Origin of the sequence: Undibacterium sp. 5I2 (genome assembly GCF_035019605.1) — a bacterium.
Taxonomy (GTDB): Bacteria; Pseudomonadota; Gammaproteobacteria; order Burkholderiales; family Burkholderiaceae_D; genus Undibacterium.
Genome location: NZ_JASJVS010000040.1, coordinates 1 through 40473 on the forward strand (window position 1 = coordinate 1; position 40473 = coordinate 40473).

Below are 40473 nucleotides of genomic sequence, written 5' to 3' on the forward strand. Positions count from 1 at the left end.
CGGGAGTAGCTCAGTTGGTAGAGCGCAACCTTGCCAAGGTTGAGGTCGAGAGTTCGAGCCTCTTCTCCCGCTCCAGAATTTTGGAACGTCACAGCATTCGGCAGCAAGTGGCGAGCAGGCAAATAGAAGCACCGAAGTAGAAGCAATGCAGTACATGCGGGAGTAGCTCAGTTGGTAGAGCGCAACCTTGCCAAGGTTGAGGTCGAGAGTTCGAGCCTCTTCTCCCGCTCCAGATTCCAAAAGGGAAGCCGCGCTTCCCTTTTCAGTGAGAGTATAGTTGCACCGCATGCGTGTTACTGCTGTTTGAGCGGTGACGGTATCAGCAACCCTTGGCGGGGTAGCAAAGTGGTTATGCAGCGGCCTGCAAAGCCGTTTACGCCGGTTCGATCCCGACCCCCGCCTCCAGTATTAAAAAAGCGCTAGCCGGTGGTCAGCGCTTTTTTTTCCAGACAAACAGTGTAGACTGTCTGTTGATGTGATGGGCCCGAGTGGTGAAACAGGTAGACACATCGGACTTAAAATCCGCCGCTTCGTTCATAGCGGGCGTGCCGGTTCGATTCCGGCCTCGGGCACCAAAAGACGGAAAATGATTACATGTGGCACTGGCTTTGATAGTATGAGCACAGTTTGTTTTTGATGCGATATACTATGCTCCACGCACAAAATACGCACAGTAATCCCGCACAGATGGCATATATTCGCAAATACCGAAATAAGTGGCGTGCCGAAGTTCAGCGCCATGGTTTTCGTTCAACTCACGTCACCGATACAAAACGCGAAGCCCAAGCATGGGCGCTCAAAAAAGAAGCTGAGCTTGATTTGCTCAAAGGCGGCGGTGGAAAAACCTTTCTTGATGCCGTCGAGCATTACAAAAATACGGTAAGCATCACAAAGCGTAGCCCTGTATGGGAAATGCGACGCTTTAACGCAATGCTTGAGTATTTTCTACCTCATACGCGATTAGCAGACATCGGCAGCGCCAGAATTGGAGAATGGCGAGATGAAAGGTTAAAGACTGTCTCTGGATCGACCGTTCAGCGTGAGGCAAATTTGTTGCGTCACCTATTCACTATTGCCGTTGATGAGTGGCGCTGGATAGAGCGCCACCCATTCAAAGGGGTACGCCTGCCGGCAGAAAATGCGGCTCGGTTTCAGCGATGGGAATGGCAGAAAATCAAGATCATCCTCCGCGCCGGACAAGCAGCAGGTGGAAAAACTGGCGAGATGGCTCTTGCATTTCACATTGCCCTACGCACTGGCATGCGCTTATCTGAAGTGTTGAACGCTCCGCAAAACTTTAATTCTGCACGGCAAGTAGTCATCCTCCCAAGAACAAAAACAGGTGGCCGCGACGAGGTGCCAGTCGGGCGAATCGCAAAGAAATTGATCTTATCGGCCCACTTTACTGTAGGGCCAAACGAGGGAAGCACCCTATTTTCAAAACTGTGCAGACAGAAAATGATATCTGGACTGACTTTTCATGATGCTCGTGCAACAGCACTTACATTGCTAGCAAAAAAAGTTGATGTAATGGTATTGGCTCGAATTAGTAGGCATAAAAACATCAGCCTACTTTACCGAGTTTATTATCGAGAATCGTCCGACTCGATTGCATCGAAACTCTGATCGACAGAGCCAGATTGCTCTAAAAATGCCGTCGCGCAAATCTCCGCTCTATCGACCTTTTTAAGCCCTTCCAATTCCTTGCCGGCCGCGCAGGGAGTCATGTCAATATAAAATTACTTTTCAGGAAATATTTTTCCTTCTCTTTCCCCTGTTCAAAGCTGCGGTGCTAACAGAGGGAGATACGATGTGCTTGCACCTTAACTATTGATGTAAATAATAATAAAGCAATAAAAATTAATAAACAAATATCAAAAATACAATTAATTCAAAATAAAGTACCCCCTCGGGAAAAGGGTAACCAGGGTAACGTAATTTTTAAAATGCATGTTAAGTCATTGATATATATAGGTTTTTTATGACTTTTAAAAAGGTAATTTATTAGTAATCTTAAAGTAATCAGGTTACCTTTTAAAAAGGTAATTTCCTTTAAAAATTACTTCAATAAAATCAAGCACTTAGAAAAGATTACCTTTTTAGTTATCTATGGTTACCTTTTAAAGGTAACCATAAAAATCCTTTAAAATCAAAGACTTATATAATTAAAATAGAGCAGATTACCTTGGTTACCTTTTTCCCGAGGCTAAACCTGGGATGTGGGGAGTTGGCTTTTTTGAGACAATCGCCCCCCGCGTAAAATAATGGTGTTTTTGCAAACAAAAAATAATCGACTACCAAAATGAATGTGACGATGTTCTGTGGAACTACTGGACTAAGGGCATCGCCAGCCGTTCCATTAGCGTCACTGGTTTGCCCATGTTATTGCCGCGTGATCCAGTGCCGTCGATCGGCATGCGCGGGAGGGACAATGTTCTCAAGGTACGCGATATGGTGTTGCTACATGAGCAAAAATTCAAACTCATGAGACAAATTGAGCAAAGCGCCAGCCTGGCAATTCGGGCCGGACTTTTTGTCGATTTGCGGCGCGTATCGGATGCGTTGGGGGTGGATGTTCCTGATCTCTGCGCTTTTAAGGTGCCAGAGATACCCGTACCGCATCAATTTGACTGAACGCCCGAAACGGCATTCAGGTGCGTCAAACTGCGTCACTTTTTGCCGCGTGTGCTCGCCCTGCAACGGCGGTTTTCTCCTCTGTGCGTCAGTTTCCAAAATTTGCGTCAAAACCGGGCTATTTAGCCCGCAGGCGTGGTGGGGGGATGACTGCGCGCCAAGGGGGAAAAGCTTGAAATCTGAAAAATTTTCTTAAAAGAAATAACTTTTCTGTGATCGATGTCACAGTGATGCGCTGCCGCAAGAGTCGCGTATGAATGGTAGCGCTTGGAGGTGGTCTTGTTGCTATAAAAAAGCCCCGAACACGTCGGGGATTTTCCATGCTGTAGGGCTATCTGCCGGCAATTTTTAAGGTCCGTTGCTCTTTCTCAAAATCATCCCGGCATTCCTTATTGCAAAACAGCAGTCCGAAGGCGACCGGCTCGTCGCAAAACAAGCAATACCCATCGCTTTGCACATGCACCTGGCGGCACGCGTTGGCGATCGCGGACGCGATGAAATTTTCGATATTCTTATCTGAGACATCCGCGTGGTCGCTCATTGGGCTGCCCCTACCGATTGTAATAATTTGGAAGAGTCGAAGCGAATGACTTCTTCGCCCAGCCAGTCATTGACTTGCATGAAGCGCGCTTGCAGCGGCTCGAGTTCGTTTTGGACGAATACCCGCGCTGCCGGTTCGACCGCGCCGAAGCCGCCGGTGTTATTCGGTACCAGGCCCAGCAACTGGGGCGGCACACGGTGGGCGGCGAGCATGTCGTCGCGTGTTACGCCCTTGATGTTGAAAAATTCATCTTTGGCGGCGACTTCGGAAACCGGAATCAGCTGTATCCCATCCTTTTTTCCGTTCGGGGCATACATGAACACGTTGCGGAAATTGCCTGGTCCCTTGCTCTGCTTGAGCGCCTCGCGCATCTTGTCGACGTCGGTCTGGTTTTGCGCCGCATCGGTCATGTATAAAATGAAGCCGGCATGCGAGCCGTTTTGGTAGTATTTTCGGCGAAACAGCGTCGCGGCTTCATTCAACCAGGCCGAATGCAAGGCGCTCAGGTATTCGGGCAGGCCGTAGATTTCTTGGTTGATGTCGGCTTCGATCAGATGGAAAATCAAGCCAGGGGCAAATTCGTGCTCCTGTTTCCAGCCGTGCACATACAGATAGGCACTCAGATCGGTGGCACTGCGGCGCATGTACTTGGCCAGCGCAGGATAGAGTCCGAGCGTGCCACCCAGGCGGTTGGTTTGCCGCTCGAGGTAGCTGTTACCGAAGACCAGAAAGTCGAGCGCAAAGCGGCTGAAGTGTTCCCGCGATAACAGCCGATGTGGGACAAAGGTCGAGGCCAGCAAGTTGCGCTTGGCATAGATGGCTGAGCTGTGATGTACGCTGGCGCGGAACGATCTGGCTAAGCCGTCAAAGCTGATCGGCGGTTCGTAATAGCGGCCGTTCGACCAGCTCTCGATATAATCGAGAATTTCTGCGCGATCCAATACCGGCGTCGGGTCGCCAAAACTGAATGCTTCCAGCGCCGCCGACTGGCTGACGGCCGTCGCACGCTCGGTCCTGACTTCCTGCGCTGCATTTATCTGCCCGCGCTGCTTCCTGCGTATCATGCGTAGATCTCCATAAATGATTGACTGTTGTGGTGGCCACCATCGAGCGGTTCGTGGTCAAGTGCATGCATACATGCCCAGGCCAGATCGGCGTGACCGGTTTCTTCATTGCGGTCGGCCTTGTAGGTCACTTGCTGGCCGCTGGCGGTCAGTGTTTTTTTGATCGCCATAAAGGATTGCGCCAGTTCTGTCGCACCGGCGTCGAATTCGAGCCGGCCTTTGCTGATCACGTCTTGCGCTTTCAGCACCATGCGACTTTTGATGGCGGGGTCGTAATTGATCTTGGTGACCGAGGGGTAAAAATTCTTCACCAACTGATACACCCCTTCGCCCATTCCGGTCGCATCAATACCGATAAAGCCGACGTGATAGCGTATCGTTGATTGCCGTATCAATTCGGCCTGGGCAGCAAAATCCATCCCACGAAATTGGGTTTTTTCTAACACGCGGAACTTACCGCCGGGTGTGCGCGGCGGGGCAAGGATAACGATACCGGCGCTGTCGCCGGTATGGGCGGGGTCGTAGCCTATCCAGACCGGATTGTCGCCATAGGGGCGGGTGGTAAATGGTTTGAAATCGGTCCATTCAAGCCATGCGTCGACCATGCATTTTTGTAGTTCGGTCAAAGGAAATATTGACTTGGTATCGTCGATGAAGTGACACATCAGCAGATTGTCGAACTGGTCCGGGCTGTATTCGTAGCTGCGCAGCTCATCGATGTCGAACAAGTTGCAGCCGCCGCGCTCGGCATCCATGATCGTCACGATCTGGCGCCAGATTTTGTCTTCGCCGGTGTAACCGCTCTGTAGTCGTGCATGGCTGATGTCGATGTGTACTTGGTCTTTTTTGGGGCGACGCTTGTTGAATAGATCGCCCGTCCAGAACGGATAAGCTTCGTGCGTGATGCTGGAAGGCGTGGAGAAATAGGTCTTGCGCCACTGCTTATGCAGCGCCATGCCGGACGCGACTTTGTTCAATTCTTGGAATTGATGCGTCCAGAAGAATTCATCGAAATAGAAATTGCCATGGTAGCCTTGCGCCGTGCGCGCATTCGTTCCCAAGAAGTACAAATGCGCGCCATTCGGCAGAACGATAGGATCGCCGCTGAGCTCAATGCCCGCCGCTTCCTTTGCAAACTGGACGATGTATTGTTTGAAGACGTGCGCCTGCGCTTTTGAAGCAGACAGGAAGATTTGATTACGTCCGGTTTCAAATGCATCCGCCAAGGCTTCGCGCGCAAAATACCAGGTCGCCCCAATTTGACGTGATTTTAGAATGACGCGGGTACGTTGGTGGCCGTTTCTCAGCCAACTCTTTTGATAGTCGAATAAGGAATCGCGGAAGGCCTCCAGCAGTTGCTCACGCTGTTCGTCGCTGTAATCGTTGCGTGCTGCTTTTTTCTTGGGGCCGGCGTGACGCTTGGCCAGGTTGGGGTTTAGGTCAACTTCGTTACCGCCCGGTTCTTCATAGCGCCTGACGCGCGCCATTTGCACGACCTGACGTGTCAGTAAGTCGATTTCTTTGAAGTCGCCACCGGTTTTGAGGTCTTTGGCGATCAATTGCACCAGGCGGGCATCTAAGGCGGTTTCGATTTTTTCGATGACCGAGGCCTTGTCCCAATGATCACGATCGCACCAGCTTTGCACGGTGCTGCGTTTGATGTCGAGGTGTTGTGCAATCGATGAGATCCGCCAGCCTTGCCAATATAAGGCCCGCGCAAGACGACGCATGTCGGTTTTGTTTGCAAGGAGCGTAGCGTCATTTTCCATCATGCCGCCAGCGTAGGGGCTACGCGCGTGCGCAGGCAGTCTGGCGGAGTTGATAAACTGATTAACAACCCTCAGGCAATTGATGCAGAAGACAGCAAGGCCGACCATGTGGGCTTCATTCCCCCATAAGCTGAGTCAGTTTGGCTACCACACCATGTCAAAAAAATTCGCCTCTAAGTTTTTCCGTGTCGCCTTGGAAGGTGCGACCACCGATGGCCGCCAGATCGAGCGCAGCTGGATCGAGCAAATGGCAAAGAACTTTGACCCGGTTAAATACGGCGCACGTGTTTGGATGGAGCATATTCGCGGCACCTTGGTTGACAGCCCTTTCCGTGCCTACGGCGATGTGACAGCACTCAAAGCAGAGGAAGTCACGATTGACGGCGTGAAAAAACTCGGTTTATACGCACAGATCGAACCGACGCCTGATCTGGTTAAAATGACCAAGGCAAAACAAAAAATCTACACCAGCATCGAAATCAATGAAAAATTCGCTGACAGCGGCGAAGCCTACCTGGTAGGTTTGGGCGTCACAGATAGCCCCGCCAGCTTAGGCACAGAGATTCTCTCATTCGCGGCACAAAATCCCCATGCCAGCCCATTCGCGGCGCGCAAAAGCAGCCCCGGCAATCTGTTTTCAGCAGCCACCGAGGTGACGCTGGAATTTGATGAAGTTGACACAGAAGCCAGCTCACTTTCCATCAGGGTCAAAGAATTGCTCGGTCGTTTCAATAGCAAAAAGACCGGCGACGATGCGCGCTTTGCCGATATCAGCCAGGCGGTCGACACGCTGCTCGAGCACGTTGCGCAGCAAGCCTCGCATGTCAGCGCGGCGGGCCAGCGTATTGACGATCTGGAAAAATCGCTCCGGTTCGTGACTGCCGATTTTCACAGCGTGAAGGAGCAGCTCGCCCAGGAACCGGGCAAGCACAGTACGCGTCCGTCATCCACCGGCCATCAGGGTGGCCAACAAACCGATTGTTGATGTTGACGTATACCGCGCACAGTCTGCGCTTCGCACCACTTTTACCAAAGAATTTCGGAGATACTTGCAATGAACAATACTACCCGCACCGTCTATCACTCTCTGCTGACTCGGCTTGGCGAACTCAATGGTGTCGCCGATGTAACGAAAACCTTTGCGGTTGACCCGTCGGTGCAGCAGAAACTGGAAACGAAGATGCAGGAGTCCAGTGAGTTCCTCGGTAAGATCAATATCATCGGTGTGACCGAAAAAGAGGGTGAAAAACTCAAGTTAGGGATCAGCGGGCCGGTTGCCAGCCGTACCGATACCAACAAGAGCGAACGTCAGCCACGTGATTTGACCGAGCTTGGCGATGACAAGTACCGCTGCGTGAAAACGAATTTTGATACCCATATTCCGTATGCCAAACTCGATGCCTGGGCTAAATTCGCCGATTTCCAGACGCGCATCCGTGATGTGATTCTGCGCCGTCAGGCGCTCGATCGCATGGTCATCGGTTTCCATGGCGCGTCGGTGGCCGACACCAGCGATATCGCCACCTATCCGCTGCTGCAGGATGTCAATAAAGGGTGGTTGCAGAATATGCGTGAACACGCCCCGCAGCGTGTGATGGGTTCGGGTCAAACCGCCGGCACTGTCAGCGTCGGGGCTGGGGCCGGCAGTGATTATGCCAACCTCGATGCGGCGGTGTTCGACGCCATCACCTTGCTTGACCCGTGGTTTCGCGACGATACCGGCTTGGTGGTGATGGTTGGCCGCGAACTGATGCACGATAAATACTTCCCGCTGGTGAATCAGAAGCAAAGCCATGTCGAAACTCTGGCGGCCGATGTGGTGATCAGCCAGAAGCGGATCGGCGGTTTGCAGGCGGTGAGTGTGCCGTATTTTCCAGCGAATGCTTTTTTGATCACGCGTTTCGATAATCTGTCGATCTATTTTCAAGATGGTGCTCGTCGTCGCCAGGTGGTGGAAAATCCTAAGCGCGATAGGATTGAAAATTATGAGTCATCGAACGATGCCTATGTCATTGAAGATTATGGCATGGCCGCCTTGGTTGAACACGTTGAGCTGGTGAATTAATCATGGCGCGCATCAGTCCAGCACAACAACACTACCTGCGCACTCTGGCAGCGCTGGCGGCCGCGAACGCGTCTGCTGGTGGCGTCGTGACCGGCAACGCTTACGAATTGATGTGCGCGCAGCTGATTACCGACCGTCAGCGCCTTAAACAAATCCAGTCGATTGAGCGCAAGATCGAGACTAAACGCGCACTGCTGCCGGCCTATCAAGATTGGATCGACGGTGCGCTCGCGAGCGGTCATGGTGCACAGGACATGGTGCTGACCACGCTGTTGGTATGGCATATTGATGTCGGCGATTTCGCGCGCGCTTTGCAGATCGCTGAGTATGTTTTGCAGCACAATATGAAACTGCCGGATCAGTATCAGCGCGATACCGCGACCATGCTGCTCGATGAAATTCCGGACGCCTTCCTCCAGCCACCTCTGCCGCAAGGGGTGGATGCGATGGCTATCCTTGAGCGGGTCGATCAGCTGACCCAAGGGAAAGATGCGCCCGACCAGGCGCGCGCCAAGCTGTATAAGGCGCTCGGTTATGCCTGTATCGCTGGCAGCGGGGAGGAGGATCTGACACGGGAACAACTGCCGTTGGCACAGGAAGGGCTGCGCCACTTGCAGCGCGCACTTGAGCTGTTTAACGGCATCGGCGTCAAGAAAGATATCGAACGACTGGAGCGGCGCATTAAAAAAGCGACGCCCGATTAACGCGCACCCCCTAGCGCACGGCGGCGCGGGCTGATGACAAAAATTTATCTAGGTCTGACGCCCGCCCACCGCCGTTTTTTTAGGAAGACGTTTCATGAGTTTTATCGCCATTGCACCAAGCAATCAGGCCAGCGCACCGGCTGCCGGCCTGATTATCAATGACGGCTGGTTCCCAGATATCCGCTTGGCCGACATGCGTGAGGCCGCCAGAATCGATGGCACCGTAACCGATGCCAGACTCACTGCCGCCTTGGTCGATGCGATCTTGAGCGTTAATCTCGCACTGCATGCCTGGAAGGCGCAGCACCTCGCCGCGCAGTATGCCGATTTACTCAGCGTACCGGCACCGAGCATTCAAGGGGAAAGCCAGTATCTGGCGCATTACCGGCGTGCGGTGTATAGCACCGCCAAGGCTGATTTGCTGGAAAAATATCGTGATTTCGATAGTACCGGTCAAGCACAGAGCGATAAGAAAGCCATCGAATGGCTGGCTGCCGCTCCCGAACAAGAACGCCGCAATGCGCACTGGGCCATCGCCAACATCTTGCAGCGTCCTCACATGACGGTAGAGTTGATATGAGTTTCACCGTCTACGCTCACCAGTTCGACACCTTGGACCTGCTGTGCTGGCGGCATGTAGGGATGACGCAGGGCGTCGTTGAGGCGGCCTTGGAACTCAACCGCAGCATTGCCGATACCGGCGTGTTTATTCCGCACGGTAGCGCGGTCGTGTTACCGACCGCTGAACACCTCGCGCATCGCACACGCAGTCACCAGATCGTGCAACTCTGGGATTAAGCCGCCGCATAGCGTTTACATCGACACAGACCACCACACGAGAACCTCATGGCCGAACCTCACACTACCAGCTTCATCGTGACCGCCACCGCCGCCAGCCTTGGTGTGTCGACGCTGTTTCCTGGCATCGACGGTAATGCTTTGATTGGTGCCTTTGCCGGCTCGAGTCTGGTGGCCATCAGCAGTAAAAATCTACCGCTGCTACAACGCGTCGCGTACATGCTGATTTCCTTTGCAGTTGGCTATCTGGCTGCACCCGAAGTGGTCTCGAAAACGCCGCTGCACGAATCGGGCGTGGCGGCTTTTTTAGCGGCAGCAGCGGCGATTGCCGTGACCCTGCATTTGATTGACCTGATCAAGACGATCCAACTCCCACAATGGCTACAGAAAGGACGACCCCGTGACTGAACTGCTGACGAGCTTGACGTTTTTCTGTTACTTCGCCACTTGCCTGCGTCTGCTGCTGTATCGCCGCGGGCTGGCCAATTATTGTTGGCAGCAGTCTTGCAAAGCCTGGTGCCTGATTGTTTTTACCGGTCATTGTGCACTGGAATTATTGCTGCATCCGGAGAGCGTGTCATTGGGCCGGGCCGGCATCGCCGTGACGATCTTGCTGCTGGTGTTTCGAGCACGGGGCAATGTCGCCAGTCTGACCAGGAGTCATCCATGAGCCTGCAGGAGGAATGGCTGTCGCCGCATTTCAGTTTGGCTGAATTGGTGCGTAGTCAAACGGCGCAGCAGCATCGCATCGATAACACGCCGACTGACAGCGCGCTGCATAATCTGCGTCGGCTGGCAGAGTTTTTTGAGCAGGTTCGGCATGCATTGGGGGATGTACCAGTGCTGATCAGCAGTGGCTATCGCTGCCCGCGGCTGAACCAATTGGTCGGTGGTCAGCCCGACAGCGCGCATCTGCAGGGGCTGGCCGCGGATTTCAAGGCGCCGGCATATGGGACGCCATGCGAAATTTGCCAGCATCTGGTCGGCAGCGCGCTGCCATTCGATCAATTGATCCTGGAACGCATCGCTCCGGCTATCTGGGTACATCTGGCCATCGCGGCAGAAAACAGTCGGCCGCGTCGGCAGGTTCTCACGATCACCAAGCAAGGCAGCAAGGTGGGCTTATGGCCGTGACAACGAAACTACTGACCGGCATGCTGGTATTGACGGCGCTGTTGCTGGCCATGCTCAGCCTGAAATTGAATGTCTTGCAAAGCGATCTGGAAGTTGAGCAGACTAAAACGGCACAATTGAACAGCACGCTGGCCAGTAGAGACAGCCAGATTCTGCAATGGGAACAGGCCGCTGCTGCGCAGCGCAAACGCTTGAATCAGCTCAGCAAGGAACATCAGCGCATCCGCGCCACGCTGACAGAGAGAGAAACCGTCATCAAGGAGCTACACCATGACAACACGGAGATACAAATTTGGGCGGCTACTCCTTTGCCTGCCGCTGTTGCCAGCTTGTGCCAACATCCCGACTACCGCGGTGCCGGCGACTATCGTCCAGACTGGTCCTTACGTCAGCCGCTGCCAGCTGGCCGCCAGCGCGCCCAAGACTAACGGCGAATTGCAGTTGGCGCTGGAACGGACGCAAGCGGCCTGGGCCGACTGTGCGGCGCAGGTCGATATGCTGGTCGATCATCAGGAAAGCCTCGAGCATGTACAAGCCCGCTAGCCTGCGCGATTATTTAACTCAAGCCCATCCGGATCTGGCGCACAATCCGGACAAACTGCTGGTGTTCGCCGACCAAGGCAATCTGCTGGCCAGCGCGACCGGCTCGCTGTCGTTTGAATATTGCTACCGTCTCAATGTGATCATTACCGATTACGGCGGCGACCCGGATGCGCTGATGCTGCCGCTGCTGATATGGGTGGGCGTGCATCAACGCGACTTGCTCGCCAATCCGGAGGCGCGTAAGAATGGCATCGCGTTTGAAGTGGATTTTAATCATCACCAGAGCATCGATATCGCGATCAACCTCGATTTAAATGAGCGGGTGATCGTGCAGCACCAGGAGGACGGCAAGCTTCGTATCAGCCACCCAGCCGAGCCACAGGCGACACCACAATATAGCCAAACATTCTGGGCGCAGCAGCCAGGCAGTGATCTGCTCGCCGAGTGGCACACGCCGGCCGACGTAACGTGAGCGACGATCTCAGCAGCATGATCAGTTGGGCCGGGGCCTTGCTCCACAAGTTCAGCCCTGGCCAACGCCGGCAACTGACGCGGCAGATCGCGCAGACGCTCAGGCGCAGTCAGGCGCGTCGTATCGCGGCGCAGCGGGCACCCGATGGCACGCCCTACATTCCCAGAAAGCGGGCCAAGCGCGCCAAACAAGGCCGTATCAAGCGAAAAAAAGCGGCGATGTTTGAAAAGCTGCGCACGGCCAAACACTTGAAGCTCGTGAATGATGAGCAGCAGCTCGCGGTCGGTTTTTTTGGTCGGGTTGGCAGGATCGCGCGCGTGCATCAGGATGGACTGAGGGATCAGGTCGGGCGCGCGACGGCTCAGTATGCGTATCCGCAGCGGGTGTTGTTGGGGTTGACTGCGGAAGAGCATGGGCTTGTTCGGGAGCAGGTGTTGCGGTATTGACAGGGCGAAAAGGATGGTTACCCATGAATGATCAGTTCCCTTGCTTTTTGGATTACGCACGGCCTCGGCACTGAGTTGACCGCTGCCTATCTCCAGCCACGGCGTTGATATTGACGCACAAAGGCAGTAAGTTTTATCTCAACACCAAACGGCGCAAGAATTTTGCTTGGGAGCGAGTCGATTATCTGGCATGCGATAGCTTGCAAGCGCGCATCACTGATGTTTATCATAAAGCGGGCATTAAAGGCAGCAGTCACTCTGGCAGGCGTACGATGGCCTCAAATTTATTGCATAAAGGAGCTAGTTTGGACACTGTTCGACAATTGCTAGGGCATGTCAACATCGAACACTGCCTACCCTATCTAACTGTTGATAAAGACAGGCTGAGAGAGATGTTTTCGGATGTGATTTAGTAGATACATTGTTTATACAAATATCTTGACATTAGAAATAAATGCTCTACAATGTAGATATGTTAAGGAGATATGCAAATGCAACTATCAATTCAAAAATGGGGTAACAGCGCAGCGGTACGCTTGCCGACCGAACTGCTCAGTATGCTCAAGGTATCGCTAGGCGATAAGCTGTCGGTCGATGTGCGGCCAGAAGGCGTCATGCTCAAAGCCAAGCGCCCAGCGTATGCGTTGGCTGACTTGGTGGCGCAATGCGATATGACGGCCAAGGAGCCTGCCGACATGGCTGCATGGAGCAATGTCAAACCTGTTGGACGCGAAGAATGGTAAGGCGGGTTAAGTTTGAGCGCGGCGACATCGTGATGGTTAATTTGGAGCCAGCAGTAGGCCGAGAACAGAAAGGCGAACACAGGCCAGCCTTGGTGCTCTCAACCTCCGTATTTAATGTGATGGGCGTAATTCTGATCGCACCTATCACGCAGGGTGGCGATTTTGCCCGACACGCTGGTTTTGCTGTGCCGCTGAGCGGTTCTGGCACTAAGACGCAAGGCGTGGCGTTGGTCAATCAAGTGCGCATGATGGATCTCGAAGAACGCGGTGCAAAGAAGATTGAAACTGCACCCGATTTTGTTGTTGACGATGCGCTTGCACGTTTGCAAGCGATTACAGATTAAGAGGAAAAATGGGAATGTCGAATCTACACCCTGTTATGGACTTTGGTCTGCGCCAGCAAGAGGCGGTTACATGCCTTCGCGAAAAAGGATTCAAGCAAGCCACGCTTGTTTTACTCTTTGCTGCTATAGATCAATTAGCCTGGGTAGCAAGTGACAAAGAAATGGTCGGCAGCGACGGCTTTAAAGCGTGGGTGCAACAGTACATGGTCGACAGAAGTCCAAAATTCCTTTCCGGTGCAACCGCTGCTGATCTCTGGGGTGCGCGATGCGGGGTGTTGCACACTGGTGCTGCGGAATCGAATGACTTTCAAAAAGGTGATGCGCGTCGAATCTACTATTCATCCAATTGTGGCCAAGTCAGGTCGGAAGATCCGACTATTCTGTTTTTATCTCTGGAGTGGTTAGGACGCGCATTTGCCGCAGCGTTAGTTTGGTTTTTGAATGACCTCGAAAATGATCCTGTGAAAGATGCTCGTGCGCGGGAAAAACTTGCGCGCATGCTGGTCGCCCAACAACTGTAAGCACATAGGAAAAAAGGATCGTGATCGAATTCCCTAAAATGCTCTATCGACCTCGGGCAATGCCAAACGAGCAAATTGGCGGCCTGAAGCTAGACACCAGCACAGTGAACTCGGAGCACGAGCAAGCAACTGCGGAGTCGCAGGGATGGATTACGCCGCTCGCCAAGGTGCTTGCAATCGTTGAACAGGAAGATGTGCTCAAGAGTGAGCTTATCGTGGATATCGATAATAGCATTCGTAAAGCATACGATTCGAGTCTTTCGACAGCCGAACAAAAAGCCTTAAGAGTTCACCTGGCCTTTGTTCTCACAAGGTTGACCGAGCCGAATACGCAGATAGAGCCAGCGAAAACCGCTATCATCGTCCTGGAAAATCGAATGTCAAAAGCGCTGCCGTGGTTCCAGCGCCCATTTGGTATTTTAATTCTCGCGATTTTAGGCGGCGTTCTGATAGCCGGAATTGTTAAGGAAATTGGTTGGATTTGACAAGGAACTATTGTGGCAGCAATTGATGAAATTTGCGGCTGTAACTACGAGACGGATACCCACGTTGGCCTCTGCATGCGCCGAAAGGAACAAGCACGAAACCAGTGCTCGAATTGCATCGCCGGCAAGCATTCGTTGGAGCTGCGCGGCGATGTGGCAGCACCTGTAAGTGCCGTGCGGCCTACTCAGCAACCTTAAATCGGAAAAATAAAATCAGACAGACCACTTTTACCATCCAAAGGAGCCTTGCGGCTCCTTTGACGTTTCTGCGGTAATGGCTACCCATTACGAATAATCAATTCTCCTTTCTTTTCCTTGCTACGATTGGCACCGCCTACGGTGTAATGAATGTCAACGCGTTCCATGATCAATCCGTCGAATATCTGGCGCATTTCCGGGATGTCGTTGACCGTGATGATCATGCGACTTTGGATGGTCTTGGCCAGCTCGGCCATGCGCTGGTAATGCTGCAAGCCGAATTCGACACCATAGCCTTCGGTACCCCAGTAGGGTGGATCGCAATAGATCAAGGTGTGGGCGCGGTCGTATTTTTTGATGCAGTCTGCCCAATCGAGGTTTTCGATATAGGTGCGGCTCAAGCGTAAGTGCGCGGCCGACAGGTCTTCTTCCAGACGCAACAGGTTCAGCTTGGGTGGGCAGGTGGTGGCGGTGCCGAAGCTCTGGCCATCCACTTTGCCGCCGAAAGTCATCTTTTGCAAATAGAAAAACCGCGCCGCGCGCTGAATGTCGGTCAAGGTTTCTTCTGGCGTGATCTGTAACCATTTGAAAATTTGACGCGAGCTCAGCGCCCACTTCAAATGGGTACCGGGCATCGCGTCCGAGTTGATAAACGCCTTTCTAACCAAGTGCCGGATGCAATTCCAGCGCTGACGCGGCAACATGGTGTGCATGACTGCCGACCGCTCTGAATTACTGCGTTTACTTCTCAATCTGATACGCTTAGGGCGTATCGTCGAGTGCGACTATGCACAACAGCGGGCCCGCGTCTTGGTTGGTAAAAATCTGACGGACTGGCGGCCATGGCTCACCGAGCGGGCCGGCGACACGCAAACCTGGTGGGCACCCTCAGAGGGTGAGCAAGTTCTTGTATTGTCACCGGAAGGCGATTTTAATCAGTCGGTGATTGTGGGGGCCATTTACTCTGACCGTGGCGCGGCACCTTCAAGCAATCCGGCGCAACATCTCAGCCATTATCAGGACGACGCCAGCATTTCCTATGACTGGCAATCCCATACCTTGAGCGCTGTTTTACCAGCGGGCAGCCATGCCTTCATCAAAGCCGACCAAGTTACCGCTGATGCGCCGGAAACGACCTGTACCGGTAATTTGACGGTGCAAAAAAATCTGATTGTCAACGGTATGAGCATGCTCAATGCCGGCATGGCGGTGTTACCAGGTGCCACTGGAGACAGCGCGCGGATTGAGGGGCGGCTGACGGTCAGCGCAGATGTGGAAGTCAGCGGCATCAGCTTGGTCGCTCACCGCCACGGCGGCATCCAAGCCGGCGGCGCGCAGACCGGAGGTCCGCAATGAGCGACATGATGAGTGGCATGAGCAGGCTCAGCGGTGCGGCCTTGTCGGGCTTGGCGCATATACAGCAATCGGTCGCCGATATGTTAACGACACCGATCGGTAGCCGGGTCATGCGGCGCGAGTATGGTTCGGAGGTGCCGGAGCTGATCGATCAGCCGCTCAATGGTGCCACCCGTTTGCGCTTGTATGCGGCCACGGCCTATGCTCTGCTGCGCTGGGAACCGCGCCTCACGCTGAGCGGTTTGCAACTGGCTTACGATTTGCAAGGAACTGCCATCCTGACGCTGCAAGGCAGCGTCGCGCAGCAGGGGGTGCAATTGGAGGTCGCACTGACTGCCAGCACAGCAAACGCGGCAGGCGTAGACCAAAGGGCGCGCCGTCATGAATAATTCAAGCATCGACTTATCCAAACTGCCGGCACCTGACTTTGTGCAAGCCTTGTCGTATGAAAGCATCCTGGCCGACATGCTGGCTGACTTCACGCACCGCGCGCCTGATCACACCAGTGCGCTGGAATCCGACCCCGCCTACAAAATTCTGGAAGTGGCCGCCTACCGCGAATTACTCCTCCGGCATCGTATCAACGAAGATGGCCGCGCCTTACTGATCGCCTTTGCCACGGGTGCTGACCTCGATCATCTCGGCGTCACTTATTACAACGGGGAACAGCGTTTGCAGATCCGTGCCGCTGATGCTAACGTGTCGCCGCCGCTGTCACAGTTAATGGAAAACGACGAGAGCTATCGGCGGCGTCTGTTACTCAAAGATGACAGCTATTCCACGGCTGGCAGTAATAAGGCCTACCAGTTTCATGCTTTATCGAGTGCCGGCCAAGTCAAAGATGCTTCAGTCACCAGCCCGCACCCTGGCACGACTGTGATCAGTATTTTGTCCCACGAAGGCAATGGCCTTGCCAGCCTAGCCTTACTTGAGCAGGTGCGGCAACGGCTCAACCAAGACGATGTGCGCCCGCTGTCGGAAGAAGTGATCGTGCAGAGTGCTGAGATCGTCGAGTGGGCCTTGGATGCAGACATCTATACCTATGCAGGACCTGATCAAAACATTGTGCTGCGTGCCGCCGAGGATAGCTTTGCCGCTTACCTGCGCGAGCAGCAACTGCTGCAAGCCGACATCACCGATTCCGCGCTCTCGCGCGCTTTGCATGTACCCGGGGTCTTTAAAGTCGTGCGTCGCAGTCCCGTCAACGATATTGTCTGCAGCCCGACCCAGGCTGCCTGGTGCACCGCCGTGCAATTGCAGATCGCCGGGAGCAAGCCATGACACGCAGCTTATTGCCCCCGAATGCCAGCACACTGGAACGCGCACTGGAACAAAGCAGCGCGCGCCTCGGCGACATCCCGTTTCGGCTACGCGATAACTGGCAGCCAGAGCGCTGCCCCAGCAATCTACTGCCCTGGTTAGCCTGGGCCGTGGGCGTCGAGGAATGGGATAGCAACTGGCCGGAATCGATGCAGCGCGATGTGATCGCCAGCGCGCGCCGTATACGCCAACAAAAAGGCACGCCGGCAGCGGTGAAACGGGCTTTGCTGGCACTCGGCCACCCGAACGCCCACTTGCTCGAGCGGAGTGACGCGAATAAATGGGCGACCTTCAAAATTATCCTGACGCGGCCGGTCAGTATTAAGCAAGCCGAGCTGATCAAGCTGCGTATCAACCAGGTGAAGCGCAACTGCTGTCACTTGACGGCACTCGATTTCACCTGTACCCCGATCAAATACAACGCCACCATCAAGTACGACGGTAGCTACAGCCATGGCATGGTGTGAGGAAAAAAACAATGTCTGATATCAAAGAAAATCACGAATGGTCCGAGACGATCTATGAAATCGCCACCACCGATGATGTCATCGGCGGCGCGGACGGCATCTCGAATCGTCAAGCCACGCAACTGGCGGGGCGCAGTAATTTTTTACGTCGACATGTGGAGGCGCTGGAAAGCGGCAGCACCCCGGCCGGTCAAGCCAGGCAACTGAGCAGTGCGCGTAACATCCGCATTGATGGCGACGCCAGCGGCAGTTGCCGCTTCGATGGCGGCCAGGATGTCAGCTTGACCTTGACGCAGAAGCGCTCCGGCGTCGCGCCCGGCAGTTATCGCCGTGTGACGGTCAACGAGCAAGGCGTGGTGCTCGAGGGCGGCAATCCGACCACCCTGGCCGAGTATGCCATCAGCGATGCGGCACCGATTCACAGTCCGCATTTTCAAGGTCGGGTGACGGTCGGGGTCGATGACAATGGCGGCGACAGTTTACAGGTCGGCGGCAGCGTCTCGGCTACGCTCGGGTATCGCGGTGTCTGGCTGATTCCCGATGTGCGCGACAAGGTATCGACACCGGAGAGTTATCAGGGTTTTGCAGCGACGTTTGAATTCAAAACCGCCAGCAATGTCGACTTACCACCATCACGCGCCAATGGCAGTTTTGCGCATACGCTGACGGTTGCCGGCTACGATGCGGCGGGTGCGGCCGGCGGCGGGTTGCCGGCGCAATTGAGTTTTGGTGACGGCTTATCTATTCGTCAGGCCAACAGTGCCAGCAGCTGGGGCGCTTGGCGTAACATCTGGCACGATGGGAATTTGACCAGGCTCAGTCAACTCGCGAATGACCAAGCGTTTATTCAAAACCAGTATTTGCAACACAATCGGACTAACGATGCCAATGCCCCCGTTACCTATGGCGGCATCCATTTTCATTATCTGTTGGGTGACAATCGACCCGCTGGCATGAGCGATGGGGCCTTGCTCTCGTTGGCGCACAGCCCGGAGTGGGCGACGCAAATGACCAGCGATTGGCGTACCAATCAATTCTATATCCGCTCAAAAAATGACGGCACATGGTGTGGCTGGTCGCGTCTCATTAGCGATACCCAGGTGCCGCTGATCGCTAAGAAAGTCCGCTATCACGCCGCAGATGGCAGCAGCATCGACCAAGCGTTTTCAGAGCATGGTTTTGATTACGATACGGCCGGCGCAGGATTTTCCGGCCCGTTTTTGAGCTTTGGCTCGCTCAATGCCTTGGGTTCGCAAAACAGCAGTACCTATCAATGTCAATTCATGGCCTCGTATGCGCATGCGGCAGGCTTACTCAAATTTCGCACGCAGAACGGCGATGCCGGCGGCGTGTGGAATCCGTGGCGCACACTCTGGCACGATGGGAACCTGCAACATCTGAGTCAACTGCAAAATGACGCCGGCTATCGCTCCCACCATGCTGTGGCCATCGATATCGCAGCACTCGACAGCGGTACGGCCGCTGGTGATTATCGGGTCATCAGCCCCGAGGCGACGCAGATGATGCTGGTCTTCGATGTCGCCGGCAGCGTCGGGCCGGTGCAACTGATGTTCAACTATGCCGGCGGTTTTTCTTATAGAAATCAACGTGACAGCGGCACCTGGACGCCCTGGAAAACGCTGTGGAACAATGAAAACCTGACCAGCCTGAGTCAATTAAAAAACGACCTCAGCGTTTTCCCGGCCGGCACGCGCATGCCATTTGCCCAAGCTGTCGCCCCGACCGGCTGGACGCAAGATCTCTCCGACAGCAGTAATAACCGCATGCTGCGTGTCGTGCATGGCAGTGGTGGGAACGTCGGTGGTGTGCACGATCCCAGTATCAATCATGTCGTTGCCGCGCATACGCATAGTTTTACGACTGGGGGTATCAGTGCCAATCATACCCATGGCGTCAACGATCAAGGTCATAGCCATTTGGGTGGCGAATCTGAACATCAAAACCGCATAGGCGGCGAGTATGGTGCCTATGTTCGTCTCAACATTCACTCGCAAAGCTGGACTAAACCAGCGACAACCAACATTTGGCTACACGGTGCCGACACCGACCACAGCCATAGCGGATCGACCGACAACGGCTCGTCGCAAACCAACTGGCAGCCCCGTTATCTCGACATGATCATCTGCGTAAAGGATTAGCCATGAAAAAAACACGCCCTGTAACACACGTCACCGGCTACCAATGGGGCGATGACGGCGGCTATATCGGCCCCTACCAATTTGAAAAAAACCGCGACAAGCCAGAAATCCACCTGCCACCGCGTACCACCTTACTCGCACCGCCTGGCGATTTACCGGTCGACCTGGAAGCGGCGTGGGATGGCAGTCAGTGGATTTGCCGCCGGCTTTGCTTGTCGTATTTACCTGATCGTGTGCTTGTTGGTGGCGAACCGGATGACCAACCGCCTGACAACAATCTTGAGGAAAACCATGGAAATCACAACGAAGACCTGCTGCCCGCTGGGCCAACAGTGCCAGCAAGTCAAGGATAACGCGATTCATCAATGCGCCTGGTATACCAAGCTGGCGGGGAAACATCCCAGCACCGGCAGCGACATCGATGAGTACGGCTGCGCCGTGGCCTGGCTGCCGATTCTGTTGATCGAAAATGCCCATCAGCAGCGCAGTACCGCGGCGGCCATCGCCTCGTTTCGCAACGAGATGGTCGATGCGGCTGATGCCAATCAGGCCGGATTGGCTGTGTTGGCGATGGCTACCCAGTTGCCGGAACGATTGGGGCGCAAGGGCTGAAACGAAACGCTTCACTGTTTATATTTTTTTACCCATCACAGGAGACCACGATGGCCAGCGACTACCACCATGGCGTGCGCGTCATTGAAATCAACCAGGGCAGCCGTCCTATCCGTACCATCAGTACTGCCGTCATCGGCCTCGTCGCGACTGCCGACGATGCCGATGCTGAACTCTTCCCGCTCGATACGCCTGTTTTGCTCACCAATGTGAATGCGGCCCTCGGTAAAGCCGGCAGCACCGGCACCTTACGCCGCACACTGGAAGCCATCGGCTTGCAAACCAAAGCGCTGACCATCGTGGTACGCGTGGAAGAAGGAGCCGATGTGGCCGCCACCGCCACCCATGTCATCGGTGGGGCCACGGCCAGCGGTCGCTACACCGGCATTAAAGCTCTGCTGTCGGCACAAAACAGCCTCGGCATCAAACCGCGCATACTCGGTGCGCCCGGCCTCGACAGCAAGGCCGTGACTAACGCCTTGGTCGCCGTGGCCCAGCAACTGCGTGGCTTTGTCTATGCCTCCGCACATCACTGCGCGACCAAAGAAGAAGCGGCGCTCTATCGTAAGGATTTTGGTCAACGTGAGTTAATGCTGATCTGGCCCGACTTCGTCAGCTGGGACAGTGCCACCAGCACCGAAACCAGCATCCCCGCGGTCGCCTATGCGCTCGGCTTGCGCGCCAAAATTGATTAAGAAATCGGCTGGCATAAAACCCTCTCGAACATGCCGGTCAACGGGCCGACCGGTCTCGCGCGCGATGTATTCTGGGATTTGCAAGACCCGGCTACCGATGCCGGCTATCTCAATGGTAAAGAAATTACCACCCTGATCAACCAAAACGGTTTCCGCTTTTGGGGTTCGCGTACAGCGGAAGAACCGGAATTCTTTTTCTTTGAAAATTACACTCGCACCGCTCAGGTACTGGCCGACACCATCGCCGAAGCCCATTTCAGCTACGTCGACAAGCCCTTGCACCCCTCGCTGGTGCGGGATTTGATCGAGAGTATCAATGCCAAATTTCGCGACCTGAAAGCGCAAGGCTACCTCATCGATGGCAGCGCTTGGTACGACGAACAGTTCAACAGCAAAGAAGCGCTGAAAGCCGGCAAGCTGGCCATCGATTATGACTACACCCCGGTGCCGCCGTTAGAAAATCTGGTATTCCAACAACGCATCACCGATCGCTACCTGGCCGATTTCGCTAATCGCGTCAACGCCTGAGAGCGCACTGACACTTCGCAAGGAGAACAACATGGGCTTACCCAGCAAACTGAAAGACTTCAACTTGTTCAACGATGGCCAGTCATATATGGGCCAGGTGCCGGAACTGACGCTACCTAAGTTGACGCGCAAGATGGAAGAGTACCGCGCCAGCGGCATGAGTGGCCCGGTCATGGTTGATTACGGCAATGAAGCCATCACGCTCGAATGGACCGCCGCCGGTCTGCTGATCGATGCGCTCAAACAGTACGGTGCGCACAGCCACCATGCCGTGCAACTGCGCTTTGCCGGCGCATTTCAAAACGATGACACTGGCGAGGTATCGGCTATGGAAGTAGTGGTGCGTGGTCGGCACAAAGAAATCGATATGGGCAGCGCCAAGCATGCCACCGACACCGCGCATAAATACAGCACCAGCTGCAGCTATTACAAATTGACGGTCGATGGCGAGGTGCTGATCGAGCTCGATTTCATGGGGGGCACGGAACAAATCGGTGGCAAAGATCGTCAGCGCAGTATTCGCCAAGCCATTGGACTATAAGTCCGGCACCAACGAATGGCTGTTAATATTTTTTTTAAACAATGATTCAAACAAGGATGATCATGAACCCAACAGACAAGCTCAGTAATGACAAGCCCATCAGTGTCACGCTCGATGAACCGATACGACGTGGCGACACGCTGATTACCGAAATCGCATTACGCAAACCCAAGGCCGGCGAATTACGTGGCGTCTCGCTGGTCGACATTGCCAATCTCGACGTCATCGCATTGCAAAAAATTTTACCGCGCATCAGTCAGCCCAGTCTGACCAACCACGAAGTCAACCATCTCGAACTGGCCGACCTGATGGCGCTCGGTGCGGAGGTGGCCTATTTTTTGGCGAAGAAGGCGGATCGGAACATGGTCTCCCCGACTGCGTAGAAAATGCCATGGCCGATATCGCCGTCGTCTTTCACTGGCCGCCGGCCGCACTCCATGCCTTGTCGCTGGTGGAATTGATGGATTGGCGTGAACGCGCCCGGGTACGTTCGTGTAGTGACAATGCTGTTTAAGCGAGCGCCGTGACGGCAAAAAATATAACAGGAATTTTCTATGGCCGACCTGCGATTACAAGTCATACTGAGCGCCCTCGATAAGGTAACGGCACCGCTGAAAGCCATCCGCACGGCAGCGCTGCCGACCTCTGCTGCCTTACACGCGACCCATGTGCGCTTGAAAGAGCTCAATGAGCAGCAGCGCACACTCGACCAATTTCGCACACTGCACCAAGGTCTGCGCCTATCATCCACCGCACTCCATGAAACGCAAGAGCGTGTACAACAATTGGCGCGTAGTATCGCCGCCAGCGGCCAACCCAGCCGTGCCATGACACGCGAATTCAAGGCCGCGGTCACGGCGGCAAGCCGACTCAAAGCCGAGCACGCAAAACAAAACCAGCAATTACAGTGGATGCGTGATCGCTTGTCGGCCGCCGGCATCAGTACCAATGCACTGAGTAAAACGCAAATCGGATTAAGGCAAAGTATCCAGACCGCCAATGCCGAACTGACAGCACAGCAAAAAAAACTCAGCGCCCTGGCTGCGCAGCAGTCCCGTGCCGCCACCTTACGCAAACAATTCAGCAGCACCCGAGAATCGGCCGGGAAGCTTGCCATGGCGGGTGCGGGCAGCGTCGCCAGCGGCGGCGGACTGTTGATGAGCATGCGCAAAATACTGTTGCCTGGAATCGAATTCGATGCCGCCATGTCGCGCGTTCAGGCACTCAGTCGCAGTGAGAAAACAGCACCGGAATTCATCGCCATGCGTCAACAAGCCCGCGATCTCGGTGCCGGTACCAGCTTTACCGCCACCGAGGCGGCCGAAGGTCAAGGCTACCTGGCTATGGCCGGCTTTACCCCAGATCAAATTTTGCAATCGATGCCGGGCGTGCTCGCTGTTGCCAAGGCCGGCGGTGCCGATCTGGCGCGCAGCGCTGATCTCTCCTCAGATATTTTGACCAGCTTCGGCTTGAGGGCCGATCAGATGAGCCGCGTCGGCGATGTCTTGACAATGACCTTTACGACCGCCAACACCAATCTGGACATGCTGGGCGAAACCATGAAATACATCGGCCCGGTCGCCAAAGCCGCTGGTATGTCGCTCGAGCAAGCTGCGGCCATGGCCGGCTTGCTCGGCAATGTAGGCATCAAGAGCAGCCAGGCCGGCACTACCTTGCGCGCCATGCTGCTGCGGCTGGCCGCGCCGACTGCCGCTACCAGCAAAGCGCTCAAACACCTCGGCGTCGCCGCCGTTGACCTGCACGGCAATGTACGCGACATCCCCAATGTGCTGCGCGATGTCGCCCGCGCCACAGACAAAATGGGCAGCGGCAAACGACTGAGCTTCTTGAAAATGATCTTCGGCGAAGAACCGGCCGCCGGCATGGCTGAACTGATTGCCCAGCAAGGTGCCGATGGCATTGGCAACTATGTCCGCATTATCGACGCCTCGGGCGGCACCGCAGAAAAAGTCGCGCACGTCATGGCAAACAATTTACAAGGCGATTTACAAACCCTGACCTCTGCCTGGGAAAATTTCGGCATTACCGCTTCCGAGACCATCGACGGTCCCCTGCGCGACCTGACCCAGCGCATCAGAGAGCACATCAACGCGGTAACAACTTGGGCGCAGCAGCATCCCGCGCTCACCGCTATGCTGCTGAAAACGGCACTGGTCGTCGGCAGCCTGTTAGTACTCCTGGCCGGCCTGGCACTGGTGAGCGCAACGCTGATCGTTCCCATGGCGGCACTCAAACTCGCGCTGGGTCTGCTCGGCCTGCAAGGCGGCTTGCTCTCGACCGTGCTGGTCGGATTGCGTACCGCCTTGCGCCTGCTCCTGAGCTTGCTGCTTGGGCTAGGCCGCGCCTTACTCATGAACCCGATCGGTTTAGCAATCACAGCCTTCGCGCTGTCCGCCCTGTTGATCTATACCTACTGGGAACCGATCAAAGGATTTTTCAACGGCCTGTGGAACGGCATTACGGCACGCTTTGAACAAGCCAAGCAAAGCCTGCGCGACCTCACGACTGGCATCGGGAACGACCTCAGCAACGCCGTGCGCAACGGGTTCGGTATCGACCTCCCGACCACCTTTACCGAATTCGGTGCCGGCCTGATGAACGGTTTCGTCAAGGGCATCACCGGCGCGCTGAGCCGTGTCAAAACCAGCATCACCAGCGCAGCTGAGAGCGTGATCATCTGGTTTAAAGACAAACTCGGCATCCGCAGCCCCAGCCGCGTCTTTGCACTGTTCGGCGACGACACCATGCAAGGCTTGGCACTCGGTCTCAGTCGCAGCGAAGCTGTCCCCCTGCGCCAGGTCAGCGGTATCGCAAAACGCTTGGCACAGATTGGCGCTGACGTGACGCTCGGCGCGGCTCTGCCAGGCACGATCACTCCAGCGCTGGCCTTCGATACCCGCGCGGCGCTGGCCCCGGCAAAAGCCGAGGGCACGCTGATCCAGGGCGACACCATCACGATCACGATCAACCCCGCACCCGGCATGGACGAAGCTGCCATTGCCAAAGCCGTTGCCAAAGCCCTGGAACAACGCGACCGGCAAAAAGCGGCCCGCTGGCGCTCACGCCTGGCCGATGACTAATCCCATAAAGAAAGAAGGAAGGAAGAAAATACCATGATGATGGCCTTAGGCATGTTTGTCTTCAGTCTCTCCACCCTCGCTTACCAGGAATTACAACGCCAAACCGACTGGAAGCACCCCGGTAACAGCCGCGTCGGCCGCCGCGACGCCTACCAGTTCACCGGCAAGGGCGAAGACAGCATCACACTCTCCGGCTGGCTGGCCCCCGAACTGAGCGGCAGCCTGTATGCGCTCGATGCCTTGCGACTCATGGCCGACACCGGCAAAGCCTGGATACTGATACAAGGTAGCGGTCGTATTGTCGGCACCTTTGTCATCACCAGCATGACGGAAAACAAAACCCACTTGGCCGCCAACGGCAACCCGGCACGCCTTGATTTCACCATCGTACTCAAGCGTACCGATGACAACGTCCCCAGTCTGCTCAGCAGCTTGGGCGACCCCGGCAGCATAAAAAATATGCTCGGCCTCGACGGCTTGAGAAAAACGGCAGATGAAGCGCTGCGCGACATCCAATCCGGCCTGGGCAGTTTCACCGGAAGCCGCCAATGAGCCATCCACAAGCGGCCTTCAAGATTACCCTCGATGAGCAAGATCTCACCGCGCGCATCGCCCCGCGTTTGCTCAGCCTGACATTGAGCGAAGCCTCTGGCGATGACAGCGATCAGCTCGATTTACAGCTTGACGATGCCGATGGCCAGCTCGCGCTGCCACCGCGTGGCGCGACGATACGCCTGCAGATAGGCTGGGCCGAATCTGGCCAATCAGGCCAATCAGGCGGCGCATATGGCCTGATCGACAAAGGCAGTTTCACCGTCGATGAAATCGAACACAGCGGCGCGCCCGACACACTGACCCTGCGCGCGCGCACGGCCAACCTGATCGATCAATTTCGGCTGGCCCAAGACAACAGCTTTCACGCCACCACTTTAGGCAGCATCATCGAGCTGATCGCATTCAGAAACGAACTGGCAGCCGGCATCGCTGAGAGCTTGCGCGATATCCTCGTCGCCCATGTTGATCAAACCAGAGAATCGGATGCCGCATTTTTGCGTCGCCTTGGAAAACAATATGATGCCGTCGCCACCGTCAAAAACCATACCCTGCTGTTCTTACCTATTAACCAGAGCCGCGCCTTATCGGGCAAGGAATTAGCCGTGATACGCTTGAACCGGCACAGCGGTGACAGCCACCGCTACCATAGCGCCGAACGCGAGCACTACAGCGGCGTGCGCGCCTTTTGGTATGACTCGCAAGAAGCGATGCGACGTAGCGTCGTCGCCGGCGCGCCCGGCAACAGCAAACGGCTGCGCAGCACCTACGCCACCCCAGCCGAAGCGCGCCAAGCCGCGCAAGCCGAATGGCAGCGGCAGCAGCGCGGCTTGGCCACCCTCGAACTCACACTGGCCCTCGGTAACCCGGCCCTGATGCCGCAATCGCCCGTCATCGTCAACGGTTACAAAGACGAAATCGATCAAACCGCTTGGCTGGCCGTCAAAGTCAGCCATCAGCTCAGCGCTGCCGGTTTCACTACTCGCCTCGAACTCGCAACGCTCACTGCGCCGGCCGATACGGAGGGCGAAGGGGACGATCAGGCTGATACGGATCCCGACCCGGACATCACCGGTGTGGCAGCCAAATGGCATGACAGCATCAGTAAAAACCAAGGGCGCGCGATTGCAGGTGCCGGTGCCAAACTCAAAACCTTAACGTACAGCTACGCCAGCAAACAATCCGCCCAGCGCGCCGCAAACTTGGAATGGGCCAAGATACGAGAACGCCGCGAAATGCTCTTGGAGAACCAGCGCGGTGATAAGAATAGTGCCTAAATGCATAGCAATGCAACGAAAAAAATCGGTAAAATGCCTCGTCAAGCAGCACTAACCCTGCGCAAGGAGGACAGCATCGATGCCTTATTTCAAGACTCATTTCAGGACTATCCTGCTCGTGTTGTTAAGCCTCGCGGCCGCAAGCGCCCCAGCACAAACACACTGCACCAGTGACGACATGGGCGCACCACACTGCAGCACTATCGAGGGCAATGTGCTGCGCCAGACGCCCGATGGTTCCGGTGGCACCCGCATCACCGACAGCAAGGGACAAGTCACGCGCATCAGGCCCGATGGCTCAGGCGGTAGCATACGCACCGATTCCAAAGGGCATGTCACACGCATGCGCCCCGACGGCTCCGGTGGCACCCTCATCACCGATTCCCAGGGCCATGTCTCACGCCTGCGACCCGATGGGTCCGGCGGCAGCCTCATCACCGACGCCAAAGGCCAAGTGACACGCATGCGCCCCGATGGTGCCGGTGGCAAACGCATCACCGGTCCAAACGGGCAGGTAACACGTTGCACACCAGATGGCAGTGGCGGGAGCCGATGTCAGTAAGCGGGATTCAGGGTAGGTGGTTTAATCCAGCATCCACCCGACCAATAACACCCCAGCTCCCAGCGCCGCAAGCAAACCCACCACCGCCTTACAAACCCAGCGTAAAACGGTGATGCCAATACCAGACTTGCGAGCCGAAAACAGGCGCATCACACTGCCATGACCAGTGCGGCAAAAATAACCCATGCGTCCGCGCCGCAGCTTCACACAATAGTTCGCCTTCTCAGGGTCGCTGTTGATATAAATATGCATCGCATTATGTTGGGCGTTTCTTGCATACGACGAACCCAATACTGCTTGGCCGACATGGAATGTAGATTTGGATGCGGATGGAGTGATGTCGGCTGTCATTGTTTTTTACTGGGCGTTCCTTTCCCAACAGTAAAATTCAGTGGTCCATGCACATCCTGATCACCCTGCACCACCTGACCGACTTCCCCTTTAATCACCGTCCGCTTCCAGTCTTCGGATACCGTCAACAGGCCGTGCAGCATCCCGAGGACACCGGCTTGACCACGCACATCGAGCGAGCGAAAATTTTGCAGCAATTCATTTTCATCCTCATTGAGCGACTCCTCATGGCTGACACCGGTGAGCAGATACAAGATATCGACGCCTGCCTTCGCCAGCTTTTCCAAATACACCGAGTCCGGTCGGCGCTCACCGCTTTCATAATTCAACTGTGTATCCTTGGTCACGCCGCCCAAGGCCGCAAACTTCTCTTGATTAAAGCCAAGTCTCTTGCGCTCGGCACGTAAACGCTGATTAAAATTAGACATAAGCATTTTTTTATGTTGACATAGGGTCGTTTGACCACCATATTAATCCTAACCCGTAACCACTCTTAATCATACATGATGAGTCTAGCGTCCTTTCCTCATCGCGCGCCAAAAATACCTTTTGCAGTCCCATTGGCCTTGCGTCTCGCCATCGAAGAACTGGCAAAAACAAACCAATAATTTCGAATAAGCAAAATTAGTAAATAGCACAAGGCGGCCATACGCCGCTTTGTGCTTTGTGTTTATTCAGTGCTAGGCGCTACTCACGTCCAGCATGCGTTATTCCAAGTATAAAAATATCGAGCTGATCGCTGGTTATCTGTCCCATTTTCAAACACTCCTTTTCGCCACCTTCAAATACCATTCCTTGATAAGCATGGCGATTTAATACTCTGATACTTTTAATGCCTCTCCATGCTTTTGGTTTTTCCCATAGCGTTGAGCAAATAGAAAAAATAGCCTGCGTATAAATTTTTTGCGTCACTCGGTCCTCCTTTGTGACTATTGTTAAGACGTCATCTGGAATAAGTTTCATGCTAAGGGGTTGCCAAGGGAGTAAAACTTTCTGAATGGCTTCAGGAACAGGACGTGCGTCAGCGGATGGGACACCAAGCACCAATGACAATAGTAATGCGCTAAAAAAATTTTCATTTCGTTTTTGCAAAATGGTGGATTGTAAAAATTTTGCTATTTTTTGAGTGTCTATTGCTTATTTTTTTTGCGCCCTACATTGATTGTCTGAGGCCCAGTAATATCGCCGGTGATCTGCTGACCGACGTCACCATGGAACGTTATCGTTTGTTTACGATTTTCAGGTTTCGGTGGTTTGGCTTCAGCGATACCCTCAGCGACGCCTAGTAAACGGGCCTGGCCTTTCATTCCCAGTGCTCTGTATGCAGTGAGAAGCTCATTTTCATCCGGCGTGATCGTGGTATTCGAAACCACTCCAGTTAATACGAATTGGACATCAACGCCAATAGTTGAAATTAAGGCCAAATACTCAGCATTTGGCACCAGCTTTCCCTGCTCCCAATCAATTTGAGAACGCTTGGAAGCATCACCAACGATAGCAAACTCAGCCTGACTATATCCAAGTCGCTCGCGCTCTGTTTTTAAACGGGCCCCTATTTTTTTTCGCAATTTTTCACCATTTTCTTTACAAGTGCGAAATTTCGCACTATATTTACGTCATTGCTAAGTAACGTATACAAATCATATCCTATGAACACCATAGACCCAACCTCAAGCACCGAAATTGAGCAAATTTCCAAGCCGATCACAGTGCGTCTACACCCAGAAGAGCTAGCCAAGGTCGAACGTTATGCCAAGGAAGATCACCGCACCCGCGCCTCGTTTCTGCGTGTCATGACCTTACGTGGACTTGCTGCCTACGAAAAAGAATACGACACCACCATCGCCAGTACGACTGCTTGATCGAGGAAAATATCGCCATGTCAATTCGTGTCAAGCATGGGCTTGAAAGCGATGATCAGGCATTCGAATGGCTCGTCAAATTCGCCTTGCGTGAAGGTGTTAAAAAAATCACCGGCCGAGGCCGGGCGCTATATGCAATAGAGAGGAAACCACCAGCATGAGAGTCATCAGCCTACCTTGTCCGCACTGCGAACAACCCGTGCGCGCGATAAAAAGCCGCACCATGTCGCCGATGTTTAAAGAAATCACCTACCGCTGCAATAACCCGGACTGCGGCCACGTGTTCATCGCCGGCCTCGAAGTATTGCGCACCATCTCACTCTCAGCGACGCCGAACTGCCTGATGAAAATCCCGATCTCTCAGCACGTGCGCAGCAGCGCGATCAAGCAATTGTCGCTCAATCTGTCCGGATGACGCGCAGCGCCTGATTCATTCCCCTCTGTGAGTAATGACACCTCATGCCGGTATTGCGGCGTGTGGGACTTTTTTACCTCAAATTTTGGAGCCACCATGACACTCTCTTTACTCTCTCACACTCGATTGCCGCGGCAACACTTGAGCACGCCCGTCGCCATGCGTGCCTTTACCGTCACCGTGATCACCCCAAGGCACTGCTTGCGCTACACCGCCATCGCACGCTGCAGCGGCGACTGCCTGCTCGCCGCCCTGGAGTGCTTCGACATCGCTGCCGTCAGCGCCCGACCCAGCAGGAGGCTTTATGACTGAGCACACTTGGACCTACGCCGAACTCACCCGCGCCGCCGAACAAAAAATCACCCTATGGATGAAGCGCAGCGCCGAAATGGGCCACCACAGCTACCCCGCAAAAATCTGCCGAGATTTCGCTTGGGGCGCGCACAGCCTGTGGTTTGAATTGACGGCCGGTTACCAACAGCCAGGCGACGACGAACGCTTGAGCGCCTTGCAAGCCGTGCCGCAACAAGACGATCAGCAAGACGACCACCCAGAGTAAAGCGATGGACACCTCCCTACACCAAGAAGTCAGCACACGCCTGGCCGAATTCAATTTCAAGCCGGAACAAAGCGGCATGCTGCGCGGGGGAGTGTGCCCGGCGTGCCAAAAGAAAGAGCTCTACACCAATGCCGACCACCCTTGGGTATTACGCTGCGGCCGCCTCAACAATTGCGGCGAGGTGTACCACATCAAAGACCTGTATCCAGACCTGTTTGACAAATGGTCTGAACGCTATCCATCCACACCGGAAAACAAGAATCCGCATGCCGCCGCCGACGCCTACCTGCAAATCGGCCGCGGCTTTGATCTGGCCAAACTACGCGGCCTGTACACGCAAGAATACTATTACGACAGCAAGCTCAACATCGGCAGTGCCACCGTGCGCTTTTCCCTCGGCAGCGGCTACTGGGAAAGACTGATCGACCAACCCCAGCGCTTCATTAAAAAGGCGAATTTCAAGTTCGGCATGCACTACCACGGCAGCTGGTGGAAACCGGACCAGATCGACCTACAAGACGTCAAAGAAATCTGGTTAGTCGAAGGCATCTTCGACGTCATCGCCTTGATGCACGTCGGAATCCATGCCGTAGCACTGATGTCCTGCAACAACTACCCGGAACAAGCGCTGTCGCAGTTGCAAGCAGCATGTGGCAACCAGCATTGCACCCTGGTATGGGCCTTAGATGGCGACCCGGCCGGCCGCAACTTCACCAAAAAACACGTAGACCAAGCACGCGCCGCCGGCTGGAACTGCGCCGCCGCGCAAATCCCACAACGCGGCAAACGCGCCATCGACTGGAACGACGCCTACCAGCGCGACGCCTTAACACCCGACCATATCAAGACATACCGCTATCATGGCGCACTACTGATCGCCCCAACCCGCGAAGAAAAAGCCTTGCTGATGTACCTGCACAGCGGCGAGCGCACCGAATTCCACTTTGATTTTGGTAACCGCTTGCACTGGTTTCGGCTCGACCTCGAGCACTACAACCGCCTGCGGCTGGAGCAAGACCATTCCGATGACTACCAAACCCTGTCCGAATACGACCTGCGCAAAACCGCGCTGGAACAATCGAGCATGGTCAAGGAAATCGCCAACTGCAATCCCAAGGCGCTGTATTTTCAAGAAAACCTGATCACCGGCGAAAGCTGGTACTACTTCCGCGTCGCCTTTCCCCACGATGGCAAACCGGTTAAAAACACCTTCACCGCCGCCCAAATCGCCAGCGCCGCCGAATTCAAAAAACGCCTGCTCGGCATGGGGGCCGGCGCGATGTACAGCGGCAGCAGCATCCAGCTTGACCGCATTATGGCCGACCAGTTGTACAACATCCAGCGCGTCGAGACGATTGATTACATCGGCTACAGCATGGAGCATGCGTGCTATGTGCTCGGCAATGTGGCGATGAAAGGTGGCGTTCTGCATGAGATCAACGGCGAGGATTTTTTTGATATCGGCAAACTCTCGATCAAGTCACTCAACAAATCGGTCACCCTCAGCATCAAGCGCGACCGCGACGCCTACCGCAGCGACTGGGTCAATCTGCTATGGGCCGCATTTGGTGCCAAAGGCCTGGCCGCTCTGACATTCTGGTTCGGCACCCTGTTCGCAGAACAAATCCGCGCCACACAATCCTCGTATCCCTTCCTGGAAGTGGTAGGCGAAGCCGGTGCCGGTAAATCAACGCTGATTGAATTTCTGTGGAAACTGTTCGGTCGCAATGGCTACGAAGGCTTTGATCCAAGCAAATCGAGTCTGGCGGCACGTGCACGTAATTTCAGCCAGGTATCGTGCCTGCCGGTAGTGCTGATCGAGTCCGACCGCGAACGCATGGGCGAAGAAAAAAGCCACATCAAATCCTTCGACTGGGACGAACTGAAAACCGCCTACAACGGCCGCAGCACGCGCGCACGCGGCATGGCCACCGGTGGCAATGAAACCTACGAGCCGCCATTTCGCGGTGCCATCGTCATCAGCCAGAATAACCCGGTCAATGCCTCCGAAGCGATCCTGTCGCGGATTGTGCATCTGTACTTCGACCGCTCGACGCAGACAGCGGCATCGGGCGAAGCCGCCGACGAGCTCAAGTATCTATCCTGCGAAGCGGTGTCGGGCTTCATTCTGGCAGCGACCAAGCGTGAAAAAGCCGTCATGGCGGAAATAACGGCGAAGACCCGCGACTACCTCAAAGAATTACGCGCCAGCCCCCACGTAAAAATGCCGCGCATCGCCGAAACCCACGCGCAAATGCTGGCCATCGCCGACGCCTTGAGCCTGGTGATCAAGCTCACAGACGAACAAAAGACCGCACTCAAGGCGCAAATCGTCACCATGGCCGGAGAGCGTCAACAAGTCATCAACAACGACCACGTCCTGGTGCAGGAATTCTGGGAAGCATTTGACTACCTCGATGGCGGCGACCTGTCGATACTCAACCACAGCCGCGACGCCAGCCTGATCGCCGTCAACCTCAACCACTTCCTGCAAGTCGCCACCGAGCGCCGCCAGCAAGTACCGCCGCTGCGCGACCTGAAAAAAGTCTTAAAAACCAGCAGCCGCCGCAAGTTTGTTGATGTCAAGGTGGTCAATAGCAGCCTGCGCGGTACCCAATCCCAACTCGCCACCCAATCCGGCTCGATGAAGTGCTGGGTGTTTCAGCGTGAGAAATAAACCGGTACACAAAAATGAAAAAATTACAAAAAAGAGTGTTGGACCCATGCTGCGGAAGTCGCATGTTTTGGTTTGATAAACAAAATCCTGTAGTGAACTGAAAGGCAAATGATGAATAATACTGAATTGATGACGCTTGCCGATATCGCCGAAATGCATCAATGTTCAATCAGGCATGCACGGGATGTTGTTGTAAAAACACCTGGCTTTCCTGCTGAATCACCTACAAGCAGAGTCAAACATAAGCTCTGGATTCGCGCAGAAGTTAAAGCATTCGTAACCAGAAAACCCGCAAAATTCCCGCACAATACGATGAATGCCCCTTAGATAGATGGTTTTCGATTCCGGCCTCGGGCACCAAGCACATCTTTCTCTTCTTCGCGTTTTTCACCGTTTTCCCTTTGAAATCAGTCCCTTACGACGACATTCTGCGCGCCGGTCGGTACGCTTTTCCTTTATTTTCCCCGCCTTTTTCTACCATCAACTCCCCAGAATTTCCCCACAAACTCCTCATAATATTTTATTATTTCTCGGTAATCAGTTTTGACAAGGAGTGCAGTCATGGCTTCCATTACCAAAACAACACGCGGGTGGCGGGTGCAGCTCAGTATCAAGGGAGTACGCGAATCGATCACTTGTGCGACCAAAGCCCAGGCACTCGCTTGGGCCGCCGAACGCGAAACGGCACTGCGCAACCAGGTCGTCAGCGGCATTGTTGCTGGCAAAACGTTTGAGCAAGCTTGTCGCCGTTACGAGCAAGAAGTTTCCATCCATAAGCGTGGTCACCGCTGGGAAGCCCTGCGGCTGGCTGCGCTGTGTGATTTTCAAGTCGACGGAGTGCGGCTCGGCAGCGTGCCGCTGACGCAGATGCATGCTGAGTTGATCGGTCGCTGGCGCGATCTGCGTCTCAAAGGCACGCCCACTGTGCCGCCGGTCAGCGGCGCCACCATCAATCGTATTCTTAATCTATGGTCGCATGTCCTCAGCACTGCGGCAACAGAATGGAAATGGCTCGCCGTCAGTCCGACCGCGGCAGTGCGGCGTCCACAAGCTGCAGCGCATCGCGATCGCCGACCGACTCAGGATGAGATCGATCGCATCAATGTCTACTGCGGTTTTTACGACGAGCCGATCACCAGCAAGATGCAAGCGGTTGCGTTCTGTTACTTGTTTGCGATTGAGACGGCAATGCGTCAAGGCGAGTTGTGCGGGCTATACCCGTCGCACATCAACGGTGCTGTCGCGCATTTGCCGATGACGAAGAATGGCAGCAAGCGCGACGTGCCGTTATCGAAGCGCGCCTTGGAGTTAATCAGCTTTCTGCCGGCGCAGCCGGCGAATGAGCCGCCGTCACCGATTTTCATGCTGTCGGCGGCCAGTCTCAGTACGTTGTTCCGTAAAGTCTGTGCGGCTTGCTGTATCGAGGACTTGACGTTTCACGATTCGCGTCATGAAGCCATCACTCGGTTGGCCAAAAAATTGACGGTGCTCGATCTGGCGCGCATGGTCGGCCATAAAGATTTGCGCATGCTGCAAATTTATTACAACGAGACGGCCGCTGAGATGGCGACACGATTGGATTGACCGCTACTTTTCTCTATACCGGTCGGCCCATTGAATCACTTCCTTTACCTTGTATAGGGGATGTCCGCGCTCACCTTTGCCAGTTGGCAGTCGAATCGCCACGGGAAAATCCGACTTGCACACGATGCGTTCACGGACCACGGATTCGCTGCGCTTCAAAAAGCCGGCAACCAAGCGGATATCCCATAAATCGACGGATAAAGGTATGCTCGGCTTACTGCGCTCGACCACGGCATCGGCCAAGCGCGCGATCAGTTCTTGTTCGCTCATGTCAGTGCTGCCAATCGAGTTCGGTCAACGCTTCAAGGCGTTCTTGATCACCCGCTCTTTGCCAGCCGCGTGTCAAGCTATCCCAAGCGAAATAAACGCCCCACGCGAACGACTGATGCAGTGAGGCAGCCGCATCGGCACGCCCTTTTTGTTTGGCGATCGCCATCATACTTCTGATACGTTGAGCAGGTCTGCGTTTTACGAAGCAAAGCGACGTTTCGCCATACCCAAAGTCTGCAAAGAAAGCGTCCATTTGGAAGCTGCATTCATGGCAATCGATCAGAGTTACGGCAGCCGCCGGATGGTCGCAGCCATGGCCAACGAAGGCTTCCGGGTCGGACGCACAAGGTGCGCCGTTTGATGCGCCAAGCAGCCTTGAAACCCGTCTGGAAGCGCAAATTCGTCCATACGACAGACAGCAAAGCGCGACTTGCCGATTGCCGCCGATGTGCTGAACCGACAGTTCAATCCGGCAGCGCCGAACTTGGCTTACGTCAGCGACATTACCTACATCCGGACGGGTGCCGGGTGCTTGTATCTGGCCACCGTGCTCGACCTGTATGCGCGCAAAGTGGTCGGATGGGCGATGGCACTGAGCATGCCTGCAAAACTGGTGTGCGATGCCTTGAACATGGCGATCCAGTAGCGCTGACCGGCAGCCGGACTCATCGTTCATTCCGATCGGGGCAGCCAGTACGCCAGCGAGTTGTATCAGGAATTCTTGAAGGAAAATGGCTTTGTCTGCAGCATGAGCCGCAAAGGTAATTGCTGGGATAGCGCCGTCGCAGAGCGCTTCTTCCTGAACCTCAAAATGGAACGTGTTTGGCAACGCCAATATGCCAACCATGCCGAGGCCAAGGCAGACATCACCGGCTACATCGTCAGCTTCTATAACGGCAAGCGTATCAATTCAGCATTGGGCAATCTGCCGCCCACCGTCTACGAACGGAAAATGGCAGCACGAGAACCTATCGTTGTGTCCGAAATGACTTGATCACCGCAGTCATACTGGGGGAAGGCCACGCAAATAAAGTATAGGCTCAGGTAGACAATAGGAACTTTTCTGTTTAAGTGGAAAACTGACTGTCAAAAATTACCTGATTGCGGGTTTTGATCATCTTGTTTAGGTGGATAGTAGGAAGCAATTTCCTCCATGACATCTAATAATTGACCATCTTCATCATATACATGGATAAAAGTCTTCCCATCCTTCACATAGGTTTCGGTGTACGTGTTTCCATTAAGCGACTTAATTCTGATCCCTACATTCATCACTTTCTCCTTGAATTCAAGAAAATTTAGATCGCGAGTTCAAATATGAAGTGCAACTGAAGCTTTTTGTGCGCCGAACTTTTGGTGCGGGAGCTAAGGGTAATAGTAGAGATATAGGCATTGTCCATATGGAAAGTATCCGTTATCCTGATGAGTTAATTTTAACTAAATCGTCAGTATCTTTTGAAAGTGCATCTGATCGCCTGTGCTTCGAGAACGAGATGTCGTATTTTTAGTGGCTGCTTTTGATAGATTGCTTGGTGATTCAAATCATTAAATCAGGGGTGAACTTAGCTAGCTATAAAGGAAATTAAATTGATTTGTAAAAAGTGCATCAAAATTTCTACTCCCGTCCAAGTCGAATTTGCTCATGAGTCCGGAATAGTGAGGACTTTGGAGGGGCCTGTGCATGATGAGCGTGAGGATGCTCTTCCGACTGCTGAGACAAAGGAGCATTGGCCAGTTTCAAGATGGCGTTTTGAGCGAACTTATACCGCTGTTGCACCCACTGAATCCGGTAAGCCAGGTGTTTATGTCAAGCTCCCTATTTTAATTACTGCAACTCAAATCGAAAATCCCCTTTCTGTCGCGATATCGAATCTTCGTGGTGAAATCAACGGCCAGATAGGGGATTGCTTGATTGCTGAGCCAGAGGGAAATCAGTGGGTGGTGGCTAAAGAAATTTTTGAAAAGACATATCGGGAGATGTTATGACAGGTATCAGCACACCAGTACTCTGCTGCCCACTTTGCCATGGAGAAAAGCTGGCTTTTATTTTAGCTCGAAAGCGGTGGCGGTGCGAAAACATTGATTGCTGCGAAGTCTTTGACGGGCCACCACCTGGTAATCTTTCTCGACAACAGAATATTTTTCTTTCATATGCGCACACCGTTGATGGTAACGATGACCATAGCGCGCATTTGGTGAGACGCATTAAAGAAAAGTTAGAGCAGGCGGGCCACAAAACCTGGATTGATGAACAGCAGCTACAACCTGGCTTTGACTGGCGACATGGCATCACACAGGGAATACTCGCTTCAGATCGGGTTTTGTCCTTCCTCAGCCCTCGGTCTGTTCGTGATCCAGGCGTATGTTTGGACGAAATTGGCATCGCAATGGCACATAAACATGGCGCTATAGCCACTATTTTGACAGACGATCGCACTGTATCCAGCATTCCTGCCAGCGTCAGCCATATCCAATATCTGGATCTGGCTGATTGGAAACTACATGTTAATGCTCCTGATGAAGAGCCCTGGCTTGAAAGCAAAGTTCAGAAAATTTTGGATATTCTTACCAAGAACGCTGGCTTTGCCGGGGAACTTGAACATTTGGCCAGAGCACTAGGTGCTTCAACTACCGTATCCAAAATTGGCAGGCTTATCGAAAGTGGTATTGTCGGGCGAGCCTGGGTGTTCGATGCCATTGAGACGTGGCGTTTACAGCAAATCAATCAACGGGTATTTCAATTGATTGGCCTGCCAGGTACAGGAAAAAGTGCGATTGCTGCCCACTTAGTACATTACGCCAAACTGCGGGTAGTGGCGTATCACTTTTGCGAGGCTGACCAGCCCGAGACACGCTTTCCACACATTTTTGTTCGGAATCTGGCTTTCATGCTCGCTGCCAGATTGCCTGCCTTCCGCGTTTTGCTCAAAGAACAGCTGGCACGGTTGACAAAACCACTCCATGAATTGTCAGCAGATTATTTAATGGAGCAACTGCTTATTAATCCATTGCGCAGCCACATCGATGGTGGCCAGACGGATGACCGGCTGCTGATCGTCATTGATGGGCTGGATGAAGCTGATATTAGTCTGAGCAAGTTGCTAAACAAAACGCTCCAAGATCTGCCGTCCTGGCTGGGCGTTGTTATGACAGGCCGTACTAGTATCAAGCCATATTTTGAGCAATTTCAGACTTACGAATTGAGCATTGACGACAAAAATAATCAGACTGACCTGCGACAATTTATGCTTAAGTGGGCTGAAGATGAGCCAGCAATGACATCCGATATTCAGGAATACTTGCTGCACTGTGCGTCAGGTCAAATTTTGTACCTCGTCATGGCGCGTCGGGCTGTTAAAGACGGGAACATGACTATTAATAATTTAAAAATGCTCCCACCAGGTTTAGGAGGATGCTATCAAATTTGGTTTGAGCGAGCCTTTAGTGAGCGACCAACGGAGGGGGGCGTATGGAACACGCTTGTTTATCCCTTGCTAGGCTTGCTATGTGCTAGTTCGATGCCATTACCGATTCATGTTGCCCGAAAAATTGGGAACTGGCACGGACAGGATGCTACGATCGTTCGTCATGCGCTAAGTGGCTTACTTTTATGGGACAGCAGCCTCCAGTTTAGTCATAAAAGTATTAGTGATTGGTTAATCGAGACAGAAGGACTCTTTTGTGTCAACGTTGAAGAGAGCACGCAGCGTTTAGTCGATTGGCTGTCTGAGCAAATACCTGATAGTTATCAGCGATATGAATTGAGCGATGAGAAGTTGGACGTCTGCGGGTTAATGGTCTCTATGGCCCAAACACAGCTTCATAAAAAGCAGTTTTCCAATTCAAAGAGGCTTTATGAAGGTGTGCTGAACATATGTGCGGGCTTTCTGTCAGTATCGAAGAGTGATGCTCTGAGCACAATGCAACTAGTCTATCAATCAGGGAGAGGCCTGTTAGAAATAATACAGGAAACCGATATGGGTTCGGATGATCTGATATTTTCTATAAACAGCGGATCGAGCGAGGTCACGTTAATGGAAATGACATACGAAGCATTTGGAGCCTATATCATTCCAATGATGATGGGGGAGCGACCAGTTGCCTCAGTTAGTCCCGAAAAACTTTCAGATTTGACTAATTTAGCAATTCAAATTGAGGATTTGGGCTTGTCGCCGGTGTCCGAGCGATTGCATGAGACCGTCTTCAGCTTACGTGAAGAGCATCTTGGTTCCAGTCACATTGATACATTGCTCTCTTGGTTTATATACGCTTCCAATTGTAAAAATAGCCAAGGCGATATGAGTGTTGACGTGCAGTTTAAACGGAAAATAGAAGGGCTTTGTGATTCTTTGGGAATGCTAAGTACAGATCAGCTGGTTTCCTCCGTCGGGGTGTCTCTTGAAAAGCTATTTCTATTTAGCAAGGCTAAATCTGTTTATGAAATGTTTCTCGAAATTGAGCGTGGCAGAGTTGGAGCACTTGGTAGTCTAAGTCCCCATTGTCGGAGCTTCTTGGCTCGGATGTTTTATCGGGAAAAGAAATTCGCAGAAGCAAAAATAATGTATGAACAAGTGTTGCTGATATATCAAAAAAATGATGGTATAGAACATGCCGAGTCGTTAACGGCGATGTCCGCCTTAGCCGACATTGAAGAAGCAATTGGAGACTTCATATCTGCAAGATCAAGTTATGAACGTATCCTTACTATTCGTAAGAAAGTTCAAGGTTGGGAGCTGGATAACCCTGCCAATTACTTTACTGTACAAGCGCTCTCCCGAACTCTGCGAGCTTTAGGCGAGAAAAAACTCGCTGATGAGTTGGACGAAAAGGCATCGACATGGTGATGGTTTCAGCCCCACAGTTAGTAATTGTTTTTGGTGTGGAAAGCTTCGATTGTGCGCACAATCAAATAAAAGTATTTGTCTGATTTATTGAATTTTACAACGATGAATTTATCGGATTTGCGCGTAAAACCCCGTCGTGCAGAGGCTGTCGCAAAAGGGTAGTGAATCGGTATCATTACCCCAACTGGTGGCGACGTCATTCTTGCGCGCTTTTGGCAGGAACCCAGCGGCGTTCGTGCTTAACTGAAAATGCCAGATATGATCGTGTTTTCAGCGCTGA

General features: G+C 53.8%; 54 protein-coding genes, 3 tRNA genes and 2 pseudogenes. 48 read left to right on the forward strand and 11 right to left on the reverse strand.

Annotated elements, in window-relative coordinates:
* Positions 1-156: 156 nt before the first annotated feature.
* The 5 genes from QN359_RS13670 to QN359_RS13690 all read left to right on the forward strand — a co-directional run bounded on the left by QN359_RS13670 (position 157) and on the right by QN359_RS13690 (position 2634).
* Positions 157-232: transfer RNA gene (locus tag QN359_RS13670), tRNA-Gly, on the forward strand.
* 99 nt (positions 233-331) lie between these two features.
* Positions 332-405, forward strand: a tRNA-Cys gene (locus tag QN359_RS13675).
* Between the two features lie 77 nt (positions 406-482).
* Positions 483-575 (forward strand) — tRNA-Leu (locus tag QN359_RS13680).
* 73 nt (positions 576-648) lie between these two features.
* Positions 649-1626, forward strand: coding sequence for a hypothetical protein (locus QN359_RS13685; RefSeq protein WP_322247886.1), 978 nt, complete (start codon positions 649-651; stop codon positions 1624-1626).
* A gap of 753 nt (positions 1627-2379) precedes the next feature.
* Complete coding sequence (locus QN359_RS13690) at positions 2380-2634, forward strand: hypothetical protein (RefSeq protein ID WP_322247887.1); 255 nt, start codon at positions 2380-2382, stop codon at positions 2632-2634.
* Between the two features lie 331 nt (positions 2635-2965).
* On the opposite strand, the gene QN359_RS13695 is transcribed toward QN359_RS13690, so the two are convergent.
* Genes QN359_RS13695 through QN359_RS13705 form a run of 3 tightly spaced genes read right to left on the reverse strand, consistent with a single transcriptional unit; the run spans position 2966 to position 6008 of the window.
* Positions 2966-3175 (reverse strand): hypothetical protein, encoded by a 210-nt coding sequence (locus tag QN359_RS13695; RefSeq protein WP_322247888.1) that lies wholly within the window; start codon positions 3173-3175, stop codon positions 2966-2968.
* Positions 3172-4239: a phage portal protein gene (locus QN359_RS13700; RefSeq protein ID WP_322247889.1), complete on the reverse strand. Its 1068-nt coding sequence runs from the start codon at positions 4237-4239 to the stop codon at positions 3172-3174. The genes QN359_RS13695 and QN359_RS13700 overlap by 4 nt, the downstream gene beginning before the upstream one ends.
* Entirely contained in the window at positions 4236-6008 is a 1773-nt protein-coding gene (locus QN359_RS13705; RefSeq protein ID WP_416200181.1) for a terminase ATPase subunit family protein, read from the reverse strand. The genes QN359_RS13700 and QN359_RS13705 overlap by 4 nt, the downstream gene beginning before the upstream one ends.
* Positions 6009-6162: 154 nt before the next feature.
* Here QN359_RS13705 and QN359_RS13710 point away from each other — a divergent pair, with 154 nt between their 5' ends.
* The 17 genes from QN359_RS13710 (at position 6163) to QN359_RS13785 (ending at position 14263) form a co-directional block, all read left to right on the forward strand.
* Positions 6163-6993, forward strand: a complete 831-nt coding sequence (locus QN359_RS13710) for a GPO family capsid scaffolding protein (protein ID WP_322247891.1) — start codon at positions 6163-6165, stop codon at positions 6991-6993.
* A 69-nt stretch (positions 6994-7062) separates the two neighbouring features.
* A complete protein-coding gene (locus QN359_RS13715) occupies positions 7063-8073 on the forward strand; it encodes a phage major capsid protein, P2 family (protein WP_322247892.1) in 1011 nt (336 codons plus the stop codon).
* 2 nt (positions 8074-8075) lie between these two features.
* Positions 8076-8777 carry a phage terminase small subunit gene (gene gpM / locus QN359_RS13720; protein WP_322247893.1) on the forward strand — a complete coding sequence of 234 codons (702 nt, stop codon included), beginning with the start codon at positions 8076-8078 and terminating at the stop codon, positions 8775-8777.
* Positions 8778-8871: 94 nt separating this feature from the next.
* Positions 8872-9357 (forward strand): head completion/stabilization protein, encoded by a 486-nt coding sequence (locus QN359_RS13725; protein ID WP_322247894.1) that lies wholly within the window; start codon positions 8872-8874, stop codon positions 9355-9357.
* Positions 9354-9575: a tail protein X gene (locus QN359_RS13730; RefSeq protein WP_322247895.1), complete on the forward strand. Its 222-nt coding sequence runs from the start codon at positions 9354-9356 to the stop codon at positions 9573-9575. Before QN359_RS13725 ends, QN359_RS13730 begins: the two co-directional genes overlap by 4 nt.
* Positions 9576-9623: 48 nt before the next feature.
* Entirely contained in the window at positions 9624-9983 is a 360-nt protein-coding gene (locus QN359_RS13735; protein ID WP_322247896.1) for a putative holin, read from the forward strand.
* Positions 9976-10245, forward strand: a complete 270-nt coding sequence (locus tag QN359_RS13740; RefSeq protein ID WP_322247897.1) for a phage holin family protein — start codon at positions 9976-9978, stop codon at positions 10243-10245. The genes QN359_RS13735 and QN359_RS13740 overlap by 8 nt, the downstream gene beginning before the upstream one ends.
* A complete protein-coding gene (locus QN359_RS13745) occupies positions 10242-10709 on the forward strand; it encodes a D-Ala-D-Ala carboxypeptidase family metallohydrolase (RefSeq protein WP_322247898.1) in 468 nt (155 codons plus the stop codon). The genes QN359_RS13740 and QN359_RS13745 overlap by 4 nt, the downstream gene beginning before the upstream one ends.
* Positions 10706-11137, forward strand: coding sequence for a hypothetical protein (locus tag QN359_RS13750; RefSeq protein ID WP_322251151.1), 432 nt, complete (start codon positions 10706-10708; stop codon positions 11135-11137). The genes QN359_RS13745 and QN359_RS13750 overlap by 4 nt, the downstream gene beginning before the upstream one ends.
* Positions 11031-11252: an Rz1-like lysis system protein LysC gene (gene lysC / locus QN359_RS20085; RefSeq protein WP_322251105.1), complete on the forward strand. Its 222-nt coding sequence runs from the start codon at positions 11031-11033 to the stop codon at positions 11250-11252. The genes QN359_RS13750 and lysC overlap by 107 nt, the downstream gene beginning before the upstream one ends.
* Positions 11236-11724: a phage tail protein gene (locus tag QN359_RS13755; RefSeq protein ID WP_322247899.1), complete on the forward strand. Its 489-nt coding sequence runs from the start codon at positions 11236-11238 to the stop codon at positions 11722-11724. Before lysC ends, QN359_RS13755 begins: the two co-directional genes overlap by 17 nt.
* On the forward strand, positions 11721-12170 hold the full coding sequence (locus QN359_RS13760; protein ID WP_322247900.1) for a phage virion morphogenesis protein: 450 nt from the start codon (positions 11721-11723) through the stop codon (positions 12168-12170). The genes QN359_RS13755 and QN359_RS13760 overlap by 4 nt, the downstream gene beginning before the upstream one ends.
* A gap of 200 nt (positions 12171-12370) precedes the next feature.
* Entirely contained in the window at positions 12371-12583 is a 213-nt protein-coding gene (locus QN359_RS13765; protein ID WP_322251106.1) for a tyrosine-type recombinase/integrase, read from the forward strand.
* 78 nt (positions 12584-12661) lie between these two features.
* Positions 12662-12913, forward strand: a complete 252-nt coding sequence (locus QN359_RS13770) for an AbrB/MazE/SpoVT family DNA-binding domain-containing protein (protein ID WP_322247901.1) — start codon at positions 12662-12664, stop codon at positions 12911-12913.
* A complete protein-coding gene (locus tag QN359_RS13775; RefSeq protein WP_322247902.1) occupies positions 12907-13257 on the forward strand; it encodes a type II toxin-antitoxin system ChpB family toxin in 351 nt (116 codons plus the stop codon). Before QN359_RS13770 ends, QN359_RS13775 begins: the two co-directional genes overlap by 7 nt.
* A 14-nt stretch (positions 13258-13271) precedes the next feature.
* Positions 13272-13778, forward strand: coding sequence for a hypothetical protein (locus QN359_RS13780; protein WP_322247903.1), 507 nt, complete (start codon positions 13272-13274; stop codon positions 13776-13778).
* A 20-nt stretch (positions 13779-13798) separates the two neighbouring features.
* Positions 13799-14263: a hypothetical protein gene (locus QN359_RS13785; RefSeq protein WP_322247904.1), complete on the forward strand. Its 465-nt coding sequence runs from the start codon at positions 13799-13801 to the stop codon at positions 14261-14263.
* A 278-nt stretch (positions 14264-14541) separates the two neighbouring features.
* On the opposite strand, the gene QN359_RS13790 is transcribed toward QN359_RS13785, so the two are convergent.
* Entirely contained in the window at positions 14542-15174 is a 633-nt protein-coding gene (locus QN359_RS13790; protein ID WP_322247905.1) for a DNA adenine methylase, read from the reverse strand.
* Between QN359_RS13790 and QN359_RS13795 the strand changes: the two genes are divergently transcribed.
* The 15 genes and pseudogenes from QN359_RS13795 (at position 15173) to QN359_RS13865 (ending at position 27631) form a co-directional block, all read left to right on the forward strand.
* On the forward strand, positions 15173-15817 hold the full coding sequence (locus tag QN359_RS13795) for a phage baseplate assembly protein V (RefSeq protein WP_323493309.1): 645 nt from the start codon (positions 15173-15175) through the stop codon (positions 15815-15817). The genes QN359_RS13790 and QN359_RS13795 overlap by 2 nt on opposite strands.
* Complete coding sequence (locus QN359_RS13800) at positions 15814-16206, forward strand: GPW/gp25 family protein (RefSeq protein ID WP_322247907.1); 393 nt, start codon at positions 15814-15816, stop codon at positions 16204-16206. Before QN359_RS13795 ends, QN359_RS13800 begins: the two co-directional genes overlap by 4 nt.
* Positions 16199-17098, forward strand: coding sequence for a baseplate assembly protein (locus tag QN359_RS13805; RefSeq protein ID WP_322247908.1), 900 nt, complete (start codon positions 16199-16201; stop codon positions 17096-17098). Before QN359_RS13800 ends, QN359_RS13805 begins: the two co-directional genes overlap by 8 nt.
* Positions 17095-17604, forward strand: coding sequence for a phage tail protein I (locus QN359_RS13810; RefSeq protein WP_322247909.1), 510 nt, complete (start codon positions 17095-17097; stop codon positions 17602-17604). Before QN359_RS13805 ends, QN359_RS13810 begins: the two co-directional genes overlap by 4 nt.
* Before the next feature lie 11 nt (positions 17605-17615).
* Positions 17616-19763, forward strand: coding sequence for a hypothetical protein (locus QN359_RS13815; protein WP_322247910.1), 2148 nt, complete (start codon positions 17616-17618; stop codon positions 19761-19763).
* A 2-nt stretch (positions 19764-19765) separates the two neighbouring features.
* Positions 19766-20116, forward strand: coding sequence for a hypothetical protein (locus QN359_RS13820; RefSeq protein WP_322247911.1), 351 nt, complete (start codon positions 19766-19768; stop codon positions 20114-20116).
* Complete coding sequence (locus QN359_RS13825) at positions 20055-20375, forward strand: hypothetical protein (protein WP_322247912.1); 321 nt, start codon at positions 20055-20057, stop codon at positions 20373-20375. Before QN359_RS13820 ends, QN359_RS13825 begins: the two co-directional genes overlap by 62 nt.
* 50 nt (positions 20376-20425) lie before the next feature.
* Positions 20426-21598, forward strand: a pseudogene (locus QN359_RS13830) (phage tail sheath protein).
* Positions 21599-21629: 31 nt separating this feature from the next.
* Positions 21630-22139: a phage major tail tube protein gene (locus QN359_RS13835; RefSeq protein ID WP_322247913.1), complete on the forward strand. Its 510-nt coding sequence runs from the start codon at positions 21630-21632 to the stop codon at positions 22137-22139.
* Positions 22140-22201: 62 nt separating this feature from the next.
* Positions 22202-22522 carry a phage tail assembly protein gene (locus QN359_RS13840; RefSeq protein WP_322247914.1) on the forward strand — a complete coding sequence of 107 codons (321 nt, stop codon included), beginning with the start codon at positions 22202-22204 and terminating at the stop codon, positions 22520-22522.
* 8 nt (positions 22523-22530) lie between these two features.
* Complete coding sequence (locus QN359_RS13845) at positions 22531-22653, forward strand: GpE family phage tail protein (RefSeq protein WP_322247915.1); 123 nt, start codon at positions 22531-22533, stop codon at positions 22651-22653.
* A 40-nt stretch (positions 22654-22693) separates the two neighbouring features.
* Entirely contained in the window at positions 22694-25240 is a 2547-nt protein-coding gene (locus tag QN359_RS13850) for a phage tail tape measure protein (protein ID WP_322247916.1), read from the forward strand.
* A 33-nt stretch (positions 25241-25273) separates the two neighbouring features.
* A complete protein-coding gene (locus tag QN359_RS13855) occupies positions 25274-25792 on the forward strand; it encodes a phage tail protein (protein ID WP_322247917.1) in 519 nt (172 codons plus the stop codon).
* Complete coding sequence (locus QN359_RS13860; protein ID WP_322247918.1) at positions 25789-27069, forward strand: contractile injection system protein, VgrG/Pvc8 family; 1281 nt, start codon at positions 25789-25791, stop codon at positions 27067-27069. The genes QN359_RS13855 and QN359_RS13860 overlap by 4 nt, the downstream gene beginning before the upstream one ends.
* Positions 27070-27247: 178 nt before the next feature.
* A complete protein-coding gene (locus QN359_RS13865; RefSeq protein WP_322247919.1) occupies positions 27248-27631 on the forward strand; it encodes a hypothetical protein in 384 nt (127 codons plus the stop codon).
* 21 nt (positions 27632-27652) lie between these two features.
* On the opposite strand, the gene QN359_RS13870 is transcribed toward QN359_RS13865, so the two are convergent.
* The 4 genes from QN359_RS13870 to QN359_RS13885 form a co-directional block, all read right to left on the reverse strand.
* Positions 27653-27982 carry a hypothetical protein gene (locus tag QN359_RS13870; RefSeq protein ID WP_322247920.1) on the reverse strand — a complete coding sequence of 110 codons (330 nt, stop codon included), beginning with the start codon at positions 27980-27982 and terminating at the stop codon, positions 27653-27655.
* Positions 27979-28410, reverse strand: a complete 432-nt coding sequence (locus QN359_RS13875; RefSeq protein ID WP_322247921.1) for a helix-turn-helix domain-containing protein — start codon at positions 28408-28410, stop codon at positions 27979-27981. Before QN359_RS13875 ends, QN359_RS13870 begins: the two co-directional genes overlap by 4 nt.
* Positions 28411-28669: 259 nt before the next feature.
* A complete protein-coding gene (locus QN359_RS13880) occupies positions 28670-29074 on the reverse strand; it encodes a hypothetical protein (protein WP_322247922.1) in 405 nt (134 codons plus the stop codon).
* Positions 29075-29112: 38 nt separating this feature from the next.
* Positions 29113-29550 (reverse strand): XRE family transcriptional regulator, encoded by a 438-nt coding sequence (locus QN359_RS13885; RefSeq protein ID WP_322247923.1) that lies wholly within the window; start codon positions 29548-29550, stop codon positions 29113-29115.
* 81 nt (positions 29551-29631) lie between these two features.
* Here QN359_RS13885 and QN359_RS13890 point away from each other — a divergent pair, with 81 nt between their 5' ends.
* The 8 genes from QN359_RS13890 (at position 29632) to QN359_RS13925 (ending at position 35079) form a co-directional block, all read left to right on the forward strand.
* Entirely contained in the window at positions 29632-29844 is a 213-nt protein-coding gene (locus QN359_RS13890) for a hypothetical protein (RefSeq protein ID WP_322247924.1), read from the forward strand.
* 17 nt (positions 29845-29861) lie between these two features.
* Complete coding sequence (locus QN359_RS13895) at positions 29862-30005, forward strand: hypothetical protein (RefSeq protein ID WP_322247925.1); 144 nt, start codon at positions 29862-29864, stop codon at positions 30003-30005.
* A complete protein-coding gene (locus QN359_RS13900) occupies positions 30002-30259 on the forward strand; it encodes an ogr/Delta-like zinc finger family protein (RefSeq protein WP_322247926.1) in 258 nt (85 codons plus the stop codon). Before QN359_RS13895 ends, QN359_RS13900 begins: the two co-directional genes overlap by 4 nt.
* A 96-nt stretch (positions 30260-30355) precedes the next feature.
* Positions 30356-30571 carry a hypothetical protein gene (locus tag QN359_RS13905; RefSeq protein WP_322247927.1) on the forward strand — a complete coding sequence of 72 codons (216 nt, stop codon included), beginning with the start codon at positions 30356-30358 and terminating at the stop codon, positions 30569-30571.
* On the forward strand, positions 30564-30818 hold the full coding sequence (locus QN359_RS13910; protein WP_322247928.1) for a hypothetical protein: 255 nt from the start codon (positions 30564-30566) through the stop codon (positions 30816-30818). Before QN359_RS13905 ends, QN359_RS13910 begins: the two co-directional genes overlap by 8 nt.
* 4 nt (positions 30819-30822) lie before the next feature.
* Positions 30823-33495 carry a toprim domain-containing protein gene (locus QN359_RS13915; protein ID WP_322247929.1) on the forward strand — a complete coding sequence of 891 codons (2673 nt, stop codon included), beginning with the start codon at positions 30823-30825 and terminating at the stop codon, positions 33493-33495.
* Positions 33496-33606: 111 nt separating this feature from the next.
* Positions 33607-33822 (forward strand): hypothetical protein, encoded by a 216-nt coding sequence (locus QN359_RS13920; RefSeq protein WP_322247930.1) that lies wholly within the window; start codon positions 33607-33609, stop codon positions 33820-33822.
* Positions 33823-34056: 234 nt separating this feature from the next.
* Positions 34057-35079, forward strand: coding sequence for a site-specific integrase (locus QN359_RS13925; RefSeq protein WP_322247931.1), 1023 nt, complete (start codon positions 34057-34059; stop codon positions 35077-35079).
* 3 nt (positions 35080-35082) lie between these two features.
* Here QN359_RS13925 and QN359_RS13930 read toward each other — a convergent pair whose 3' ends face one another.
* Both QN359_RS13930 and QN359_RS13935 read right to left on the reverse strand, forming a co-directional pair.
* Entirely contained in the window at positions 35083-35349 is a 267-nt protein-coding gene (locus tag QN359_RS13930; protein ID WP_322247932.1) for a hypothetical protein, read from the reverse strand.
* 1 nt (position 35350) lies between these two features.
* Entirely contained in the window at positions 35351-35515 is a 165-nt protein-coding gene (locus tag QN359_RS13935; RefSeq protein WP_322247933.1) for a hypothetical protein, read from the reverse strand.
* Positions 35516-35530: 15 nt separating this feature from the next.
* On the opposite strand from QN359_RS13935, the pseudogene QN359_RS13940 reads away from it, so the two are divergent.
* Positions 35531-36343, forward strand: a pseudogene (locus tag QN359_RS13940) (IS3 family transposase); the annotation flags it as partial.
* A 92-nt stretch (positions 36344-36435) separates the two neighbouring features.
* Here the strand turns inward: QN359_RS13940 and QN359_RS13945 are convergent.
* A complete protein-coding gene (locus QN359_RS13945; RefSeq protein ID WP_322247934.1) occupies positions 36436-36621 on the reverse strand; it encodes a hypothetical protein in 186 nt (61 codons plus the stop codon).
* A gap of 405 nt (positions 36622-37026) precedes the next feature.
* Between QN359_RS13945 and QN359_RS13950 the strand changes: the two genes are divergently transcribed.
* Both QN359_RS13950 and QN359_RS13955 read left to right on the forward strand, forming a co-directional pair.
* Positions 37027-37335 carry a PGDYG domain-containing protein gene (locus QN359_RS13950; RefSeq protein WP_322247935.1) on the forward strand — a complete coding sequence of 103 codons (309 nt, stop codon included), beginning with the start codon at positions 37027-37029 and terminating at the stop codon, positions 37333-37335.
* Positions 37332-40193 (forward strand): toll/interleukin-1 receptor domain-containing protein, encoded by a 2862-nt coding sequence (locus QN359_RS13955; protein ID WP_322247936.1) that lies wholly within the window; start codon positions 37332-37334, stop codon positions 40191-40193. Before QN359_RS13950 ends, QN359_RS13955 begins: the two co-directional genes overlap by 4 nt.
* The last annotated feature ends 280 nt before the right edge of the window (positions 40194-40473 follow it).

What these genes read in the sequence shown, in the direction of transcription:
- QN359_RS13685 (WP_322247886.1), top strand. Translation starts at nt 649, where the DNA reads ATGCTCCACGCACAAAATACGCACAGTAATCCCGCACAGATGGCATAT.
- QN359_RS13690 (WP_322247887.1), top strand. Translation starts at nt 2,380, where the DNA reads ATGTTATTGCCGCGTGATCCAGTGCCGTCGATCGGCATGCGCGGGAGG.
- QN359_RS13695 (WP_322247888.1), bottom strand. Translation starts at nt 3,175, where the DNA reads ATGAGCGACCACGCGGATGTCTCAGATAAGAATATCGAAAATTTCATC.
- QN359_RS13700 (WP_322247889.1), bottom strand. Translation starts at nt 4,239, where the DNA reads ATGATACGCAGGAAGCAGCGCGGGCAGATAAATGCAGCGCAGGAAGTC.
- QN359_RS13705 (WP_416200181.1), bottom strand. Translation starts at nt 6,008, where the DNA reads ATGGAAAATGACGCTACGCTCCTTGCAAACAAAACCGACATGCGTCGT.
- QN359_RS13710 (WP_322247891.1), top strand. Translation starts at nt 6,163, where the DNA reads ATGTCAAAAAAATTCGCCTCTAAGTTTTTCCGTGTCGCCTTGGAAGGT.
- QN359_RS13715 (WP_322247892.1), top strand. Translation starts at nt 7,063, where the DNA reads ATGAACAATACTACCCGCACCGTCTATCACTCTCTGCTGACTCGGCTT.
- gpM (WP_322247893.1), top strand. Translation starts at nt 8,076, where the DNA reads ATGGCGCGCATCAGTCCAGCACAACAACACTACCTGCGCACTCTGGCA.
- QN359_RS13725 (WP_322247894.1), top strand. Translation starts at nt 8,872, where the DNA reads ATGAGTTTTATCGCCATTGCACCAAGCAATCAGGCCAGCGCACCGGCT.
- QN359_RS13730 (WP_322247895.1), top strand. Translation starts at nt 9,354, where the DNA reads ATGAGTTTCACCGTCTACGCTCACCAGTTCGACACCTTGGACCTGCTG.
- QN359_RS13735 (WP_322247896.1), top strand. Translation starts at nt 9,624, where the DNA reads ATGGCCGAACCTCACACTACCAGCTTCATCGTGACCGCCACCGCCGCC.
- QN359_RS13745 (WP_322247898.1), top strand. Translation starts at nt 10,242, where the DNA reads ATGAGCCTGCAGGAGGAATGGCTGTCGCCGCATTTCAGTTTGGCTGAA.
- QN359_RS13755 (WP_322247899.1), top strand. Translation starts at nt 11,236, where the DNA reads ATGTACAAGCCCGCTAGCCTGCGCGATTATTTAACTCAAGCCCATCCG.
- QN359_RS13770 (WP_322247901.1), top strand. Translation starts at nt 12,662, where the DNA reads ATGCAACTATCAATTCAAAAATGGGGTAACAGCGCAGCGGTACGCTTG.
- QN359_RS13775 (WP_322247902.1), top strand. Translation starts at nt 12,907, where the DNA reads ATGGTAAGGCGGGTTAAGTTTGAGCGCGGCGACATCGTGATGGTTAAT.
- QN359_RS13780 (WP_322247903.1), top strand. Translation starts at nt 13,272, where the DNA reads ATGTCGAATCTACACCCTGTTATGGACTTTGGTCTGCGCCAGCAAGAG.
- QN359_RS13795 (WP_323493309.1), top strand. Translation starts at nt 15,173, where the DNA reads ATGACTGCCGACCGCTCTGAATTACTGCGTTTACTTCTCAATCTGATA.
- QN359_RS13790 (WP_322247905.1), bottom strand. Translation starts at nt 15,174, where the DNA reads ATGCACACCATGTTGCCGCGTCAGCGCTGGAATTGCATCCGGCACTTG.
- QN359_RS13800 (WP_322247907.1), top strand. Translation starts at nt 15,814, where the DNA reads ATGAGCGACATGATGAGTGGCATGAGCAGGCTCAGCGGTGCGGCCTTG.
- QN359_RS13805 (WP_322247908.1), top strand. Translation starts at nt 16,199, where the DNA reads ATGAATAATTCAAGCATCGACTTATCCAAACTGCCGGCACCTGACTTT.
- QN359_RS13810 (WP_322247909.1), top strand. Translation starts at nt 17,095, where the DNA reads ATGACACGCAGCTTATTGCCCCCGAATGCCAGCACACTGGAACGCGCA.
- QN359_RS13815 (WP_322247910.1), top strand. Translation starts at nt 17,616, where the DNA reads ATGTCTGATATCAAAGAAAATCACGAATGGTCCGAGACGATCTATGAA.
- QN359_RS13820 (WP_322247911.1), top strand. Translation starts at nt 19,766, where the DNA reads ATGAAAAAAACACGCCCTGTAACACACGTCACCGGCTACCAATGGGGC.
- QN359_RS13825 (WP_322247912.1), top strand. Translation starts at nt 20,055, where the DNA reads ATGGAAATCACAACGAAGACCTGCTGCCCGCTGGGCCAACAGTGCCAG.
- QN359_RS13835 (WP_322247913.1), top strand. Translation starts at nt 21,630, where the DNA reads ATGGGCTTACCCAGCAAACTGAAAGACTTCAACTTGTTCAACGATGGC.
- QN359_RS13840 (WP_322247914.1), top strand. Translation starts at nt 22,202, where the DNA reads ATGAACCCAACAGACAAGCTCAGTAATGACAAGCCCATCAGTGTCACG.
- QN359_RS13845 (WP_322247915.1), top strand. Translation starts at nt 22,531, where the DNA reads ATGGCCGATATCGCCGTCGTCTTTCACTGGCCGCCGGCCGCACTCCAT.
- QN359_RS13850 (WP_322247916.1), top strand. Translation starts at nt 22,694, where the DNA reads ATGGCCGACCTGCGATTACAAGTCATACTGAGCGCCCTCGATAAGGTA.
- QN359_RS13855 (WP_322247917.1), top strand. Translation starts at nt 25,274, where the DNA reads ATGATGATGGCCTTAGGCATGTTTGTCTTCAGTCTCTCCACCCTCGCT.
- QN359_RS13860 (WP_322247918.1), top strand. Translation starts at nt 25,789, where the DNA reads ATGAGCCATCCACAAGCGGCCTTCAAGATTACCCTCGATGAGCAAGAT.
- QN359_RS13865 (WP_322247919.1), top strand. Translation starts at nt 27,248, where the DNA reads ATGGGCGCACCACACTGCAGCACTATCGAGGGCAATGTGCTGCGCCAG.
- QN359_RS13870 (WP_322247920.1), bottom strand. Translation starts at nt 27,982, where the DNA reads ATGACAGCCGACATCACTCCATCCGCATCCAAATCTACATTCCATGTC.
- QN359_RS13875 (WP_322247921.1), bottom strand. Translation starts at nt 28,410, where the DNA reads ATGTCTAATTTTAATCAGCGTTTACGTGCCGAGCGCAAGAGACTTGGC.
- QN359_RS13890 (WP_322247924.1), top strand. Translation starts at nt 29,632, where the DNA reads ATGAACACCATAGACCCAACCTCAAGCACCGAAATTGAGCAAATTTCC.
- QN359_RS13895 (WP_322247925.1), top strand. Translation starts at nt 29,862, where the DNA reads ATGTCAATTCGTGTCAAGCATGGGCTTGAAAGCGATGATCAGGCATTC.
- QN359_RS13900 (WP_322247926.1), top strand. Translation starts at nt 30,002, where the DNA reads ATGAGAGTCATCAGCCTACCTTGTCCGCACTGCGAACAACCCGTGCGC.
- QN359_RS13905 (WP_322247927.1), top strand. Translation starts at nt 30,356, where the DNA reads ATGACACTCTCTTTACTCTCTCACACTCGATTGCCGCGGCAACACTTG.
- QN359_RS13910 (WP_322247928.1), top strand. Translation starts at nt 30,564, where the DNA reads ATGACTGAGCACACTTGGACCTACGCCGAACTCACCCGCGCCGCCGAA.
- QN359_RS13915 (WP_322247929.1), top strand. Translation starts at nt 30,823, where the DNA reads ATGGACACCTCCCTACACCAAGAAGTCAGCACACGCCTGGCCGAATTC.
- QN359_RS13920 (WP_322247930.1), top strand. Translation starts at nt 33,607, where the DNA reads ATGAATAATACTGAATTGATGACGCTTGCCGATATCGCCGAAATGCAT.
- QN359_RS13925 (WP_322247931.1), top strand. Translation starts at nt 34,057, where the DNA reads ATGGCTTCCATTACCAAAACAACACGCGGGTGGCGGGTGCAGCTCAGT.
- QN359_RS13930 (WP_322247932.1), bottom strand. Translation starts at nt 35,349, where the DNA reads ATGAGCGAACAAGAACTGATCGCGCGCTTGGCCGATGCCGTGGTCGAG.
- QN359_RS13935 (WP_322247933.1), bottom strand. Translation starts at nt 35,515, where the DNA reads ATGGCGATCGCCAAACAAAAAGGGCGTGCCGATGCGGCTGCCTCACTG.
- QN359_RS13945 (WP_322247934.1), bottom strand. Translation starts at nt 36,621, where the DNA reads ATGAATGTAGGGATCAGAATTAAGTCGCTTAATGGAAACACGTACACC.
- QN359_RS13955 (WP_322247936.1), top strand. Translation starts at nt 37,332, where the DNA reads ATGACAGGTATCAGCACACCAGTACTCTGCTGCCCACTTTGCCATGGA.